Here is a 57,671-nt window from a genome sequence, read left to right on the forward strand (position 1 = left end):
CTCTTGGATATGAAGCAATATACAGCGAGCGTACTATATTTTGGCGAAACGGGCAAGGTAAATGTGACGCTGACGTGGGCCGGAGAGACGATGCGGGGTTATTGAAACCGACGGGGAGACATTGATGCGACATGGCGACCATAAGACTGTGAATCTGACGTTGTTACTAAGAAGTCGCCCCGGTACCCTGTCGCTTCTCTGTCGCCCATCGCCGCCCTTCGAGTTGATATGCCGTCTGATTTTGAAGCATTCTGCGCTTTTTTGTAATATCCCGGAAATACCCTATCTCTTCGTTTGACTTCTCATCACACCCTATCTGATATCATTACTATAGAGACAATAGTCTTTTTGCTGTTTTTTAATGAACTCACAGGGAGGATCGCGTCATGAGGCCGGTCTTGATCAGGCTGTCTCTATTGTTTGTTGTCTTGTCAGCGCTTGTATCCTGCAGCGGGTCCGGAGGAGGAGATGTAGGTACGCTGTCGGGCGGCCCCGTGGGGAACGGCAGCGGCAGCGGGGGGAGCGGCGCTGCCGGCACATGGATCTGGAAGGGCGGGAGTACGATCAGCGACCAGACGGGGACCTATGGGACACAAGGAGTCCCAGCTTCGGGCAATGTTCCCGGAGGCCGCGTGGAAGCCGTATCCTGGCTCGATGGGAGCGGAAACTTCTGGCTCTTCGGGGGCGACGGTTTCAGTTCAACCAGCGGCTTGGCCGCCTCTTTTCTGAACGACCTTTGGAAATTCGACGGAACCAGCTGGACCTGGGTCAAGGGATCGATCTTCACTCAGGCGACGGGGACGTACGGCGTGAAGGGCACCGCGGCCGCCGTCAACACGCCCGGCGCACGCTCCGGCGCGGCCTCCTGGTCTGTGGGCAGCGACCTCTGGCTCTTCGGTGGATTCGGTTTTGGTTCCAGCGGCTCATCCGGATCGCTGAACGATCTCTGGAAGTTCGACGGCACGTCTTGGACGTGGATGAATGGTGCATTCGTGACGAACCAGACGGGAACCTACGGGACGAAGGGCCTTGCCGACCCGGCCAATATTCCGGGTGCCCGGTTCCGTGCGGCAACGGTAATTGATGGAAGCATTGTATGGCTTTTCGGAGGACGAGGCTATGATGGTACCGGCGTCTTTGGGGATCTCAACGATCTCTGGAAATTCGACGGCACCAACTGGACCTGGGTAAGCGGGTCAAACACAAGCGATCAAAGCGGTTCGTACGGAGCAAAAGGCATTCCCAACTCCGCCAACATGCCCGGCGGACGGGAATCGGCTGTTCTCTGGATTGATGGAGGCGGCAACCTCTGGCTTTTTGGCGGCACCGGCCGTGATTCAACAAGCGGGTCCGGGGGATATCTGAACGACCTCTGGAAATTCAATGGGACGACGTGGATCTGGGTGAGCGGGGCAACAATAGTCAATCAGTTGGGAATATACGGGACACAAGGCGTTGCAGCAACGGGAAACGCGCCCGGATCTCGTAATCCGGCGGCATCCTGGATTGATTTGAGCAACAACCTCTGGCTTTTTGGAGGGTTTGGCTACGACTCGGTATCACTTGGCGATATGAACGACCTCTGGAAGTTCGACGGAAAGAACTGGACCTGGGAGGCCGGAGCGAAGGTGCTGGAGACATTCGGCATTTATGGGTCGAAAAATGTGGCCGCGGCAACCAATTACCCGGGATCCCGGGACTCTGCGACGAGCGCCGTCGGCGGCAGCCACACCATATGGATGTTCGGAGGCATGGGCAACGGCTCCGGCACGACCGGACGCCTGAATGACCTGTGGCTGCATCAGCCGTAGACGCGAGGTGCCTGGCGGAGGGAGGTCTAATTGGAAATTAGGAATGTGGAGTGAGATGCGGATGCGTCGATCAGAGATGCTATTAGATGTTAGATGTTTAGATGTCATTCCCGCGAATGCGGGAATTCTGTTCAGGTATTTTTTTCCACAGATTACACAGATTAACGCAGATGGATTCTAAATGAGAAGAAGAAACAGGGACTTTAGATCCGGCTTGCTTCGTTTTAAACCCAGAAGTCTTTTCAGTTTTTTCTGCGACATCTGCGACATCCGCGGATATATATTATAGATTGGTCTTTCACGTCTTCTGAAAGTTATTCACGCCGAGTAGTTACATTCGATGTTAAACGATGCCCCCGTTATCATTTAGCACTACAAAAACCCGATGCCGGTTCAACGAGCTTTCCCCTGCTACTTTTTTCGAATTGACATCCTGTGCGGCCGGAGGTCTATTTGAATCGGTAAGGCATGTTGGCAGGTAGAACAATGAAAATAAACACCTCGTCGGGGTGTACAAGACCGTCCAGAAAAGGGGTGATTCATATGTTGAGTGTACTGTTCCGTTACTGGTGGGTGTTGCTCGTCAGGGGGATCCTGGCGATCCTGTTCGGCATTGCGGCCTTCGTGTGGCCGGCCATAACCCTCACGACCCTGGTCCTCTTGTTCGGCGCCTACGTTTTCGTGAATGGAGCCTTCCTGATCATCAATGCCGTGGGCAGCAGGAAGGAAAAGGAGGACTGGTGGCTGCTGCTGATCGAAGGCCTTCTGGGTATCGGCATCGGGCTCATGACCGCGTTCGCACCGGGCATTACGGGCTTGGCGCTGCTCCTGTACATCGCTGCCTGGGCCCTTGCTGCGGGGATTCTGGAGATCATAGCGGCGATCCGTCTCAGAAAGGTAGTCACCGGGGAGTGGTGGCTTGCGGTGGGAGGCGTAGTTTCCATCATCTTCGCGCTTCTCCTGATGCGGTTCCCGGCCGCTGGCGCGCTGGGCTTTGTCTGGCTCATCGCGGGCTATGCCTGCGTGTTTGGCGCGATCATGATCGTCCTGGGCTTGAAGGTGCATAGGCTCGGGGAAAAGCTGCACATGGTTTAACAACGTGGCAGAGGATGTTCGTTGAGGGGGTCCCGCGAATGCGGGAAGCCGTTGAGGAATTTTTTATCCACAGATTACGCAGATTTCACAGATTAAACGAAGCCGAAATGATTGGCTTTAAAGTCTGCGTCCATCTGCGACATCTGCGGATAGATCGGTTTTTCGCGTCTTTATGAGACCGTTAATAACCCCGGGATTGCGCAGTCCATCCCGAGCCATAAAGTGAGACCGCTTCGCCTTCGGCTCGCAACAACGGCGGGGACATTATCTCGTCCCTGCTCTGATAGACAGGGACAGGCTTACTGATTGGTCGAGGCCATGAGACGTTCCCTGTCCTTGAAAAGCATGTCGCACTTATTGACATAGAGCTTCATCACGATGCCTTTGCCGAACGTCTGGTGATTGACAATGTCGCCTATGCGGTATTTCGAAGCCATGCTGTAGTCCCGCTCTTTTCCCTTTGCCTCTGCAAGGCCGGCCGCCCAGATGATCTCCGCTGTAGCTGCTTCCGCGCCTTCTTTTTTCGCTCTCGGCTTCCGGACCTTTTGAGCGTCCAGGGGGCTCCTGAATTTGTGCATGCTGCCGCACATCTTGCATCTCACTTTCGCCACCGTCTCCCCGTCCATGGTCATGACGGTATGATCGCGATTCACTTTGCACTTCCCGCAATAGGACTCAATGTTATGGCCTGGCGAATTCTTTTCCGGCATACTGCCTCCTTCTTTACCTATCAGGATATATTTCTGACAAAAGAGCCTGTACCGCAAATCTGGTCGAAGAGAGAGGTGAATTCGGCGAGATGTTCAATCTGCGCTTCTCTTGGATAGAAGCATTATACACCTTCCCGGCGGAAAAGCTTTAACTCATTTTGGAATAATACAAGGCTGAATCTTAAGGGATTCGGCGCTGCAGCGTTTCAATCCCCGCCGGTGATACCCTTGTATCCTTACTGAACATATTGCAGTGCAGTCGCTCACTGATGAGTGGAAACAGTCGTAACGGAGCGCGGGCCGATCCCTGCTGCTACCGTCGGGCTTGCCATAGTTACGAGGCCGCCATTCGCATTGATCGAGTACTGCGAGACGTTGTTGCTGATTATGTTCGCAACATAGGCATGCTTGCCCGAGGCGTCGATGGTGACGGAGACGGGCTGTATCCCTGCCGCCACGGTCGGAGTTGCCATGGACGCGAGACTGCCGTCGGCATTGATCGCGTACTGCGAGACGTCGTTGCTGAACAGGTTCGCTACATAGACATATTTACCCGAGGGATCGACGGTGATGGACATGGGCTGCGTCCCGGCCACCACGGTCGGAGTTGCCATGGACGCGAGACTGCCATCCGCGCCGATCGAGTACTGCGAGACATCGCTGCTGTTGTAGTTCGCCACATAGGCATATTTGCCCGAAGGATCAACGGTGATGGATTCGGGGCCTGTCCCGGTCGCAACGGTCGGGGTTGCCATGGACAAAAGGCTGCCATCCGCATTAATAGTGAACTGCGAGACGGTGTTGCTGAACAAGTTCGCTACATAGGCATATTTCCCCGAAGGGTCGACGGCGACGGAAAGGGGCTGTGCACCGGCCGCCACGGTCGGAGTTGTCATGGACGCGAGGCTGCCGTCAGCATTGATCTTGTACTGCGAGATGTCAGTGCTGTTCTGGTTTGTCACATAGGCATACTTGCCCGAGGGATCGACGATCACCGAGGAGGGGGCCGCCCCGGCTGCTACAGTGGGAGTTGACATGGACGTAAGGCTGCCATCAGCATTGATCTTATACTGCGAGACGTCGTTGCTGCCGTTATTCGCTACATAAGCATATTTGCCCGAGGGGTCGACTGCGACGGAAACGGGAGTCGACCCGGCCGCCACGGTCGGAGTTGCCATGGACGCGAGGCTGCCGTCAGCATTGATCTTGTACTGCGAGACGCTGAAGCTGGCTTCGTTCGCCACGTAGGCGAAACGCGGTTGGATAGAGGCTCCTCCGACTAAAAAGACACCGCCCCCTCCGCCTCCGCCGCTGCAGGAGAGGAAAATCGCAACAACTGCAATCAGGATCAGTACCACAGTAACCCTTTTCATGGAAAGTCTCCTTTTGTTTAGTTTATTCAGCGGGGCTGCTTTTTTTGGAGGTCAAGGCCCGGATCGCGTTCCCCGGGCTTTGTTGCCGCAACTCGAAAGGAAAATGGAGAAATGTTTCTTTACGAGAAATCCTGATGCCGGTCCTTCTCCCTTTCAATATTTTACAATTCCGAAATCATTTATAAGTCCCGCTGCCGCATCGGCCTGCATAATAACGAACATATTAGTGCCGCCACTGTTGTAAAAGACGAACTTTCCGTGCCCGGGATAATCGGTGCCGCCGGTAATGAAATGCGGGAGCGCAATCACATTTTGAAGGGCGAAGAGTTTATCATCAAATATCGCGACTTCGATATCCCCTGGGAGCGGGATTGCCGCAACCTTTCCGACAGCCGAAGAATCGGCAACGTACTGAACATCGACGAAGCTCAAACCTTCCAGAGCCGCTTTGGGCGGTACCATATCCGGGGTAGTGCCGGTAGATGCTGCATAAACGGAGCCGCACCGGGAAATGAAGCCTGTTCCATCCTCCAGCATCCAGAGCTCTCCGCAGGCAACATATATCCGGCCTGCAACCTGAGAATCATACAGGAAGACTGGAGCTCCTGATGAAATGTCGAATTTTTGGGTAGAATAAGAAACCCCAGCTGCGTACAGAACACTTCCGCTCGGATGCAGTTTTGCTCTTGTCCCTGCATTAGGGAATAAACCTGCTGCAGGGGTGGCAACACCCGTACTTATGTTCACGCCAAAAAATGATCCCAGGTCCGGGAACGCATACACGTAACCGTTCCCGGCAAGTACGATATCAGTTATATTGCCGTTAACAGAGAGTGTTGTGGTCACAGCTCTTGACACAAGATCCACATAGGAGATGGTCCCCTTGTGGCCGATGGCAGCGTACAAGCCGTCGGGGCTTACGGAGACACTCGAGGGCAGAGCGGATAGATCGACTGCCTGGTCCAGGTTGGCGACAGGGTCATAGATGTGGAGCTGGTTGGACGGCGTGCCTGATACCATGATGATCCGGTCCATTTGCCTGCTGTATTCCGCGTCGATGACTTTAAAGGGAAGCCCGGCAACGGGTCTGTTTGTTATAACGGCAACAGTTACCGTATCGGGTAGGCTGTTAGTATACCCGTTATAGAAGATCTGGAGACTCAATTCATATATTCCCTCGAGGTCAGCCGTAAATGTCGGGTGAATCGACGCCGGATCAGAAAGCGTAGCGGCGCTGCCCACCGGCATTTGCGTAAAGCTCCAGGCATAGGTCATGGGCCTGCCTGCCGAATCATGACTGCCGCTCCCATCAAGGGTGATGAGGGTAGAAGGACCTGTCGTGTGGTATTGATCCGGACCGGCATCGGCCACTGCGGTGAGACCCGCGTTCACCGCAACCTTATCAATGCCGGTGGAGTATACCGTGCCGTCGTATACGGAGAGATAACAGTCATAAATGCCGGGGACATCAGGCGTGAAGGTCGGATTGACGGCATGATCATTGGAAAGGACAGCAGTGCTGTGCGTCGGCGCCTGCATTGTCCAGGTGTAGGTCAGAGGATCTCCGTTCGGATCGGAGCTGGCGCTGCCATCGAGCGTAACGAGGGCTCCGATATTCACGCTCTGGTCCGGACCCGCATTCGGAACAGGTGGGTCGTTATAGGCTGTAATGTCGACGGAATCGGGACTGCTTGACAGCGATCCGTCCGAGACAACGAGACTTACTCTATATAAACCCGGGCGATCGGCTTGAAACGTGGGATTCGCTGACGATGCGTTTGAAAGAACCGCGCTGCTGCCGACGGGCATGGAGTCGAATTGCCAGGAATATGTCAGTGAACTCCCTTCCGGGTCGTAGCTCTGGCGTCCATCAAGCGTTACGGTACTGCCACTTGCTAGGTACTGGTCTGCGCCTGCCATCGCAATTGGCTTATTGTTTCCCGGGCCTATAACCGCCCCCGGCCCCGACGGGACAACCGAGCCCGGCCCCAGAAATCCGTCACCGTTCATACCGCAACCGGCAAGCAGCAGGAACAGAGCAAGTCCGAGGCAGGCGATTGTAAACATTTTTTTGTTGATCGAATTTTTCATGATCAATCTCCCGGATCCCCTCAGGATGACGACTAGGTCGCGTTAGAAATGATACGCCGTGGTCAGGAGCAAACTGAAACCGCTCCCGTCTGTTCCGCCGCTGACTGAGCCGCTGCCATGAACGCCTTCCGCATTTGTGTAGTCGACATACCGGTACATCGCTCCCACGGTCAAGGACAGGTTCGGACTGACGTACGTATCTACGCCGGTCCCAAAATTCAGACCCGACCCGGTAAATTTCGCGTCCCCTGTTTCTCCGGTAAAGAGATCCGCCGCTCCCTGTTTAATCACCAGGCCGTTATAACTGATGCCGAACAAGAGGTATGGCTGAACGGTTCCCGATGTTGCGAAGCTGTATTTTCCATTGACGCTGAAGCTGTTGTAGCTGACATCTCCCGAGAAACCTTCCCATGTGCCCCGGTGGCCCGAGCTCATGAAGTTCAGTTCGATCGCCCAATGATCGTTTATTCCATACCCGCCGAGGACATCGAAGCCGAAGGCGTTGTTGATGTCAGGCATGATGATGACTTCCGTTCCGCCCTCAAGGCCCGAATGCCCGTCGAAATCGCCATTTATCGTATTGTAGGTGGCACCGGCGCCTATATAGAATCCCTTCTTTGCCTCTGCCTTCGAAGTTACGGTAAGCACCATGACCAAAGCCATCAAAAAAACGATTGTCCTGAACATCCGGCTCTCCTTGACATAGTTATTCACGACGTTGTCCATCGATAATGCACGCGACCTGTTGAGCAGTCTTGATATTAAGGTCACAACCGCCTTGGTTCACAAACTTTTTGCCATTGTGTCCGATGGAGGGAAGTACATTAAATTCGGAATCAGGAATTAAGAGAGCTACTCGAAATGATTGATATCTTGATGAATAAAAGTGCACTATCGTTGAATTGGTATTTTAATTATACGGATGCACAGTGTATTGTCAAGAATATCGATGGGGTATTTTTGGGGTATGCCGTTCGCACTGCGGCATAGAGGTCGAGAACATTCCCCGGCATGAGAAGCGGTTTAAATTGCTGCAGAAAGTTGCATTTAGAAAGAAGCATATAAGGACGGACAACTCATCTTCTCCCCTGTAGTGGTCAACCCTTATCCAGCATCCGCTTGCCTGCCGTGTTATAATAGTAGACTTTCCTCATGAAGTCCGAACTTATCATAAAGGGCGCGCGCCAGAACAACCTCAAGAACGTGAGCCTCACGATCCCGCACGACGCCGTGACCGTGGTCACCGGCCTGTCAGGCTCGGGCAAGTCATCCCTGGCCTTTGACACGATCTTTGCCGAGGGGCAGTGGCGTTACATCGAGTCCCTGTCCACGTATGCCCAGATGTTCCTCGAGAAGCTCGACCGCCCGGACGTGGACGAACTCCGGAACGTGCGGCCTGCCATCGCGCTCGAGCAGCGAAACCCGGTCAGGACATCGCGCTCGACAGTCGGGACCGTGTCCGAGATATACGACTATCTCCGGCTGCTGTTCGCCAGGATCGGGAAGATCGTCTGTCCGAAGTGCGGAAATGAGGTGAAACGCTCCCACCCCTCCTCGATCGCGGATGATCTTCTGCTCGGCTATCCGGAAAAAAGGATCTACATTCTGTTCCGGGTTCCTGTTCCTCCGGCCGGCCTGGGCGCCCTCCTGATGGAACTCCAGAGCAAGGGCTTTGGAAGGATCAAGCTGGGCGAGGAGATAGTCGAAAGTGCGGCGATCGATCCGGGGAGAAGGGATCTGACCGAGCTGCTGGTGCTTCTGGACCGCCTCGTCGTCAATCCCGGATCCCGGGCGCGGCTGGTCGAGTCCGTAGAGACGGCGCTCCGTGAGGGAAAGGGAGAGGTCCTTGTTGAAGTGCTGGGAGACAAGGCCCTCGTCTTCAGCCAGGCGCTCAAGTGCGCCTCCTGCGGTGCGCTCTTCGAGCCTCCGCAACCCCTCCTCTTTTCCTTTAACCATCCCCTCGGCGCCTGCAAGGAGTGCAACGGCTTCGGCAACATCCTGCGCTATGACGAGGACCTGATCGTGCCGGACAGGTCCCTGAGCCTGAAGCAGGGAGCCATCGATCCCTGGACCAAGCCGTCCTATAAGTGGTGGATGCGCCAGATGCTCCCGGGTGCGAAGAAGGCGCGGATCGACACGAATATTCCGTACCGGGACCTCTCCCAGGCCGATCGGGAAATGCTGTTCAAGGGAACCGACGACTTTTACGGGGTCGACAATTTCTTCGAGCATCTCCAGGGCAAGCGCTACAAGCTCCACGTGCGCGTGTTCCTGAGCAGGTACCGCAAAGCAGCGACCTGCCCGGTTTGCAGGGGAACGCGGCTCAAACCCGAAGCGCTCATCGTCAAGGTGGGCGGGCTTGACATAGCCCGGGTATCAGCCATGCCCGTTTCGGACCTCGCGAAATGGTTCCGCGATCTCCCCCTCGGCGGGTTCGAGCACCAGGCAGCGAACGATATCCTGCGCCGGATGCAGATGAAGCTTTCGTTCTTCCTCCGCGTGGGACTCGGCTATCTCACGATCGACCGGCAGACGCGGACGCTTTCAGGCGGCGAAGCCCAGCGCGTGAACCTCTCAAACCAGCTTGCGCTCGGCCTGACGGGCACCCTGTATGTGCTCGACGAGCCGAGCATCGGACTGCACCCGCGCGACACGGAGCGGCTCGCTGAGATCATCCGGGAACTGTCCGCCGGGGACAATACCGTGCTCATGGTCGAGCACGATAAAGCGCTCATACAGGCTGCGGACCATGTGGTTGAGATGGGGCCGGGAGCGGGCGAGCGCGGAGGCCGTGTTGTGTTCGCGGGACCTGCACGCAATTTCCTGAAGAGTTCCTGCCTCACGGCAAAGTATCTTTCGGGCGAGGAAGCAATCCCGGTCCCCATCAGGAGGCGGAAAGAGGAGCGAAAGTTCCTTGAGATCCGGTCGGCTTCGGAGAACAACCTGAAAGGGATCGATGTGCGCATTCCGCTCAGGACCCTGACCTGCGTCACCGGCGTCTCGGGCTCGGGAAAGTCCACGCTCGTACAGGACACGCTGTACCGGGCCCTCGCGCGCGAGTTCGCCCTCCCGGTCGAAACGCCGGGAACTTACGGGTCGCTCGCAGGGCTCGAGCATATCAGGGGAGTCCGGCTCATCGACCAGGAGCCGATCGGCAAGACGCCGCGCTCCAACCCGGTCACCTACGTGAAGGCCTTCGACCTTATCCGGAACCTTTTTGCGGGACTGCCCGACTCGAAACGAAAGAAGTTCGGACCCGGCCATTTTTCCTTCAATGTTGCGGGCGGAAGGTGCCCGGCGTGCGACGGCGCCGGTGTGCAGAAGATCGAGATGTACTTTTTCGAAGATATGTTCATCACCTGCGAGCAGTGCGGGGGCAGGCGCTACAAACCGGAGGTCCTCAGGGTACTCTACAAGGGAAGAAGCATCTCCGACGTGCTCCGGATGACGGTGAGCGAGGCCCTCACCTTCTTCGAGGGGCAGCCGCGGCTCCAGGACAGGCTCCGCTCGCTCACGGAGGTCGGGCTCGGATATCTCCGCCTGGGGCAGCCGGCAACAACGCTGTCAGGCGGGGAAAGCCAGCGGCTCAAGATATCCCATGAACTGGGCGACTGGAAACTGCACGATATAGTGTACATTCTCGACGAGCCGACGACCGGCCTCCACATGGACGATGTCAAGCGTCTGCTCGGCGTGCTGGATGCGCTCGTGATTGCGGGGAACACCGTGATCGTCGTGGAGCACAACCTCGACGTGATCAAGACCGCTGACTGGGTCATCGACCTCGGGCCCGAGGGTGGCGAAGGCGGCGGCAGGATCATAGCGCAGGGCACGCCTGAAGAGGTAGTGGAAGTCGAAGAGTCCTCTACAGGGAAATATCTCAGGGAGGAACTGGGACGGTAGTCGAATGGGCTGGATTGCGATCGAATCTACGTAAGTGTGAACAACGATCTGCCACTAAACGGGAAATGTCATTCCGAGCTCAGCGAAGAATCTCGCATTTCCAACTACCTGAGATCCTTCACTTCGTTCAGGATGACGGATTAAGCTCGTTTTGCAACAGACTGGAAAAGTCCACAAGGATGCTATCTCGCGGTTGCTTCGACCGGCTGCACCTGCGCACCGTCGGCGATGCCGAAGCCGGGATTCAGTACCAGTTGCTGCCCTTCCTCAAGCCCTGAACGTATCTGGACCATCTTCCCGTCGCTGTCTGCCACCACAATGGGCAGAAAATGAACCTTGTCGCCCTCCGAGATGATCGCGGCAAAGGCCTTCTCTCCCTTCATCAGAAGCGCCTCTGCGGGAATTTCAAGGGATGGCGAGGTCTTGAGCTTCAGCGACACCTGCACAAAGCTTCCGGCCAGGAGCAATCCCTGCTTATTATCGACGTCGAGCTCCGCCAGGAGCGTCCGGGTCTTGGGGTCCAGCTCTCCGCTTATCCTGGTGATGGAAGCGGCGAGCTTGACATCGGGACGGGAGGGATCGGTTATCTCGGCGCGGTTTCCGATGCGGACGACGGCCGCGTCCTTCTGGTCAAGATAAACGTATACCCGCAGTCTGTCCGTCTGGGAGACCGACACAAGCGGCAATGCCGTTGTCTGAGAGTTGGCAGCGCTCTGAACCAGGGCGCCGGGGTCCGCAAAGCGGGCGGTCACGGTGCCACGAAACGGCGCGCGAAGGATTTCATACTCTTTCTGGGTCTTGAGCGCTTCCGCATTCGCCTCGGCTTCGCGGGCGGCGGCTTCGGCATGATCGGCGTCCTGCTGGGAAACAAGGTTCTTTTCCACGAGGATCTTTTCACGGCCCGCGTCCCTTCGCTTGTCCTGGGCGTCCACAACAGCGGACTCGTACTGGCGGTCGAGCTCAGGCGATTCGATGACCGCAAGGACCTGCCCCGCATTCACCCGGTCTCCTTTATCGACCCTGATCTCTTTCAGGTAGCCGCTCACCTTGGCATAGAGGGTGACCGCGGCATAGGGCCTCGCTTCACCGGTGAGCCGCAGCAAACGTTCTCCCGAGGAATGTCTTGCAATGACGACCTGGACCTCAGGACCGGCCTTCACCGCCGCGAGCCTGTCCCTTGTCTCATTCATGAGATAGCCCCTTCGGTTCTCGAACAGGACCAGCAGCAGGATGAAGGCAAGGGCAACCAGGCCGGCCCCGGAAATAAAAAGCCTGCGCGCTCCTTTCGACGTTGAGACTTCCTTAGTCATGGCCACCTCCTGCGTCTGAGCGGCATATCGTCAAACGTTCACCACTCAGGAGCAAAACCTTTGATACACATCAAGGCGGATATCCTTATGATTTAACGGACAAGATTAGATTTCTAAGATCGGACCTTATCATTGCTTCTTTCAGTGAAATCAGTGTCAAAGATTTCTTCTCCTTTTTTCTATTTTTTCTCTGCGTCCTCTGTGGTAAATGATTCTTCCCGGTTTTCATGAAGCCTTTCCCTCCCGGATCTCCGCTTCGAACCGCTCGTCCAGCTCATGCTTGGACGGCGGCTTTGTGCGCAGCAGTGTGTAGATCACCGGAACCACATAAAGCGTCACGAATGTCGCCATCAGAAGCCCGCCGATCACGGCGCGGCCCAGGGGCGCGTTCTGCTCGCCTGCCTCGCCCATGGCGAACGCCATCGGCAGCATTCCAATGATCATGGCAAGGGCGGTCATGAGCACGGGACGGAGCCGCGCCTTTCCCGCTTCCACGGCTGCCTCGATCGGCGTCGCTCCCGTCTCGACCCGGATGTCGTTGGCGAAGCTCACGAGCAGGATCGAGTTTGCCGTGGCGATCCCGACCGCCATGATCGATCCCATGAGCGACTCCACATTGATCGTCGTCCCGGTCAGCGCGAGCATCCAAAGGATGCCCACGAGGGCGCCCGGGACCGCCATCATGATGATGAACGGGTCGAGCCAGGACTGGAACAGGACGACCATCAGGAAGTACACGAGCACGATCGCGAGGACAAGCCCCAGGGCAAGGCTCTTGAACGACTGGTTCATCACCTCGTTCTGGCCGCGAAGGTGGATCCGGGTGCCCGGCGGAAGCGGCCTGAGGACGTCTATCTTCTTTTCAATATCAGCGGCAACGGAGCCGAGGTCCCGTCCCTCTACGTCGGCCTCGACGTCGAGCACCCGCTGAACCGTGTAGTGCGAGATGTTCTCTGAGCTCGCCGCATGGTAGACCGTGGAGAGGTTCGCGAGCGTCTGTGCCTGCGCCTGGGGCGTGCCGGTCAGGGGCGGCGCCGCCTCGGGTTGAAGCAGGCCGGAGGCCCCTGACGGCGTCATCGGCATTGAACGAAGGCGGTCGAGCGAGTCGATGCGGTCGGGCGGTATCTGGACGGCAACGGTGTAGTTCACGTTGTTTGCCGGGTTCAGGAAGAAGGACGGCGCCACGAGGACGCTCGACGAAAGGGAGACGAGGGCGTTGTTCGCCACATCGCGCTCGCTCATCCCGAGCTCGGCTGCGCGCGTCCTGTCCACGTCCACCTGCAGCGTGGGGTAGTCCAGGACCTGGTTGATATGCACGTCGGCCGTGCCGGGGACCTCGCGCATCGCGTCGCGGACCTTGAGGGCGTAGCCATAGGAACGGTTGAAGTCCATGTCTTCCACCTGCACGTCAAGGGGGGCGGTGAGCCCGAAGTTCAGGACCTGGGTCACGATGTCCGCTGCCTGGAAATAGAAGCGCGACCCGGGGAAGGCCCGCGGCAACTCCTGGCGGAGCTTTTTGCGGTACAATGCCGTCGGCCGGTGCCCCGGCTTGAGCGAGATAAGGACCTCCGCGTCCATGCCCCCGATGTTTTCGGTCTGGACAAAAGCAAGGTTGTAGAAAATCGGGACCCCGACCATGTCGTTGATGGTGTCGATCTCCTGCGCGGGGATGATCCTGCGGATCTGTTCTTCCACCCGGTCAACCAGGCGTTCCGTGTCCTCGATGCGGGTGCCGGCGGGCGCCCGGAAGTGCAATTTCATGAGCCCGGTGTCCACGGCCGGGAAAAAATCCATGCCGACCACGAAGACCAAGCCGATGCTGATCACGACGAGAAGGCCCGCTATGGTCAGCGTGAATACGCGGTGATGGAGCACCGTCTCGAGGGATCGGCCGTAGGCCTCCTGGAACGAGGTATAGACCCGGTCGCGCCTTTGGTTGAACAGGAGGGCGATATGCTTGAACCTGGGCAGGTCCTCGCTCCGGACCCCGGTCCCGAGGTGCTCGCCTTGCATGAGCATGCGCGAGAGCACGGGCACGAGCGTCCTGGAGAGGACGTAGGAAGCAAGCATCGACGTCACCACGGCAAGGGCCAGGGGTGTGAAGAGATATTTTGCCGCCCCGTACAGCAGCACGACCGGGAAGAAGACCACGCAGATGGCCAGCGTGGATACGATCGCCGGCACCGCGATCTGCGTCGAGCCGTCCACCACCGCGGCCAGGAGCGGCTTCCCCAGGGCGCGGTTCCGGTGGATGTTCTCCACGGCGACGGTGGCATCGTCCACGAGCATGCCGATCGCCAGGGCCAGGCCGCCCAGGGTCATGATGTTGATGCTGTCACCGGCGAGGTTCAGGCAGATGATCGCCGCAAGTATCGACAGGGGGATGGAAACCGACACGATCACCATGCTGCGCCAGGAACCGAGGAAGACCAGGATCATGAGCGACACGAGGATCGAGGCCAGGATCGCCTCGCGGACGACGCTCTCGATCGCGCCACGGACGAAGACGGACTGGTCGAAATCGATCTTGAGCTCCATGCCCTCGGGCGCGGCCTCCCGGATCAGCGGGAGCATGTCCCGCGTGGCGTCAACGACGGCCAGCGTCGAGGCATCGGCATGCTTCAGGATCGCGAGGTACGTTGCCCGCCGTCCGTTCACGCGCACGATATTGGTCTGCTCGGCAAAGCTGTCAGACACCCTTGCCACGTCGCCCAGGTAGACCGGCGCATTGCCCACGATCTTGATCGGGATGCTCCTGAACTGGTCGATGATCTTCGGGCTGGAATTCAGCAGGACGTTGTATTCCGTCCCGCCGATGCGGGCCGTTCCCGCGGGGATGATCGCATTGGACGACTGGAGCGCGTTCACCACGTCGGCCGGGGAAAGCCCGCGCCCGGCAAGCGCGTCGGGGTTCACATCGATCATGATCTGGCGGTTCTTCCCGCCGAAGGGCGCCGGGATCGAGAGCCCCGGAATGGTGAACAGCCGCACGCGGATGAAGTTGAGCCCGTAGTCGAAGAGCTTCTGTTCGGGGATGGTCTTGCCCGAGACCGTGAGCTGCGCAACGGGTACGTTGGTGGCGCTGAACTGGACGATGGTGGGCGGCTGCATTCCCGGCGGCGCGATCCGGAGGATCGTGAACGAGACCGACGATATCTGGGCTATGGCCGCGCCGATGTCGCTTCCCGGCTGGAAGTAGACCTTCAGCATTCCCACGCCCGGAATCGACTGCGACTCGATCCGCTGGATGCCGTTTACGGTGGTCGAATAGGCCCGCTCGCTGATGAGCACCACTCGGCGCTCCATGTCCTCAGGCGAGAGTCCGGGGTAATTCCAGACGACTACGACCACGGGAATATCGATGGCCGGAAATATATCCACGCTCATCCTGCCGGCGGAGAGCGCACCGAGCACGATGAGCAGTAAAGCCGTCACGGCTATCGTATAAGGCCGCCGCAGGGCCAATCGTACTATCCACATAGAGCGTGAACCTTCCTTGCATTTGCCTGTTCGGGACCACAAAGTCCTCACTCATATCAATAGTTAAGACCGTGCTTCATGGTTCTGTCAAGTGAACTTAAGTATGATGCAATAGAGCGCGGCTTGAGCACGCTGCTCGACAGCCGCGGCGAGGATATCCGGGAGCGGTGGAGCGCGGGAAAAGCGCAGACTTCAAGCAAAACTGCAACGGGAGATGTCTAGGGTGGAATGAAACAGCGGAGTCACATGATCGAGATTGCGATAAGACGGCAGCAAAGAGAGGTCCCGCCCTGTCCCCTACCCTATTTCGCTTTCTTTTGGCGGTATGATGCAGAGAAAGCCGAGCGGCTCTTCGCCGAGGGGGAATAATTGATGTTCCTCGTTCGGGCTGATATAGACCGCATCGCGGGGACCGACCTCGACTTCCTTGTTCCCGAGCAGCACGCGGGCCCTGCCGTGAAGGATGAAAATGCCGTGGTCGTGAGGGTGTTTCTCGTGCGCGGTCCAGCCTCCCGGCTCGACCCTGAAATAACGAACGATGAACTGCCGGGCGCCGTCGGCCTTCCCGATCAGAACCTTGCCGTCGGCACCCCTGGTATTCGATTTGGTATAACCTCGCGGGATCGCGCCTTCCCAGTTGAAATTTCCGTCCTCTCCCGTGAAACGGTGAACGACACCCATGCTTCGGCCTCCAAAATTCACATACTATACCTCATATAGGAACTTATTTCCTCTCTTTTTGAACGAGACAAAAACCGTCGGGAGAATAGAGCGGCCGCACTCTTGAGACCCCTTGACTTACGAGACCTATTATCCCCGTCTCAGAATCTCCCCTTATCTCATGACGCCGCCCACAAGTGCCGGACCCCTTTCCCCGGCCTCGGCCGGAGGGCATTTATAGAAACTTCAGTAATGTCTTGACAATGTCTTGACTTGCCTGATAATCTAGCTACACTTTAAAGTATAAGGATTGCGTGGGGAGGAGGATGGGGCAGGCGGAGTCTCGGCGGGCACTGGTCACGGGGGGAACCGGCTTTGTGGGAAGTCATCTTGTCGAACGGCTTCTGCAGAACGGCTATGAGGTAACCTGCCTGGCGAGGAACCCTCTTCATCTGCGCTGGCTCCAGGGCATGGACGTGCGGCTCGCACAGGGCGACTGCACGCAGCCTGAATCGCTCCCCGCGGCCGTGCAAGGCGTCTCGGTCGTATTCCATTGCGCCGGACTTACGAAAGCAAGACATGCCCGCGAATATTACCTCGTGAACCACCTCGGCACGAGGCATCTCCTGGAAGCATGCGCACGATATAATCCCGGTCTTGAGAAATTCATACTGGTCTCCAGCCAGGCGGCGGCAGGTCCAAGCCCGGACGGACGACCGGTCAAGGAGAGCGACGCCCCGCATCCCGTGTCTGATTACGGCAGGAGCAAGCTGCTCGCCGAAGACGAAGCGCGCGAATACAAGAACCGCCTCCCGGTCGTGATTCTCCGGCCATCGAGCGTCTATGGACCGAGAGATGCGGACGTTTACGAACTGTTCCGCTGGGCCGGCCGCGGCCTGACGCTCGAGATGACCGGGGGCGACCGGTATATCAACCTGTGCTACGTCGAAGACCTGGCAGCGGCGCTGCTTGTTTCGGCCGAGCGCAGGACGGAGAGCGGCGCTGTTTATTTTGTCGCGGAGAAGAGGCCTTATTCGTGGTCGGAATTCAGGGCATTGCTGCTCTCCACGGGCAACGTGAGGGCGCGCACGATCAAAATTCCCTACGCGGCGGCCTACATGATCGGCCTCGTCTCTGAGAGCGGAAGCCTGTTTACCAAAAGGCCTGCTCTTACGAGCAGGCAAAAGGTGCGGGAAGCCGCTCAGAGATACTGGCTTTGCGACACGCGGAAGATCGAGAATGACCTCCGCTTCCGGGCGGAGTATCCCCTGCAGAAAGGTCTGGAACTTACATGGCAATGGTACAGAAAAAACGACTGGCTGTAGCGGCGGATTTGATTCCGCCGAGAGTGGAGGACGCAGGCATGCCGGACTTGTTCGAAAAATGCAGGAAGTTTACGGCCGCGAAAGAGGTCATGGCCGCCGGGCTGTATCCCTATTTCCACGTCGTGGAATCGGAGCAGAGCCCCGAGGTGGTCGTCGAGGGCAGGAAGATGGTCATGCTGGGGTCGAACAATTATCTCGGGCTTACCGGCCATCCGAAGGTGAAGGAAGCGGCCATCGAAGCCGTGAAGAAATACGGAAGCGGCTGCGCGGGTTCGCGCTTCCTGAACGGGACCCTCGACATCCATGTGAAACTCGAGGAAAAGCTCGCTACATTCTTTCGCAAGGACGCCGCGCTCACCTTTTCCACGGGATATCAGACCAACCTCGGGATCATATCGTCCCTCGCTGGCAAGGACGACGTGGTCGTGATCGACAAACTCGACCACGCGAGCATCATCGATGCGTGCAGGCTGTCTTTCGCCGAGGTCAAGAAGTTCAAGCACAACGATATGAACAGCCTCGACTATGTCCTCAGGGAAAGCGGGAACCGCGGCAAACTCGTGGTCGTGGACGGCGTTTACAGCATGGAGGGGGACATCGCGCCGCTCCCCGACATCATCAAGGTCTGCAGAAAATACGGGGCGCGGCTCATGGTGGACGATGCCCACGGCATCGGCGTTCTGGGCAGGACCGGCAGAGGCACCGCCGAACACTTCGGCGTCGAGAAGGATGTGGACGTGATCATGGGCACCTACAGCAAATCCATGGCGTCCATCGGCGGTTTCGTCGCGGCCGACGAAGACGTGATCCATTACATGAAGCACACGTCCCGGCCGCTCATTTTCTCCGCAAGCCCTCCGCCTGCCTCGGTGGCGGCGGTGATTGCCGCCCTCGATATCATCGACCAGGAGCCGGAACGCAGGGAACGCCTCTGGCACAACACCAACAAAATGATGAAGGCGTTCAAGCAGATGGGCTTCGATACGGGCGCTACCGAGACGCCGATCATCCCCCTCGTCATAGGTGAGATGGAGCTGACGTTCATGATGTGGAAAACGCTGTACGATGACGGTGTGTTCGTGAACCCCGTGGTGCCGCCGGCTACCCAGGCCAGTCGCTGCCTGATCCGTACCAGTTACATGGCGACCCATACCGACGAGATGCTCGACCGCGTGCTGGGCATCCTTGAAAAGGCCTCGAAGAAGCTCGGCGTAATCGCCTGATGGCCAGCGGGGTGGAGATCGAACGTGTCGTTGATAAGGCAGGCGTGGACCGGTTCATTCGCTTCCCCTGGAAGGTCTACCAGGGAGATCCGAACTGGGTCCCGCCGCTCATCAGCGACATGAAGTTCATTCTCGGCGACAAGAACCCTTTTTTCCGCCACGCAGAAGCCGCCTATTTTCTCGCCCGCAAGAACGGGGACGTCGCAGGCAGGATCGCCGCGATCGTTGACCGCAACCACATCAATCTCCATAACGAGCAGGCGGGGTTCTTCGGATTCTTCGAATGTCTTCCGGACGTGGCCATTGCCCGGGACCTTCTGGATGCGGCCGCAGCATGGCTCAAAGAGCGCGATATCGAGATCATGCGCGGACCCATGAACCCCTCGACCAACGACGAGTGCGGGTTTCTTCTCGAGGGGTTCGACTCGCCCCCCATGATCATGATGACGTACACGCCGCCCTATTACCTCGACTACATGGAACGCTGCGGGCTGGTCAAGGCCAAGGACCTGTATGCATACCTCTCGGTCATAAAAGACGTGTCATCCGCAGGAAGGCTCGAACGACTATCGTCGGGCGTGAGAGCCAGGGTGCCGGGCCTCGTCGTGCGACCAGCCAACATGAAGGAGTTTAAGAACGAGCTTGCCGCGGTTAAGGACATCTACAACTCCGCCTGGGGACACAACTGGGGTTTCGTACCCATGACGGACGAGGAAATAGATTCCATGGCGAAACGGTTGAAGCCGCTCATCGTGCCGGAGCTGCTCATCATGGCCGAGGTGGGGGGCAGTCCCGCGGGATTCTTCATGGCTGTGCCCGACTACAACCAGGTCCTGCACAGGATCAACGGAAGGCTCGGGCCGCTCGAGCTCGTAAAATTTCTCTGGTATTCGAGAAAAATATCCGACATTCGCGTGCTCACCCTGGGCGTTAAAGAAGAGTTCCGGAAAAAAGGCATCGAGGGGTTGCTCTATCTCGAGTCGTTCAAGGCGGCGGTGCGCAGGGGCTACAAGCGCGCCGAGATGTCCTGGATCCTGGAAGACAACATGCCGATGCGCAAGGGGTGCGAGCTCATGGGCGGGAAAGTGTACAAGAAGTACCGGATCTACGAGAAGGGCATTTGACGTTTATCCGCATGAACGGGAGCTCGTCCTGCAATAAGCCGTATTCCCCGCGAGGATCACGCCAGCCTTGGAGAAGAGTAATCCTCAGTCACCGTTTCTGTCAGATCCCGAAGAAAGACAATCCGCAGAGGGGGCAGATAGACGCAGAGAATGCATTCCGCCAGGAGACTTGAGGGAACATCAATATTACCTGTTCGCTCGCGTCCGGCCCATGCGTGAGAGCGCCGCGAACAGGATCGGCGCCAGATACGCGGTCAGGGCCGTCAGGCCGACCCCCGCGATGACATCGATGACGTAGTGATACCGCAGATACACGGTCGAGATGATCAGTCCCGTCACCACCGGAACCAATCCCGCAAAAAGTCTTTTCTCCCCTGCTTTCCACGCGTAATAGAGGCTCATGAGCGAAACGGCCGTATGGCCGCTCGGGAAGGCATCGGTCTTGTTCTTTTCGAGACCGTTCAAGACGTCCTGGATCTTTTGGATGAACGGGGAAACCTGCAGGTCTCCGGTCTGGAGATGGCCGAGCGTAAAGCGTGGCCCGATTGCCGGAACGAGCAGGTAGCCGATGTAGGAAAGATAGAAGCAGAGCAGGATGCCGAACAGGGCCTCTTCGAATTCCCCGAACCTGCCCCTGCCAATGAGCACGACGCCGAGCGAGAGAGGGATGAAATAATAGCTGATGTAAGCGAACTGGAAGAGGGCCGTCAGAGCAGGACTGATCAGCCGTTCCATCCACACCGTGGGGTGAACGCCGAAGAGCGCATGATCGGCGGCGATGAGCCAGGCATCGAACATCGCCGGGTGAATGCCGGCAATGAGGACCCCCAGGCTGTTAAAGATCAGGAGAACCGTGATCACCGTGACGGCAACCGAAAGGATGAAGCCCTTCTTAGCCGGACCTCCCCTCGTGCGATAGAGGGCAATTGCGAGGATCGCGGCCGCCAGCCCCGCGTACGTCGCGAGCAGTCCGGCCCACGACGGGTTTCCATGCGCGGAAAAAACCGCAAGACCGGAGAGCAGCACAAGAAAAAAAAGCGTCAGCAGATCGGAGGGACTCAGGACGGGGCGCATGAGCGATATATACACTACCTTCGGAGAAATTGCAACGCAACATCCCTTCCCCGGGGACAATAGGTAAACGTGAATCCTCGCGTCACTAACGCACCCGTATGATGCCTGGTTCGCGATTCCAAGCACTGGCACTCCTTCATATCTTGTTGCAGCTGCATAAGTCGATCCAGTCCGCATAACCCATTTCTCGAAAATCCTGCTATGCTTTTTCATAGGAACGCGATTCGATCCTTAACGGATGCAACTTTAGGGGTGGAAAAACGATGAATGCCATCAAGATATCAAGCCACGGCGATGCTGATGTGCTGAAACTGACGGACATCGGGCCGGTGCCGAAGCCCGGAGCAGGCGAGGCGCTCGTAAGGATCCACGCGGCCGGCGTGAACTTCGTCGACATCTACCACCGGCGGGGATACTATCCCGTTAAGCTTCCCTTCATTCCCGGTCTGGAGGCTGCGGGCGTGGTGGAAGCGATCGGAGAGAAGGTCACGGGGATCCGCGCCGGGGACCGGGTCGCCTATACCGGGCACCTCGGAAGCTATGGCGAGTACACGACCATCGACGCGTCGCGGCTGATCCCGCTGCCTGACGGGCTATCGTTCACGGAAGGGGCGGCGTTTCCCCTGCAGGGGATGACGGCGCACTACCTCATCCATGAGTTTCGCAAGCCGAAGACGGGCGATACCGTCCTGGTCCACGCGGCGGCTGGGGGCGTGGGCGGACTTCTCGTGCAGTGGGCCAGGCGACTCGGCGCTGCGGTCATCGGGACGGTCGGGAGCGGGGAGAAGGCCGCAACGGCCCGGGAGGCGGGTGTTGATCACGTGATCGTCTATACCCAACAGGATTTTGCGGCTGAGACGAAGCGCCTGACAGGAGGCCGCGGTGCAGAGCTCATCCTCGACGGCGTGGGAAAGAGCACGTTCCCCGGCGACCTGGAGGCTGTTGCGGTCCGTGGCCACGTGGTGGTCTACGGCGCTGCGAGCGGACCCGCTGACCCCGTTGTTCCCAACAGCCTCATGGCGAAGTCGATATCCCTGTCCGGGGGAAGCCTGCCCAATTTTACGGCCGCGCGGGAAGAGCTCCTTCGCAGGTCCGGCGATGTCCTGAACGCTATCAGGGAAGGCTGGCTCAAGCTGCGCATCGACCGCGTGCTGCCGCTCGCCGAGGCGCAGAAGGCGCACCGGCTTCTCGAAGGCCGGCAGTCCATTGGCAAGATCGTTCTGAAGACGGCGGAGTGACCGAGCGTGGCCGCCTGCTTCAGATCTTATCGAGCCCGCTCAACCGAACGCCGATGAGCCGCACTTTCTTTGTGAACGCGACCCGTTTCATGCATTCGAAGGCTGCGCGCCTGATCACGTCTTCCGTGTTCGCGGGCGCGTCGAGGGTGAGCGACCTTGTGTGCGTTTTGAAATCATCGAACCGGATCTTGACCGTCACGGTCCTGGATCCGTATCCCCGCTCTCCGAGGTCTGCAACGACCTCTTTCACCAGTTCGACCAGCGTCCGGGCGAGAACCTGCCAGTCAGACACGTCCCTCTCGAAGGTCGTTTCCCTGCTCAGGGACCTGGGCTCCCAAAAAGTGATGAGCGGCCGTTCATCGATCCCCTGCGATGCTTCATGAAGATAACTGCCGTAGGAATGCCCGAACTCGCTGATCAGTGATTCCAGCGGCTGCAGAGCAAGCTCCCCGATAGTAATTATGCCCATGGCCGTCAGGCGGGCCCCGGTCTTCGGCCCCACACCCGAGAGCTTCCGGACCGGAAGCGGCCAGATCCTGGTTGCGATATCGCTTTCAACGATGATCGTGAGCCCGTCAGGCTTCTGCATATCCGAGGCGATCTTGGCGAGCAGCTTGTTGGGCGCGATGCCGACGGAACAGGTAAGGCCTGTTGCCTGCCGGATCCGCTGCTTGATGTCCATCCCGATATTCTCGGACGATCGCGGGCTGTCCGAGATGTCCAGGAACGCCTCGTCGATGCCCATGTCCTCCATGACAGGACTGAATTCGCGCAGCACGTTCTTGACGATCCCGGATACCCGGGAATACTCGGTGTAATCCACGGCCAGGAACACGCCTTCCGGGCAGAGCTTATACGCTGTCCGGAGCGGCATCGCTGAATGGATCCCGTACTTTCGCGCCTCGTAGGAGGCCGTGGAGACCACTCCCCGCCTCGTCGGGTCGCCTGCGCCGCCCACGATGACCGGTTTGCCAGCAAGCTCGGGCCGCCGCTTCTGCTCGACCGCGGCAAAGAAGGCATCCATGTCCATGTGCAGGATCCGTCTCATAGGTATGAGTATAACGGGTTATGGCAATTGAAACCGACGGGATGACAAAGATGCGACAGCGTGACGGGGTGAGTTAAGTTCGGAGTACGCATCTCACCTATCTGCAAAGCTGCGGAAAAACCACTGCTTGATCCCTTCTACCGCAAAAAGATAGAAAAGCACCAGGCCTGCCAGGATCGCAAAGAACGATAAAGGCGGCGGGACGAACCCGAGGTACGTGCCAAGCGGTGTGAACGGAAGGGCCACGGCAAGGCACACGACCGAAAGAGAACAGAGCGCAAGCCAGACGTTGGGACGGCTTTTGAACGGATTACGCCGGGTGCGGATGATGAAGATGACGAGCACCTGCGTTGCCATTGACTCGATGAACCAGCCGGTATGAAAAAGCTGCTCTCCGGCATGGAACACGCTCAGCATGATGAAAAAGGTCAGGAAGTCGAAAGCCGAGCTCACCGGCCCCACGGAGAGCATGAAGTTGCGGATGAAATTCATGTTCCAATGCCGGGGTTGGGAGAGATATTCTTCGTCGACGCTGTCGAGGGGGATGGGGATCTCCGAAACGTCGTAGAGGAGATTGTTCAAGAGGATCTGCACCGGCAGCATGGGAAGAAAGGGCAGGAAGAGCGTCGCTCCAGCCATGCTGAACATGTTCCCGAAATTGGAGCTCGTTCCCATCATGATGTATTTCATGATATTGCCGAAGGTGCGCCTGCCTTCCATGACCCCTTCGTGGAGCACGTTCAGGTCCTGTTCCAAAAGGATCATCTCCGCCGCGCTCTTTGCCACGTCCACGGCGCTGTCCACGGAAATGCCGATGTCCGCTGAATGGAGCGAGGGAGCGTCATTGATGCCGTCGCCCAGATACCCGACCACCCTGCCCCGCTGCTTCAAGGCAAGGATGACCCGGTTCTTTTGCGAGGGGTTGACCCTGCAGAAGAGGTTCACATTCTCCACGCAGGCCGCGAGCGCCTGATCGTCCATGCCCTGCATTTCAGCACCGGTCAATATGCCGATGATGGGCAGGCCGAGCTTCTCGCAGATATGACGGGTTACGAGTTCGTTGTCTCCGGTCACGACCTTGACCGCCACCCCCGCGTTCGTCAGTTTGGCCAGGGCCGCCTGGGCGCTTTGTTTCGGCGGGTCGAGAAAGGCTGCGAAACCGGCAAAGACCAGTTCCGTTTCATCATTCACTACGGCGTGATGTTCTGTCTGCGCCACCCTTTTCCAGGCGACGCCGAGCACCCGGAACCCGTCACGGGCGAACGTCTCGTGGAGCGCCCGGACCCGGGCCAGCGAGGCTTCGTCCATTGGCGTGGGATACTCTGCCTCCTGCTCCTCGCAGTGGATGCAGAAGCCCAGGATATCGTCAGGTGCCCCTTTTACAACGAGGAGCCTGTCCCTGCCGTTGTCAATGATCACGGAGACCCGGCGGCGCTCGAAATCGAAGGGGACCTCGTCGATCTTCTTCCAGGCTGCGACGTCTATCTCCTTGTGCTCGAGAATGGCGTCATCCATCGGGCTCCGCAGCCCGGATTCAAAGAAGCTGTTCAGATAGGCGAGCTCGAGAACGCGGCTGCTGTCCCGGCCGAGAGCGTCCACGTGGCGCTCAAGATGGATGCGGGCCTCGGTGAGCGTGCCGGTCTTGTCCGTGCACAGCACATCCATGCTCCCCAGGTTATGGATGGATTCGAGCCTTTTGACGATCACCTTTTTCTTTGCCATGCGCATGGCGCCCCGTGCCAGGGTCACGGAAACGATCATGGGCAGAAGCTCGGGCGTGAGTCCCACCGCAAGAGCCACGGCAAAGAGGAAGGATTCGAGCCAGGGCCGGCGGAAAAAGGCATTGGCCAGGACCACAAAGAGAACGAGCAGGATCGTAAACCGCATGATCAGGAGTCCGAAGCGCTGCGTGCCCTGCTCAAAAGAGGTGGGAGGCGCCTTGGCGGTGAGCGTATCCGAGATCTCGCCCAGGGCAGTGTTCGGCCCCGTGCGGCAAATGAGCACCGTGGCAGAGCCGCTCAACACGGACGTGCCCATGAAAACGGAGTTCACTGCGGCCGCCATATCCTGCCCCGCGTCGGGCAGGTCACGCGGGAACTTTTCAACAGGATAGGGTTCACCGGTCAGGAGCGCCTGTTTCACAAAGAAATCCTGAGCAACAAGCACTCGTCCGTCGCCGGGTATCAGATCGCCTGCGGAAAGAAGAACCACATCCCCTGGCACGAGTGCTGCGGCGGGGATTTCAATGCTCTTCCGGTCGCGCAGCGCCTGGACGCGGATCGCCACTGACTGACGAAGTGCTTCCGCAGCCTTGCCTGCGCGATGCTCCTGGATGAAATCCAGGGTCACGCTCATGACCACGATGGAGCCGATGATCAGGAAGCTGGTCACATCGCCGGTGAACGCAGAGACGGCGCTGGCGATGAGCAGGATGATGACGAGGGGGTTTTTGAACCTGGCGAGGAACTGAAGGAGCAGGGCGCGTTTCCGCGGCGGCCGCAGCATGTTCGGGCCGAACTGCTTCATCCGGTCCGTTGCCTCGCTGTTCGTGAGCCCTGCCAAGGTCGCGTTCAGCTGTTTCGAGAGCTCGGGAATGGATTGCTGCCAGAAGGGTTTTTCCTCATTCAATGAGGAAACGGTCATTTGCGTTCCTTTCCCTAAAAATAGCGATACACTTCCTCGGTCATGTACATGCGCTGATTTCTGAAACTGCCTGGCATCATACAGCATATCAAGGGTATTGAAAAGGACATACGCCCTTTTTTTGCTTGATCATGCCGGGAAGCGTTTGCATGGCACTTCTCGAGCTTTTCGATCCATCCCGGCAGGGAGAATGTCTGCCGGACCTCAACAACATCGAAATCTTGATAGTAGTTCTTCTGCCCCTCCGCCTGTCTGCAGCCGCCGATCCTGATCTTGTATCACGGATAAATGAACAGCTCATCTCCCTGTTTTCCATTATATACAAATAAAGGGCAAGGAGAGTCGGAGATGGGAGCTACTGCATCCGGAAAAAGGCTGCCAATAATTGTCTATAATTATATTGAATCTGAACCCCAAGACAGCATCGGCAGGACCGGGAAAGGAGGCGGCACTTGGATGAACAGAAGGGACAGGCACGGACCTGGCTCCTGACCGCGGTCGCCATGACAGCATTCGCCACCAACTCCGTGCTCTGTCGCATGGCTCTCGGAGCACATACGGTCGATGCTGCCAGCTTCACCGCCATCCGACTTGCTTCCGGGGCAGTTACCCTCGCGATGCTTACGCTCTTTCTGCGCGGCTATCATGCTCTGACTGCCGGTACTTGGTCCTCTGGTTTTCAGCTCTTTCTGTACGCCGTCGCGTTTTCCTTTGCCTACCTCAGCCTGAGCGCGGGGACCGGTTCTCTCATTCTCTTCGGTGCCGTCCAGGCCACGATGATCATTTCCGGTCTGCGGAGCGGCGAGCGGCCTCACGTTTTGCAATGGGCGGGCCTGGTGATCGCACTCGCGGGCCTGATCTACCTCGTCTTCCCCGGGATAGCTGCGCCTTCGCCCGGCGGCTCCCTCCTCATGGCAGTGGCCGGCATGGCCTGGGGCCTCTATTCGTTGCGGGGCCGCGGGGCAAAAGACCCGGCTTCCCGCACAGCGGGAAACTTCATCAGAGCCGTGCCGTTCGCTCTCGTGGTCTGGACGGCCAGCGTTCAAGGCCTCCATGCCGAGCCGAGGGGCATTCTGCTCGCAATCCTGTCCGGGTCGCTTGCCTCGGGGATCGGGTACGTCATCTGGTACGCGGCTCTGCAGGGCCTGTCCTCGACCCGTGCCGCAACAGTCCAGCTCTCGGTGCCGGTCCTCGCCGCGTTCGGAGGGGTCATCTTCCTGGCAGAGGTCGTTACACTTCGGCTGGTGATCGCCTCAATGCTGGTTCTCGGCGGCGTTGCGCTGACCGTCATTGCGAAGGAACTGAAAGCGGAACATGCGGCAGGCAAATCCTAAGACGCCGTTGTAGCCCCCCTCCTGCAACCTTCGTATCAATAATCGCAGTTTCCCGCCAACGGGTGGCGTTGACGACTGCACAAGCCGGTGGTACCCTATAAATAAAGGATTTGAATTGTCCCATTTCGCCTGCTCGGGATTACACGGATAAGAGAAGATGGGAGGATTTTTAATGGCCGGAGGAACGATCTGGAAGGGATTCATTCATTTTGGGGATTCGGACGTGCCCGTGAAGCTGCACACCGCGGTCAGGGAAGAGCGGATCCAGTTTCACCTCCTGCACAGCCGGGATCAGGCACGGTTGCGCCAGCAGATGATCTGTGCCTATGAAAAACTGCCGGTGTCCGCGGAAGAGCAAGCCAAAGGGTTTGAAGTAGAGGACGGGAAATATATCATCGTCGATCCGGAGGAGCTCGAACGATCGGCTCCGGAAGGCAGCCGGATGATCGAGGTCCATGAATTCGTCAAAACCGAACAGATCGACCCGCTCTTCGTTGACCGTGTCTACTACCTGGAGCCGGATAGTACGAACATTCAGGGAAAAGGATACAGCGCGCTTGTCAGGGCCTTAAAAGAGATGGGGGTGGAAGGCATCTGCACGTGGACCATGAGAAAGCGGTCCTATCTCGGGGCCTTGCAGGCGAGCGGAAAAGGTCTTCGTCTGAATACGCTGCGGCATGCCGACGAAGTGGTACCGGTGGCATCGCTTGCCTTGCAGCAAGCTCCCCTGTCGGAGAAAGAACTGAAGATCGGGAGCGAACTGATCGACAAGTTGACCGCTCCTTTCGAGCCGCAGAAGTTCGAAAACGAGCATCAGAAGAAGCTGCAGGATATGATCGAGAAAAAAGCCCGCGGGGAAGACGTTACGCTCCTGACCCCCAGGAGACTGAAACCAACAGAATCAGACCAGCTGCTTCAGGCACTTGAAGCGAGTCTGAAAAAAGCCGCCTGATAGGAAAGCTTCTAACCCCAGAGGAGACAGAGAATGAGGAATCCTTAAAAATAAATCGATCTCGAAATTCTCGATGGTCTCTGTGGTTACCGTTTAGACGTCAAGCAGGAGAATGACATGGCAGTTCAGGGAATATGGAGCGGGACGATCAGTTTCAGCCTGGTGGCCATACCGGTACGCCTGGTTACGGCCATAAGGCCCGGCCATATCTCCTTTCACCTGCTCCACAGCAAGGATTACTCTCCTCTGTCGCGAAGAATGTTCTGTCCGAAAGAGGGAGCAATGGTCCCCGCGGATGAGATCATCAGGGGATACGAGATCGTGCCCGACAAATACATACTGATGACGGACGAGGAGCTGGAATCCGTGTCCCCGGAACGGAGCCGCACGATCGAGATCCTCGAGTTCATCGATATGAAGGAAGTAGACCCGATCTATTATGATCACCCTTACTACCTCGTTCCTTCGAAAGGGGGCGAAAAAGCCTATCAGCTGCTGGTCGAGGTGATGCACCGGACAAACAAGGCCGGGCTCGCGAAGTTCGTGCTGGCTGAACGCGAGTATCTGGTGGCGGTGACGAGCAAAGAGGGAGCGCTGGCCCTGACCACACTTCATTACAGCGACGAAATACTTCCCGATGAAGACATTTCACCGAAGAAAGGAAAGATCGAGGCCGAAGAGGAAAGCAGAATGCAAAAAAGCATTGAGCAGATGATCGAAGACTTTGATCCGGGGAAATATGCGGACGAGCGCCGCAAAAAGCTCGTGGCTCTCCTGGAAGCGAAGGCAAAAGAGAAGGCCCCGGTCGAGGCTCCTGCAGTGGCGGAAGAAGAGGGAGAGGGTCCGGCCGATCTGGTCGCTGCGCTGGAGGAGAGCATGAGGAAAGTGAAGGAGAACAGGTGAGCAGAACATTTGTCGAAATGGAAGGGAGGAGACTCCCTTTATCGAACCTTGAAAAGGACCTCTATCCCTCTTATGGTTTCACGAAGGCCCGCATCCTGGAATACTATCGCGGGATTGCCCCGTTCATCCTGCCCCATTTGAAAGACCGGGCACTGACATTAAAACGCTATCCCGAGGGGGTGGAAAGGGATTTCTTTTTCGAGAAGCGTTGTCCTTCTCACCATCCGGCCTGGGTGAAAACGGCGGAGGTCCCCCAGGAAGGCGGAGAACCGATGACGGTCTGCATGGTCAACGACCTGGAAACGCTGATCTGGGCCGAGAACCTTGCGTCTCTCGAACTCCATGTGCCCCTGGCCAGGACCGGATCGTCTCAGACGCCCGATTCCATGGTCTTCGACCTCGATCCCGGCGAGCCGGCGAACATTCTCGATTGTGCCCGAGTGGCGCTCATCCTTCGGGACCTGCTCTCCCGCATGGGGCTTGTTGGCTATGCAAAAACCTCGGGGCAAAAGGGGCTCCATGTATTTGTCCCCTTGAACCGCAAGGAGACGACCTTTGAAGATACGAAGACATTTTCAAAAGCCGTTGCAGAAATCATGCAGAAACATTATCCGGACCTGGTGACCGCAAAAATGGCGAAGCAGGAGCGGAAAGCAAAGATATTCATCAACTGGTCCCAGAATGACGCTTCGAAAACGATGATCTGTGTTTATTCCCTGCGCGCCCGGGAAAAACCGTATGTTTCGTTTCCGCTCGAATGGGAGGAACTTGAGAATCTGGCCGGGCTTGGCGACCCGGAAAGGCTGCAGGTCATGCATTCGGAAGCTGTTCGCAGGGCGGAAGAAAAGGGAGACCTTTTTCAAGAGGTGCTCGTGAAAGAACAGAAACTGCCTCATCTATAAAGGCCAGAACAAAAGCGGGATCCAAAAGTCGTCTCACGCGAAGGCGAGGAGAGCACAGAGGTAAGCGACGAGACATGGAAAGGGGATTAAAGGAATACGCATCCAAACGGGAATTCGAGAAAACACCCGAACCGAAACCGGGCCTTCAACATGAGGGGGGCCGCCTCAAGTTCGTCATTCATAAGCACGCGGCACGGGCCCTTCATTATGATCTCAGGCTGGAGTTGGAAGGGGTGCTGAAAAGCTGGGCCGTGCCGAAAGGTCCATCGCTTGACCCTTCCTTGAAACGCCTGGCTGTCTTGGTTGAAGACCACCCCCTCGATTACAGGGATTTCGAGGGCGTTATCCCGGAGCACAATTACGGTGCAGGAAGCGTCATCATCTGGGACAAGGGCTATTATCATCACCCCGCCACGAACGACAAGGACGAAAGCGAGAAGCTCCTTCTGGAGGGATTTAAAAATGGAGATATAAAGTTCATACTCGAAGGGGAAAAACTTCACGGTGAATTCGCGCTGGTAAAGATGGGCAGGGACGGAAAGTCGTGGCTGCTCTTGAAGAAAAAAGATCGGGACTCTGCCAAGGAAGATATTCTTAAGGAGAACCGCTCCGTAGTGTCCCATAAGACGCTGGAGGAGATGCTCGAGACCAACACGGCTAAATCGTTCAAGCAAAAAAAATCAATCCAGATCCGTGTGCACGAAGCACTGGAAAGCGAGGACCTGAAGGACGCGCCGATCAGGCCGATGCGAAAGGCTGTACGACCGATGCTCGCGACCGTGGCCGAGTCACCCTTTGATCATCCGGACTGGATCTTTGAAGTGAAATGGGACGGATACCGCGCCTTAGCCGAAGTCCGGGACGACGGCGTTTCCCTCTATTCGCGAAATGGAATCTCGTTCAACAAGAAATTCTCTCCTATCGTGGCGGCGCTTCGAAAATTCGGATCTAACGCTGTGCTGGACGGCGAAATCGTCGTGGTGGACGATCAGGGCAGGCCTGATTTTCAGATGCTGCAACATTACCAGGACCTCGGAAGCGGTCATTTGCTCTACCACGTTTTCGACCTCCTCCACTTCCAGGGACATGATATGACCGGCCTGCCCCTGCTCAGGAGGAAAGAACTCTTGAAAAGAATTCTCCCCTCTTCCCCAAAAATACGGTTCAGCGATCACATCGGGAAAGAGGGCGTCTTGTTTTACAACGTCGTCAGGGAAAAGGGCCTGGAAGGGATCATCGCCAAGCAGGCTCAAAGCCTGTACGACGCGGGCAGAAGAAGCCGGCAGTGGCTGAAAGTGAAAACACGGCTCACCCAGGAGGGCGTGATCGCTGGTTTCACGGAACCGGGCGGTGGGAGAAAACATTTCGGCGCACTTGTGCTGGGCCTCTTCGATGGGGACGAATTGATGTACATCGGTCACGTCGGAGGCGGGTTCTCGGAGAGAGATCTAAAGGATATCCACGAACAATTGGCGCCCCTGATCCAAAAAGAATGTCCTTTTAAGGTGACTCCGGAGACCAATGCCCGCGTTACCTGGGTCAGGCCGGAGCTGGTCTGTGAGGTTGGTTTGTCCGGCTGGACTGAAGACGATGTCATGAGGCAGCCCGTTTTCCTGCGGCTGCGCGAGGACAAAGCCGCCCGCGAAGTAGTGAGCGAGAAACCACTGATAGGCGACGGGGGAGGACCTTAACCACAGGCGGCTTCGCCGCACACGGGTAAATACTATTTTTTAGGTTCAGGATTCAAATCGGTGTTTATGTTTCTCGGTGTGTCCGCGAAGCGGACCCGTGGTTTCATGCGTATTGTCTTTTCTTGGCGTTCTTCAGGACATCAAGGTGCAGGGCTTTGTTTTTACGAATGTATGAGGAGGTAGATCATGAAAATCCACGTCGGTACAAGCGGGTTCGCGCATAAGGAATGGAATGGGAAATTCTATCCTGAAAAGATCTCGCCCAAGGACATGCTTCGCTTCTATGCCGAACGCCTCAACACGGTTGAGATCAATAACACCTTTTATCACATGCCCAAAGAGAGCGTACTGACGTCCTGGGCGGAACAGGTCCCCGATGATTTTGTGTTCGCGCTCAAAGCGCCCCAGGTCATAACGCATATGAAACAGCTCCGGAATGTGTTCGAGCAGACCGGGTACCTCTTCAGGTCGCTGTCAATTCTGGACAAAAAGCTGGGGCCGATCCTGTTTCAGTTTCCTAAGAGTTTTCGTGAGGACCGGCCTGCGCTGGCAGACTTTCTCCCTCTGATTCCTGACAACACGGCCTGCGCATTCGATTTCCGCAGCCCGACCTGGCTCGATGCTGAAACTCTGGACCTCCTTCGTGAAAAAGGATGCAGCTGGTGCATCGAGGATACTGACGAGAACCCGATCCAGGAAATTATCAGCACTGCGCCATGGGGGTACCTGCGCCTGCGCCGTTCCGATTACGCGGATGCTGATATGTCGCAATGGTTGGAAAAGATCCTCTCGCAAAAATGGGAGAGGGCCTTCGTGTTCTTTAAACACGAGGACGGACCCGAAATGGCAATGCGGTTCCAGGAGCTTGTCGAATCGAGGGGGAAACCAAGGGAGGCAAGAATAAATAAAGCTCGTTAGTGAAGTTTAAATTGAAGCGGAGAATCGTCAAAAGGAAGTGATCGATCATGAAACCGGTAGATATCCTCGAATGGACGATGGGGTGGGCTTGGCCTATTATGACCGGCATCGCGGTCCTGATGGCCTTGAGCGTAGCGCGGATCATGAGCTGGGATGAGCAGGACCTGTCTCAGGAAAAGTCATCCGGTCCGATCCCGGGCAAGAACTGTGTCTGTCAGTGTGGCTAACAATGAACATCGCTGTCGGTGACGGGGACAAGGGAATAGGAAGATGACCACCGGGCGGGCATTCCGCGGTGTTCGAGTGCAGTTCAGAATGAGCGGAGAACGCCGAGGGCGCTGGTTCGCAGAAGGGTCTCCTGTCACGTGAAACTACTTTCTGCTTTTCAAATACTCCTCCATGATCGCCGGCCCCGCGCTGGTCCCGATGCGTTCCGCTCCGGCCTCAATGAGCGCGGAGACAGCGGCAAGGTCGCGGATCCCGCCCGATGCCTTGATGCGGCACTGGGAGCCGACGGCCTCACGGATGAGGCGGAGGTCCTCGACGCTTGCACCCCGGGAGCCGTAACCGGTCGAAGTCTTGACGAACTCGGCTCCGGCCTTTGCGGCTATTTTGGAGACGCGAACGATCTCGTCGGAGGTGAGGCTGCCGGTCTCGATGATGACCTTGTGCACTTTTTGCGGCGTCATGGCGATAACGTTCTTGACGTCGATCTCCACGAAATCGTATTTCCCCGACTTCACCATACCCACGTTGACCACGATATCGAGCTCGGAGGCCCCGTTCTTCATCGCTTCCATGGCCTCGACGATCTTTACGGTCGTCGTGCTTGCTCCGTGGGGAAAGCCGACCACGCTGCAGACCTTGATCAGGCTGTTGGACAGCCATTCGCGGGCCCGGGAAACGTGGCAGCTGCTCACGACAACGCAGGCGAATCCGTATCGCTTCGCGTCCTTGCAGGCCCGGGCGACATCGTCGATCGTCGTTTCCGGCCCGACGACCGTATGATCGATGAGCTGGGCTAGCTGGATTTCGTCTTCAAACATCGACGCACCTCGTCTTGATAGGCCCTCCGCAGGACCGACGTAACCGGGCCAGGCGTCCCCTTCCCCACGGGCCGGCCATCGACCGTAGAGACCGGCATGACCTCGATCGTCGTGTTCGTAATGAAACATTCGTCTGCTTCGTAGAGGTCCCGGGGGAGGATCGGCGCCTCCCTCGTCTCGATCGATTCCTTGCCGGCAAGCTCCAGCAAAAGCCCCCGCGTGACGCCTTCCAGGATGCCGGTCCGGAGGTGGGGTGTGTAGAGAACTCCGGCCTTCACCAGGAAGATGTTGCTGATCGTGCCCTCCGCGACATAGCCTTCCCAGTTCAGCATGATCGCTTCGTATGCTCCCGCACGGATCGATTCGATCTTGGCAAGGATGTTGTTCAGGAAGTTCGTCCCCTTGATCGAGGGGTTAAGGGCGAGCGGATGATTGCGGCGCGTCTTCACTATCGCTACGGAGACTCCGCGTTCATAGTAGCCAGCCGGATACGCCGTGAACGGCTTCGCGATGATCACCATGGTCGGGGCCGGGCAGAGGGCGGGGTCAAGCCCGATCTCTCCGGTCCCCCGGGAAACCTGAATGCGGACGTAAGCATCGCCCAGCTTGTTCGCACTGATGGTGTCCAGCAGCGCCTTGCCGATATGCTCCAGAGGAAGGGGAAGGTTGAGGGAGATGGCATCGGCGGAGCTTTTCAGCCGCAGCAGGTGCTTGTCCGCGAGGAAGAGCATCCCGTCGTACGCCCGCAGGGTCTCGTAGATGCCGTCGCCGTAGAGGTAGCCGTGGTCGAAGACGGACACCCTCGCATCCTCTTTCGGAACAAGGTTGCCGTTCAGGTAGACAAGCATGGACAACCCTATCATTAAAGGAATCGGGTGTCAAGACGGGATGAGGAGCTGAGGACTTTGCAGCAATCCGGACAGGCGGATGAATTGCTCCCGCAAGCATTCATCCTGAGCGTGTGCAGGATTTCAGGGAAGGGCAAGGCGAGAATCTGCACACAGTATCATCCTGATGAATAGGGCGGCGATTGAGGAAACCCGGCCATTGTGCTTCAATCGTGCATCAGGAGCTGACCGCAAAGCGCACTTTTTCCTTTTTGCAGATAATCTGGATCACGTTCCGGCCTGACATCGCGGCCGAGGGCAGTCCGCCTCCGGGCTCCACCCAATGTCCGGCCATGTAGAAATTGTCCAGCCCCGGCAGGGTCTTCCGCATGGGCTTTCCGAAGAACCAGGTCCGGGGGGTCACCTGCCAGCCCTCGAAACTGCCCCTCCAGTTCCCCGTGTACCGGACGAAGGTCGTCGGTGATGCCACATCCCGCATCTCGACCTGGCCGGCCAGGCCGGGAAACCGCCTGTCGAGGATCGCGATGATCCCGTCAGCAACCTTTTCCTTCTCGGCTTTATAGCGGTCGTCATGCTCACGGAGACTTCTCCAATACTCAAAGTCGGTCCGCAGCATCACGACCAGCAGGGTCTTGCCCTCGGGTGCCAGCACGGGATCGTAATTGTAGATATGCACAGGAATGAACTCGTGCTCCACGCCGCCGACCATGAAGGGCCTCGTGAGTTCCAGGGCGAAGCTTGTTGACGGAGGGATATCGGGAAAGGTCCTGTTCACGCCCAGCGCGATGTACACGAGGGGCGGGAAGGGGATCAGCTTCTCATAGTAGCCCCTGATCACGTCGTCCAGGTACTTCCCTTCGAGCATTTCAAAGATGGTCGCGTGGCCGTCGGCCGCCGAAATCACGTAGTCCGCGCGATGCTCCGAACCGTCCTCGAGCCGGATGCCCACGGCGCGGCCGTTCTCGGTCAGGATCTTCGCCGCTTTTGCCTTGTACTGGATCTCGCCCCCCAGCGTGAGATAGCGCTTCTCGATGGACCGGGCGAACTCGAGCGACCCTCCGAGCGGGTACCCCGCCGCCCTGTTGTGCATCAAGGCAAGGGTCATGAGCATGAAGGACATGGGGAAGTCCGGTTGAAAGAGCTGCGAAAACGCTTTCCGCACCAGCGGGTCCCTGAACCGCTCCCCGAACTCCCTGAGGGAGATCCGGTTCCATTTCCAGAGCATACGCAGAAGCGGGAATTTTGTGACAACCAGCTTCAGGAGGTCGAAGAGGTTCGATACCTCGGGGGCCTTTTTCAGCGGCGGTTCCATCCGGGTGCACCTGCGAACGGCGGTGATGAACTCGTCGATGACGCCGCCGTCCTCCGGAGCGATTTCCCGCAGGTGCTGCTCCAGCCTGTCGATGTTGGTCGAGACAATGAATGTTTTTCCATCCGCTCCTTCGTACCGCGCGTACTCGTCGTAATCGACGAAGGCCGTGCCCTCGAGCGCACCGAGGTCCTGCCAGATCCGGTAAAAGCCGGATTGCGGACCGGAGCCGACCAGCCAGTGGATGCACCCGTCCACCGTATATCCCTGCCGCTTCCAGGCGGTGCAGAGCCCGCCCGGCTTCTTCTTGTGCATCTCGAAGATATGCGTGCGGAATCCGTTCATCTGGCCGTAACAGCCCGCAGAGAGGCCCGCGATCCCTCCCCCGATGATAATGATCGTTCTTTCAGGCATGGGTCACCTCCTGCGTACGATGATGCCGCATCACACCTTGTCCAGCTTCCGGAGGAATCCGAACATGTCGAAACCTGAGGCGATCAGCTCCCGGGTGCGCCCGATCTTCTTGGCGTCCAGGATGCTGCTCTTGCCCATGCGGTGCTCGATCTTGTTGATGGCGCTGAAGGTATCGTCCGGAACGGACAGGATGGGCACCCCGCGCGACTGCGCCTTCCCGAGAACGACCTCATTGGTCTGGAGCCCTCCCGTCAGGATGATGCACTTCGTCGACGTCTCCAGCGCCGCGAGCTGGATGTCTGACCGGTGCGCACCGGTGATGACGGCCTTGTTCGGCGTTCTCCGGAAATAGTTCAGCGCGCTGTCGACATCCATCGCCCCGATCAGGAAGTTCTCGACGAATTCCTGCAGCCGGTCCTCGCAGCAGAGGACCTTGCCGCTCAGTGTCTCATTCAGCTCGGCAACGGTCACGGATTCCAGGAACTTGTCCCGGGGGAACACTCCGAAGACAGGCACTCCCTTTTGCTCCAGGAACGGCCGCACGGTCGTCTTGATGTGGTCCATCATCGTTGCCGGCACCTTGTTCAGCACTCCGCCCAGGAACCGGTTCCCGAGCAGGGTGCGCGCTCCGAAGAGGGCGTCGGCCGAGATGTCCCCGCGCCACGCTTCGACCACGAGGACCCGTGCTTTGAGGGCCTCGGCGAGCGAGACCGTGTCGAGGCCGAGCAGCGAGCCATCGAAAAAGTCGCCGGCGCCGCCGATGATGATGAAGTCCTTTTTTTTCAGGGTCCCATAGGCGGACAGGACCTGCTTGTTCACGTCCTTGAGCTGCCCCTGCAGAAGCAGCGTCAGGTTCTCGTAGGTCTCGACAAAGGGAGAGATGACCTCTATCGGCTCAGCCAGCTCCAGCGATTGCCGCATGAAGAGCGCCGTTGCATCGTAGACCTCCTTGCCCATCTTGACCGGTGTTTTCCCCAGGGGCTTGATGTAACCGATCCGATAGCCCTGCTCGATCAGTTTGAGCGCGACCCCGAGCGCGACAAAGGTACGGCCGGCGTAACCCGCTGTGGATGCGATGAGAATAGGAACCATGAAGAGCCTCCTCGGATTATCAAGAGTGACGATCGACGGATGACGTCGAAAGCGCTTTTTCTCTTTAATGCTGATGCTGTCACTTTTCCGGCTGCCTGAACACGATCCGTGCATCGAGGGCAACGGCGCCCCGCTCCCCCACCAGAAGCGGATTGACGTCCAGCTCCTGGATCTCGGGGAAATCGGAAATGAGGCAGGACAGGTGCACGATGTTGTTCGCGATGGCATTGATATCCGCCGGCTTCTCACCCCGTGCCCCCCGCAGCAGGCCGCTTGTCCTTATCTCGTTCACCATGGCCACGGCGTCGCGCCGGGCGACCGGCACGATGCGGAAGGAAACGTCCTTCAGGACCTCCACATAGATGCCGCCCAGTCCGAACATGATCATGTGACCGAAGGTGCGGTCGAAGGTGACGCCCAGGATCACCTCCCTGCCCCCCTGCACCATCTCGGACACCATCACGCCCTTGATGAAGGCGTCGCGCATGAGACGCCGGGCGTTCGTCGTGATCTCGGTGAAGGCCTCTTCCGCCTCCTGTCCGGTCCTGATATTGACGCGCACGCCGCCCACGTCGGTCTTGTGCAGGATGTCCGGCGACGATATCTTCATCACGACGGGGAAGCCGATCTTCGCGGCGACCCGGGCGGCCTCGGCCGAAGTCTTTACGAGGGCGTGGCGGGGAAACTGGAAGCCGTAGAAGGTGAGGATCTGCATGGCTTCCTCTTCGCCCACTTGGTAGATCCCGGACCGCAGGATCGACGCGACCGCTTCCGCCGCGGCATCGAAATTGTACCAGCAGGTGCTGAGCTCTTCCGGAACGACATTCATCCACGCCTGCTGATCGGCCAGACGCTTGAAGGCCTTCACGGCAAGCTCGGGGTAGGAAAAGTTCGGAAGCGAAGCTGCCTTCAGCCGCTCGATCGCCGGCCGCACCCGCTTCTCGCCCATGAAGGAGGTGATCACGGGCTTTTCGGTCGATCTCGCGGCCGCGATCACCACATCGGCTGTCCGTTCGATGTCCGTCATGGCCTGGGGCGTCAGGATGACCAGGATGCCGTCCACGTTCGGATCGCGGGTCGCCTGCTCCAGCACGGCCGCATACCGGTCCGAGGTGGCGTCGCCGATCACGTCGACGGGGTTAAAGACGGTGGCGTTGGGCGGAAGCTTTCTTGCCATGGCCATAATGCTTTCCCGGGTCATGTGCGGCAGATCGACGCCGAGCTTCTCTGCGGTGTCCGCGGCGATGATGCCGGGGCCGCCTGCGTTGGTTACCACAAGCAGGCCGTTGCCCGCCGGGATCTTGCCCTCGGAAAAGGCGAGGGCCGTGTCGAACAGGTCCTGTACTCCCTGGGCCCGCATGATCCCGGTCTGGCGGAATGCCGCATTGAAGGCGACATCGGAGCCGGCAAGGGCGCCGGTGTGCGACGATGCCGCCCGCGCCCCCGCCTCGGTGCCTCCCGACTTCAGGAGGATGATCGGCTTAAGCTTCGTTGCCTTGAGCGCTACCTCCATGAACCGCTTGCCTTCCACCACATCCTCGATATAGCCCAGGATGAGGTTCGTCTCGGGATCGTCCATGAAGTACTCGATGAAGTCGATCTCCGACAGGTCCGCCTTGTTGCCAAGGCTGACGAATTTGGAGAACCCGACCCCGTTCCCGATGGCCCAGTCCATGATAGCGATGCCCATGGCGCCTGACTGCGAGAAGAAGGCGATCCTGCCTCGGGGGAGCATGTCCGCTGCAAAGGTGGCGTTCATGCTGTTCGCCGTATTGATCAGCCCGAGGCAATTTGGTCCGAGGATCCGGATCTTCCGCTCCCTGCTGATCTTCTTGAGATCCTCTTCAAGGAGCGTCCCCTCCTTGCCCGCTTCCTTGAAACCGGCGCTTATAACAATTGAGGAACGGATCCCGGCGGCCGCGCAGTCCCTGAGGGAATTGGGAACGAACGCCGCGGGGATCGCGATGATCGCGAGGTCGACCGGTCCGGAGATCGCGGCGACGCTCGGATAAGCCTTCAGCCCCAGGATGTTCCCGCCCGACGGGTTGACGGGATAGAGCCTGCCCTGAAAATTGAACCGGATGAGATTCTGCAGAACGGCGTGACCGACTTTGCGTGAGTCCTGGGATGCACCGATGACCGCGATGGAAGAGGGGTTGACAAGCGAGTCGAGCATGATGCTGTAAGTGTAGTTGAGAAATCAGGGATGGTCAAGTGCGGATGACGTCAAATCGGAAAGGCGAAGGGGACCTCCCCTCTGCGGAAGAAGAGAAGGGGGTATTTCGAACTTGCCGGAAAAGCCATATTCGGTGTCGGCGGCGGGAGATGCTCACGTGCAGGCCGGCTCTTGGCCTGGTCCCGGTCGTCAAAGGCCTCGCGTTTTCGCTTCGAGAAGGTCATGACGATGGTCCGTCAATGGACCGCGCCGGGTATTTTCGAGGAACCGTGAAAAAATCCGCCCCTGCAGCAGGGAAGAAGCGGCGCCCTTTGCCTTTTTTAGGTGCTTGCCCCGTTTCCTGCTGTGCTACACTAGAGGGTGAGGAGGTGGGGATTCATGATGGCCGGGAATAATATAGAGAGGCGACATGCGTCGATGCGCGCGATGCGTGCCTTGTATCCTGAGAAATTTCCGGTGGAGGAGCGGATCTTCAGGACCATTCATCCCGGGAACAGGATCTTCATCGGGACGGGATGCGGCGAGCCCCAGTACCTGGTCCAATCGCTTATCAATTATGTTCAGTCCCACCCGAAGGCGTTATTCGACGCCGAGCTGTTCCAGGTATGGACCCTGGGCGTGGCTCCCTATGGCGATGCAAAATTCAAGGATATCTTCAGGTACAACTCCTTTTTTATCGGCAACAACACCCGGAAGGCCGTCAACCAGGGTCTTGCGGATTATACGCCCGTCTTTCTCTCCCAGGTGCCGGCGCTGTTCCAGAAAAAGCTCGTGCTCGTGGACGTCGCCCTGATCCAGACCTCGCTGCCCGACGACCATGGATTCATGAGCCTCGGCATCAGCGTCGACATCGTGAAGGCCGCGACGGAGAACGCCTCCCTCGTGATCGCCCAGGTGAACTCCCGTATGCCGCGCGTCCTGGGCGAAACGTTCATCAATATCAAGGATGTGGATTTCATCATTCCCCACGACGAGCCGCTGCTCGAATTCCGCGACACGATCTCCGACGAGATCGCCCAGAAGATCGGCACCCATGTCGCCCGCATCGTGCAGGACGGCGACACGATACAGGTCGGGTACGGCAGCATCCCGAACGCGATCCTGGCCCACCTGGGGAACAAGGAGCATCTCGGCGTGCATACCGAGCTCTTGACCGATGGCATTGTGGATCTCATGCAGCGACGCGTGGTCGACAATTCCCTGAAGGAACTGAACCGGGGCAAGACCGTCGCGGCCTTCTGCATGGGGACCAGGGAAACGTATGAGTATCTCCATGACAATCCGGCCATCGAGTTCCGGCCCGTGAATTACACCAACAACCCCACGGTTCTTGCGCGCCAGAAGAACATGACCGCGATCAACAGCGCGCTGGAAATCGACCTGTCGGGCCAGGCCACGGCCGAGTCCATCGGCAGGACCTTCTACAGCGGCATAGGCGGCCAGGCGGACTTCATGCGAGGCGCCATCCTCTCCCCGGGCGGCAAGACGATCCTGGCCATGCAGGCGACCGCCGAGGAGGGAAGAGTGTCGCGGATCGTGCCGTTCCTGCGGGAAGGCGCCGGCGTAACCCTCTCCCGGGGGGATATCCATTACGTCGTGACCGAGTACGGCATCGCCTACCTCCATGGCAAGAACATCCGGGAGCGGGCCATGGAGCTCATCGCGATCGCCGACCCGCGCTTCCGCCAGGGGCTCATCGACGAGGCCAAGGAGCGGAGGCTCATCTACAGTGACCAGGCGTTCATCCCGGGTTCGAAAGGAGTCTACCCTTCCGAGCTCGAGTCGTACCGCACGACGAAGACCGGGCTGCGCCTGCTCCTGCGGCCCGTGAAAATGTCCGACGAGCATCTGCTGAAGGATTTCTTCTATTCCCTGTCGAATGATTCCATGTACCGGCGCTTCATCTCGAGCAGGACCGACATGCACCACGAACGCCTGCAGCCCTTTGTCGTGATCGACTATACGAAGGAAATGGTCATCCTGGCGGTGCTGCAGGAGCAGGAGAAGGAAGTGATCGTCGGCATGGCCCAGTACCTGATAGACGAGACGTCGCACACCGCCGAAGTCGCATTTGTCGTGCGGGACGACCATCAGGGCAAGGGCATCGGCGCCGAGTTGCTGACCTATGTGACCTACCTCGCCCGGAAGAGCGGCCTCCTCGGGTTCGCTGCGTCCGTCCTGATCGACAACCGGCAGATGATCCAGCTCTTCGAGAAGATGGGGTTCATCATCGAGAAACGGGCCGAGGAGGGCATCTACGAACTGAAGATGTCATTCCGGGACTGACCATTCTGGCGGTTGCCGGGGCTGCTTTCGCCTTGCTCGAACCGCCTTTCCCCATTCGTGACGTGTCGGGCGTGTCTGATGCGGGACGATTTCTCTCACGTCACCAGCCTGCCGTTCGTCATTCTGTTTTCTTTCCGCATGACAATCGAAGAAACCACCCCTTTTTCCGTGTTGCGGTTTTTACCCGGATTGTGTAAGATTCCTCGAAAATGTATATTCTCAAACGGCTGCTCCTCTTCATTCCCACGCTCCTCGGCATCACCGTCATCACGTTCCTGTTGATGCGTTCAATGCCCGGCGACCCCGTAACAATTATGGCTGGCGAACGAGCAACGCCTGAGACCATTGCGCGCATCCGCGCCGTGCTCGGCCAGGACCGGCCGGTTGCCCTTCAATATTTCAATTACCTCAAAGACATCGCGACCGGGGAACTAGGAAGGTCGATCTACACGAACCGTAAAGTCGCTGATGATCTGCTCCAAAAATTCCCGAACACGGTGAAACTCGCGTTCGCCGCCATGCTCTTCGCATCGGTCTTCGGAGTCAGCATGGGGGTCTTCTCGGCGGTCAGACAGGGCACCTGGTGGGACCGCGCAATGACCCTCCTGTCCGTCGGGGGCATCTCCATCCCGGTCTTCTGGCTGGGCCTGGCTCTCATGCTGCTTTTCGCCTTCAAGCTCAGATGGCTGCCCCCGTCCGGCATGGGGAACGGAGACCCGGTTTATCTCATTCTTCCGGCAGTAACGCTCGGGACCTTTTCATTATCGTACATCGCCCGGATAACGCGGTCGTCCATGCTCGAGTCGCTCGCGCAGCCTTACATAGCTGCGGCGCGGGCCAAGGGGTTGACCGAGACCAGGGTCGTCCTGAAGCACGGGCTTAAGAATTCCCTGATCCCCATCGTGACGCTCATCGGCCTTGACCTGGGCTCTTACCTGAACGGCGCTGTGCTGACGGAAACCATTTTTGGGTGGGACGGACTGGGCCGGTACGCCCTGGACGGCATTCTGAAGCGCGACTATCCGGTTATCATGGGCGTCGTACTGTTCGGGGCCGTCGTGTTCGTGAGCATGAATCTTCTGGTCGACATCTCCTACCGCCTGCTGGATCCGCGGATACGTATCAAGGAGGCGGGCTGACGTGCTGAAGGAACTCCACTGGAAGGACGTGACCAAGAACATTCCGGCGCTCGTAGCCCTTTGCATGATCGCAATGCTGGTGCTGATTGCCGCGATCGGCCCCCTGCTGGTCCCTTATGACCCGCTGTCCATGGACCTGGACAGCCTGAAACAGCCGCCCAGCCGTGCCCATCTGCTCGGGACCGACGGCAAGGGCCGGGACATCCTCTCCCGGATTGCCGCGGGATCCCGAATCTCCCTCGCCATCGGCATCATTGCCTCGGTGTCGTCCCTGGCCATCGGCATCGTTTTCGGATTGATCTCCGGCTATTTCAGCGGAAAGATCGATGCGGTCCTGTCGCAGGTGTTCGATGTCTTTCTCGCATTTCCAAGCCTCCTCCTCGCGATCGGCATCAGTGCCGTCATCCCCCCCGGCCTCTTTTCCGCGATGCTCGCGATCACCCTCGTCGGCTGGGCGGGCTTTGCACGCCTGGTCCGCGGCATCACACTGTCCTTGAAAGAGCAGACGTATGTGGAAGCATCGAGGGCCCTCGGTGCGGGTCCGGCCCGGATCCTTTCCCGGCACATCCTGCCGAACGCCCTTCCCCTGCTGCTGGTGGCAGGCAGCCTTCGCATAGGCGGATTCATCCTGCTTGAAGCGTCGCTTTCGTTCCTGGGTCTTGGCGTGCAACCGCCGACCCCCACGTGGGGATCCATGATCAGCCTCAACCGGGCCTACATCAATTCGGCCCCCTGGATGGTCCTCTTTCCCGGTCTTGCCATCAGCGTCACGGTCATCAGCTTCAACATACTGGGAGACTTCCTGCGCGACAAGCTCGATCCAAGGCTACAGGTGTAATACTGGCACGGCGGAAGGTCTCGGATGAGCGGATCAGAAGCAACGGGGAGGCACATCGAACGCATTTCCTGTTATGCGCCGGCATTGTATTTCCTCGCGGTAAATAAGGTTCTCGCTTCTCATCCGTGGCTATTGATATCTGAATCCATGACCATACCGTGTCCAGCTTCCAAATATGACCACTCACATCCGCGCAAAAAAGTCACTTGGCCAGAACTTCCTGCGTGATCCCCACTATCTCGGAAAGATCGTCAGTGCCGCGCATGTCGGGCCGGAGGACGGGATCATCGAAATAGGCCCGGGTCTTGGCCATCTGACCAGAGAGCTGGCCGCGATCGCCCGGAAGGTCGTCGCCCTCGAGCTCGATGAACGGCTGGTTCCCGGTCTGCGACAGGAGTTCAGGGACGCCCCTCATGTCGAGATCGTCCAGGCCGACGCGCTCGAGTTTGGTTATGAATCGCTTCCCGGCAGATGGAAGGTCGTTGCCAACCTTCCTTATTATATTTCCACGGCCCTCATCCAGCAAATGCTTGCGAATCGCATGAAGTTCACGAGCCTCACCCTGATGCTGCAAAAGGAGGTTGCCGAGCGGATTGCGGCTCCTCCGGGAGGCAAGGAGTACGGGTTCCTTTCCGTGCTGGTTCAGCTCTATGCCGAACCCCGGATCGAATTTCTGGTGCCGCCGGGCGCTTTCACGCCGAAGCCGGACGTCGATTCTGCCGTCATTACCCTTGCCGTGCGAGACCGTCCTGCTGCAGCCGTGCGGGACGAGGCTTTTCTGGTCCGCGTGATCAAAGCAGCATTTTCCCAGCGGCGCAAGACGCTGCGGAACGCGCTCAAACCCCTCGGGATTCCCGTTGAAAAGATGGACCGCGTGATTGAAAAAACAGGGATAGACCTCGGACGGCGCGCGGAGACCCTGACGGTAGTGGAATTCGGGCGGCTTGCCGATTTTCTCCTCCCCTGATATCCCGCATTCCCGATCAGCTCCTTTTTCTGAAAACCCATCGCTCACCTGCAAAGGGCCCGCACGAAGAGGCGCAGCGTCCTTGACTTCCCGTTTTTGCCTTGACATTTGCACCTCTTGCCCTATAATAAATGTCTGTTTTTTTGGAGACGAAACACATGAAGGAAACCATCGTCAGAATTTTCGAAGAGAGCGCAGAGGTCAAGGTCAGGTTCGCCAGGGAGAACGCCGACAAGATCGTCGAAGTCGTCCAGCTCATCGCGCAGGCATTCCGGGAAGGCAGAAAAGTGCTCATCTTCGGCAACGGCGGAAGCGCCACGGACGCCTCGCATATCGCTGCCGAGTTCGTGAATCGCTTTCTGATGGAGCGCCCCCCCCTGCCGGCGATCGCGCTCAATACCGATGTCGCGATCCTCACCAGCATCAGCAACGACTATGATTTCACGCAGGTCTTCTCGAAGCAGCTGGCGGCGCTCGGCCATGAGGGAGATGTCGTGATCGGCATCAGCACGAGCGGCAATTCGGCGAATGTCATGAAGGCTGTCGAGGTCGCAAAGAAGAACAGGATGAAGACCGTCATTCTGACCGGGGGCTCGGGAGGCAAGCTTGCCGGCATGGCGGACTACACCTTCACGGTGCCCACCAAGCACACGCCGCGGATCCAGGAAACGCACATCACCCTCGGCCACACCATCTGCCAGATGGTGGATGAGGAGCTCTTCGGCAATTCCCATTGACCAGCCATGAAAAAGATTGACACCTCGAAAATCAGGACGTACTCGCTGAAAAGCCGGGAGAGCAAGGTGAGGATCGGCGACTTTGCAAAACCCGCTGCCAAGGCGGGCTCCTTTCATGATTTCTTTTCCTCCCTTCCGGATATCCTCGCGGCAAAACAGTTCAAGAGCGTAGTCGCTGCCATCGTCCAGGCCCGCAGGGACGGCCGCCCTGTCATGCTCGGCATGGGTGCTCATTCGATTAAGGTAGGTCTCAATCCGGTTCTCATCGATCTGATGGAGCGAAAGATCGTCACCAGTCTTTCCCTGAACGGAGCGGGCATCATCCATGATTTCGAGCTTGCCTATGTCGGCCAGACATCGGAGGATGTGGACAAGGAAATCCTGTCCGGCGCATTCGGTATGGCCGAGGAGACCGGCCTCATGATCAATCAGGCGGTCCAATCGGCGGCCGAGGGCGAAGGAATCGGCTCGGCGGTCGGCAGGATGATCGAGCAGGGAGAATTTCCGAACAAGCGGATGAGCCTGCTCGCAGCGGGCTTCCGCCTGGGGGTTCCCATCACCGTTCATGTCGCCATCGGCACCGACATCATTCACATGCACCCGTCCTTCGACGGCAGGGCAACGGGTGCCGCTGCACAGAGCGATTTTCTGGCATTCTGCGCCCTTGTTTCCGAGCTCGAGGGCGGCGTTTACATCAATCTCGGCTCTGCGGTGCTTTTACCGGAGATATTCCTGAAGGCGGTTACGCTGTGCAGGAACCTTGGAAAGACTTTGCAGCATTTTACGACCGTCAACATGGACTTTGTGCAGCACTACCGGCCGCATACGAACGTCGTTCGCCGTCCTACCCAAGGCGGCGGGAACGGCTACGCATTGACGGGTCACCATGAGATCATGCTCCCCCTCCTCGCCGCGGCCGTCATCGACCAGCTCTGACCCCCTGGCCGCTCTCTTTTTGCATCAAACACCTCACTTCTTTGTACTCCCTGCTCTCTTTTATCCGCTCCTGTTCCTCGACCCCTCTCGTCAGCAGCCAACAATCAAAGGACACGGAGATCGACGGGCAGACGATCGTGCGTCCAGAAACCGACGGGACCAACTCTCTGTTTTTTCGAGACTTGTCATGAATCCTTCGAAAAATGCGCTCACTTTTCGACAGCGGCCAAAACGTTCACTCTGGAACTGACCGATTATACAGGATAAACACCATGGCAGGAATATTGCAACCTATTGTGTATGATCACTGAGCTTCAGTCCTGCCATACTGGCAGGCTTGGAGTTTCCGGTGTTCTTCCCCCCTTGACGCCTGTGCGCTCCTGCTGCCGAAAGGGCACCAACACGGCTCTGGTGCGTACAGGCGCCCCTCCTTCCTTCGATGACCGAAGTCTTCCGGCAGTGCCTTGATTTCGCACCGGGACGTCGGTAGCCAGTCCGTGGGGTCGAAATACATTTACAAGCTCACCCGTTTTTATGTATGATATGACGACATGCAGAACATTCCTCTCAATAAGGCAAAGCCCGGCATGGTCGTGGCCCGGGAGATCAAAGGCTCCGATGATCCGGCGAGTATGACCATCTGCGGGAAGGGTGTCACGCTCTCGGAGTCCCTGATCAGCCGTCTCCAGCAGATGGGCATTCAGGCGGTCACCGTCGAAGGTCATCCGGTCCGGGTCGATGGAGAAGCGACGCTCGAGGAGATGCTGACTGCCCTTGATCAGCGCTTCAGGCACCTGGAGGATGATGTCCTCATGATGAAGATCAAAGAGATATACCGAAGACAGATACTGAGGAGCATGGGGGAACCCGATGGGCGATAAGCAGGTCGATTTCAGCCAGATCATCAGGGATACACGCTCCCTGCCCGCGCTGCCGGGGATCATTGCCAAGCTTGGCTCCCTGGCCGAGAACAACAAGACGTCGGTCCACGAGATGGCCCGGGTAGTCTCTTCTGACCAGGTCCTGTCCGCCAAGGTTCTGCGCCTGGTCAACTCCGCCTTCTACGGCTTTTCCGGCCGCATCTCGACCGTCTCGAACGCCCTGATCCTGCTCGGCGTAAACGTGGTCAAGAGCCTTGCCATCAGCAGCTCGATCTTCGAGATCATGGAAAAGAATGTCGTCGGCCTGTGGGAGCATTCCATGGGCGTCGCGGTGGCTGCAAACTCGATCACGAAGCGGCTGAAGCTGCCCGAACCCGAAGAAACGTCAACGGCCGCCCTCCTGCACGACATCGGCAAGGTGATCATCAAGATCAAGCTCGAGAACGAGTATACTGCCCTCACCTCTCTGATCGACCGGAAGGGCATCTCGATGCAGGCTGCGGAGCAGGAGATGCTCAATACCGACCACGCCAGGATCGGGGAATGGCTCGCCAGGACATGGCTCCTCCCGGAGAAGTTGATCGAACCCATCGCCTTTCACCATGACGTGGCAAAGTCAACGACCCAGCAGACAAAAACGGCGGTCGTCCACGTCGCCGATGTCCTGATCAAGGCGTCCGGCTTCGGGTTCAGTGGAGACGCACTCGTGCCCCGTATCCAGCCGGCCGCTTGGGACCGGCTCGGGATGAGCGAACAGGTGCTGGAATCCCTCGTGGAAGAGATCGAGGACAAGCTCGTCGAAGTTAAAAATTTCAGCCTCGAGATACAGACCGCCGATGAGCCAAAAGCGTAGGATAGCGCTTCTTTCCCGCGATCCCGCGGTGCAGGACCGGTTGCGGCTGCGGCTCCAGAGCAGGGGGTACCAGGTCGTCGTTCTGCCGGAGCCGGCCCAGGTGCTGGGGTTCATCTATTCCGATCCTCCCGATATCATGCTCGCCGACCTCTCGACGCCCGACCCGGCCTTTCAACAGATACTGCTGCAACTAAAGCGGGACAGCTACTTCAGTCTGATCCCGGTCATCGGCCTGATCAATGAGTCTGCAGTTGAGCGGATGGACTGGGAGCAGTATCCACTGGACGACTTTCTGACCCTTCCCGTCAACTATCCGGAGCTGTTCAGCCGGATCCTGCTCTCGTTCCAGCGGCTTCAACGCGTTCTTGACAACAACCCGCTCACCAAACTGCCGGGCAACACGTCGATCCACCAGGCGATCGAGCGAGCGCTCGGGTCTTCCCAGGCCGTCTGCTACGTCGACATCAACAATTTCAAGCCCTACAACGATACCTACGGCTTTTCCCGCGGCGATGAGGTGATCCGGATGGTTGCCCGGGTCATGTCGAACACCGTAAAGGAATCCATGGACAACGGATTCGTGGGTCATATCGGCGGCGACGATTTCGTTTTTATCGTGCCGCTGGAGAATGCCGAGCCGGTCTGCAAGACGATAATAGCCAACTTCAATGTCATCCTGTCCGACCTGTTCGGCGAGGAGGAAAAGTCCCGGGGATACTACCTTGCGAAGGATCGAAAGGGAGAGGTACAGAAGATCCCGCTCATCGGCATATCGATAGCGGTCGTGCCGACCAATAACTCCGCCATTCAGCATGCCGGCAAGATCGCCGAAGTCGCCGCCGAGCTCAAGAAGCTTGCGAAAAAATCTCAGGAAAGCTGCTATGTGATCGATCGCCGGAAGACATAACCACAGCTGATAGCCTCCCTACGTCGTCACTCATACTGAACATGATACTAATATCGCAGACAGGAGAAACCTTCTGCGTTTTCACTTTTTGTTCACCGTGAAAATCACGTCATGAAACCTTCTCATACCCTTTGACATCACCATTATCTATGCCCCTGCCTTCCCTCTATACGAGCGGCTTTATCGTCATAAATAAAAATACAGATCGAACTAATATTTTATAACTACTTTTATCACCTGTAGGTTAAAACTTATGCCGCTCATCATATAATATTATGCAACAATATGCTGTCAATTTTTTCTATTAAGGCGCTTGACAGATTCAAAGGAAGGGATTATCCTAACCAAAACTCAAACCAATTATTATTGGATTGGTTGGCGTAATCACGCTCCCGCTCTCTCAGCCGGCAAGAAGGAACCTGGACCCGGATCCCATGAACTGAATTCATTAACAGGCCTCGAAAGGAGGCGAGTAGACTGAGTGCGAGGTTACTGAGGCTACTACTTATAGATTATAAATTATTATAGAAGAACCATGGCGTTCTTCTTTCAGGAGATGTGTACTGAACTTACCGGCTAACAATTAACCCGTAGTCCGGAGCAGGCTGAAGCAGGTGAAATCAACGAGCGGACGTGAGACGTAACGTACTGACTGAATATTTCTGACGGGCTGGATAACTCAAAAGGAGAATAATCATGGAGCACGCGGGAACGTACCGGGGGGAAGAAGTCAGAAGTGGCAGCGCGTTTGTCGAAGAAAGAGCAAAGAGATACGCAGAACTTCTTGGCGCAAAAACTGTGCAATATGTCGATCAGCTTAGAGACTTTGAGGTCAAATGTTCTCGGCCGGGCGCGGATGAGGAAATACTGTTCGAAGAACTTTCCACGCTGAACGACTCGATGCTCCAAGCCTGCGCACAATTTGAACAGGACGTGGACGACACGTTCGCCATTCGGTCTGCTCAGGTCGATTTCCGGGAAAAAACAAATCCAATTCTGTCCCAAAGCTATGGTATCAACCGGGCCAGGATATGGCCGCAAGGTCATCAGGGAGATTATAACATACTGGAAATGGCGTACAAGAACTCACCGATGTCCGACGGCATGGGATATTATCTGGACAAGTACATGATGTCCACGGAAATTACAGTCGGCGTGAGAGAACGGATCGTAAAACTGCGGGAACTGCTGAGAAAAGAGCTCATAAACAGGCGCGAGACGAAGGTCCTCGACGTGGCTTGCGGTTCCTGCCGCGAGGTTTTCGAATTAGCCCCTGAGATCAAAGCTTCTGGCGCCAAGTTCACCTGTGTTGATCTGGATGCCGATGCTCTGAATTTCGCTCTCGATCGATTCGAGCATGCGGGCCTCTCGGAAGATCACGTGGAATTACGAAAATACAATGCGCTCAGGATATTCGACTACGAGACGGCGGTTACTGAATTCGGGATGCAGGATATTATCTACAGTGTAGGCTATTTTGATTATCTCCCCGACGATTTCCTCGTGAAATTGTTGAGATCCTTGTATAAGATGCTCACGCCTGGCGGAAAACTGATCGCGGCCTTTAAAGAAGTCAATCGTTACCGTCCGCAGTTTTTCCATTGGATGGTCAACTGGGATGGCTTCCTGCAGCGCACCGAGGATGATTTCGAAAGATTGCTGCGTCTTGCCAATATCCCCGAAAGCGCGATATCAATATCCCGGGTTGCGTCAGGCGTAATAATCTTCTATACCGTCACCAAGGAGTGATGCACTCACGGCAGAGATGCCGGATGTCGTCGTACGCAGAAAGAAACTCCTCCCTTGAGTGAGTAAGTATTGGCTTGCCCATCCGCACTGAAGCAAGGTTTTGACATTGTAAAGACGCGGGAAACATGGTATAAATGACAGGCTAGGCCAAACCATCCACTCTTTCGGGAGAAAAGCCTGAAGAAAAATTCGCTTCTCAATAAGGTGGCGCTTGTAACGGGTGGGACAAGGGGCATCGGCCGCGCCATCGTTCTTGCTGTGTGCGGCGAAGGTGCAGATTGCGCATTTACGTACAGCAAAAATCGTGCAACGGCAGAGTCTCTTGCTGAAGAAGTTCGCCAAATTGGCAGAAAAGCTCTGTCCTTTCAACTTGATGTGCGGGACTTTGACGGCGCTAAAACGCTGATCGAAGAGATAAAGAAGGAATTCGGAAGGCTCGACATCCTCGTGAACAACGCGGGGATAACAAAGGACAAGTCCCTCATGATGATGAACAAGGAGGACTGGTCCGACGTAATAGACACCAATCTTACCGGAGTTTTCAACACTACCCGCGCGTGCATCATTACCTTTCTTAAGCAAAAAAACGGAAACATCGTGAACATGTCATCGGTAAGCGGCATCCACCCTCTCCCCGGCCAAGTCAATTACGCCGCCGCAAAGGCAGGTGTGATCGGCTTTACCAAATCTCTGGCAAAAGAGGTGGCGCCCTACAACATCAGGGTCAATGCCGTTGCCCCCGGTTTCATTGAAACCGAGATGACGGCGGAGCTTGGCGATAAATCCTGGAAAAAATTCGTGAACATGATCCCGCTCCACAGATTCGGGACCTCCGATGAAGTGGCGAAGGCCGTACTCTTTTTACTCAGTGACGAATCGCAGTACATCACCGGGCAAGTACTGCAACTCGATGGGGGATTGGGGATTTAAAATCCGGAAATGAGCGAAAGAATAGTAATAACCGGCATTGGTGTTCTCTCGCCTATTGCAATCGGCAAAGAAGCATACTGGGAAGGACTCCACCAGGGCAAAACTGGATTTCGACCAGTGACCCTCTTTGACACAACACCCTTTAGTGTCCGCATTGCAGGCGAGATCACTGATTTTGATCCTCTCCCCTTTCTTGGGAAAAAAGGTTTGCGGGACCTGGACAGAAGCACAAGGCTGATCAGCTCTGCAGCCAAACTCGCCATTGATGACAGCGGGATCGAGATCACTGAAGCTAATACGAATTCCATGGGGGTATCAATCGGGACGACGTTCGGCAGTCTCCACAGCATCTCGCAGTTCGACCGTTCCGGCCTCATAGAAGGGCCGCGGTTCGTCAATCCATCTCACTTTCCGAACACCGTCATAAATTCTCCTGCCAGCCAGGTGTCCATCAGGTTTAAGATTAAAGGGTTCAATACGACCATATCAACGGGCTTCTGCGCAAGCCTCGACGCTGTCTCCTATGCCGCGGACTTCATAAAGTTAAACAGGGCCAACATTGTCCTTGCAGGTGGGGTCGAAGAATTGTGCGAGGAGACCTTTATGGGATTCCATACCCTCGGTTACCTCTCAGGAGCAGACGGCTCGGAACCCCGCTGCTGTCCCTTCGATGCGCGGAGAAACGGAATAATCCTCTCTGAAGGTGCGGCCGTTTTGGTTCTTGAAAATGAGGAGCATGCGTTAAACAGAGGAGCTAAACTTCTCGCGAGTGTTCTGGGATATGCCAATGCCTTTGATCCCTCGGCAGACAGCAACTTCAAACACGCAGGTACAGGTCTGAAGAATGCCGTAAATCTTGCCTTAAACGACGCATCTCTTAAGGCTGATGACATCGACTATATCTGCTCCTGCTCCAACTCGACACAAGGACTCGACCGGATGGAAACGAAGGTCATCAAAGAAGTCTTCGGGCAACGTGCCTTCAACATACCCGTCAGCTCAATAAAGTCCATGGTGGGGGAATCGTATTCAGCATCCGGAGCGCTTTCACTTTCTGCGGCAATAGGCGCTCTCCGGAACGGATTCATTCCCCCCACGGTAAACTATCATGAAAAGGATCTTGCGTGCGATCTCGATTACGTGCCCGGAATTGCGCGGGAGAAGCAGACGCGGAATGTGCTCGTAACCTCGGCGGACTCATACGGTCAAAACTCAGCAGTTATCATTGGCAGTTATACCAGGTGATCGATGCAACTTAACTTCGAAGAGATAAAGAAGCTCATTCCCCAGCGCTTTCCTTTTATCATGGTTGATAAGGTCCTTGAGATAGAGCCGGGGAAGCACGTAATAGCGGTCAAAAATATTTCTGGCAATGACATGGTTTTCATCGGCCATTTCCCCGAAAAGGCCATCATGCCCGGTGCTCTCATACTCGAGGCAATGGCGCAGACCGCCATTATCCTCTTTGCATCAAACAGAACAAGCGAAAATGGGGACAGAGGACCATTGTATTACTTCGGGTCGGTCAAAGCGAGATTTCTCCACCCCGCCGTTCCCGGTGATCAATTAATGATTAAAGTGGTCAATGTCAAGTCTTTACCGACCGGCGCCTACGTGTCCGGTGAAGCCTTTGTTGGTGATAGAAAAATAACTGAAGCGGATCTTGTATTCAGCACTCACAATGAATAAAAGAGTTGTCATAACGGGACTGGGGGTTATTTCCTCACTTGGTATTGGTTGGGAGAAATTCTGGGACAGTCTCCTGAAAGGAAAATCTGGCATAAGCCCGGTTTCGTCAATTGATACGGCGAACCATTTTACCCATAATGGTGGCGAGGTTAGAAATTTTAAACCCGAGAATTTTATCCCCAACAATCAAATTCCTTTGCTCAGCAGAGCATCACAATTCGGCCTTGCAGCGGCAAAGCTTGCGTTGAGGGATTCTCGTCTATCCGGTGAGGACATTTCTCGTTCCAAAGCAGGCACATGCATTGGAATAACGTCAGGATCAATCCAGGCTATAGAACATATAGATGAGAAATTGATTGTAAAAGAGATCGTAAGTGCTGATCTAATGTATCAGCTTCCTGTCCACACGACGCCGGCAATTGTAGCAAAAGAATTAGGTTTTAACGGCCCGAATCTTCTTTTTTCTACGGCATGCGCTGCAGGGAATTATGCTATCGGTTATGGGTACGATTTGATTCGTTTTAACAGGGCGGATGTTGTTACCGCAGGAGGGGCAGATCCTTTTTCAAGGATATCATTTACAGGCTTTAATCAATTTTCAGCTGTTGCACCTGAAAAATGCCAGCCCTTTGATAAGAACAGAAAAGGAATGATGGTAGCCGAGGGTGCAGGAATTCTTGTTCTTGAGTCTCTTGAGAGTGCCATTAAAAGAAAGGCGAATATCTATGCTGAAATTTTAGGGTATGGTCTCAGTTGTGATGCTTATCATATGACGACTTCCTCGATTGAGGGCATAGCAGCATGTATGAATAAGGCGCTATCTAGTACAGGCATCGCGATAGAAGCGGTGGATTATATCAGTGCACATGGCACGGGGACTCCCACCAATGATAAGAATGAGTGCGCTGCCATTAGGGAGGTCTTCGGGTCACGTTATAGACAAATACCTACCAGCTCAATAAAGTCTATGCTCGGCCACACCATGGGCGCTGCCTCTGCGTTAGAAGCTCTCGCCTGCGCTTTGGCTGTAAAAAACGACATTCTTCCACCGACGACAAATTTCGAAACTCCTGATCCGGAGTGTGATATTGACTGCGTGCCTAATCAAGCAAAGCGACACAGGGTTAATATAGCTCTGAATAACTCATATGCCTTTGGAGGAAATAATGCATCATTGGTATTGAAGAAATATGCTGGCACTGACTAAGCATGGCAGAGTAAACAGATGATGTCGCTTTTTGCAGCGAAGCATATCACTTAGACAAGATACAAACATTAAACATCTTAAGGGAGGACTCCGCCACTGCGTCGAGGATCAACCAGGCAAGATCCTTAGCCGGCAACCACTCCTGCAGAGTGGGCGGCAGCAGGGATTTGTGCGCAACAGGCTCAAGGAGGAAGGGAAATTGAATACTAATGTTGAGAAGGAAATCATATCGATCATCTCAGATGTGTCAGGATATGATGCAGAAGAAATTGCGCCTGAGAGTAATTTTTTTAAGGATCTAGAGGTAGATTCTATTAAAGCTATCGAGATCACCGTTGCCATTGAAAAAAAATTTAAAATATCCGTGAGAGACGAGGACGTTCCAAAGTTAACAACTGTAAGGCAGGCAGTAGAACTGGTAGAAAATTTATTAGCACGCAGGGTGAATAATGTCAAAGTTTGAAAATGATACATACGATGTTGTCATAATAGGTGCGGGCATAGGCGGCCTTGTGTGTGGATGCTATCTTGCAAAAGCAGGCATGAAGGTTTTGATTGTAGAGCAACACAATAAACCCGGTGGTTACTGCACTTCGTTCAAAAGGCGAGGTTATACTTTTGACGCAGCAGCCCATTCATTTGGAAGTTACCGAAAAGACGGTAACATGAGGCTTGTTCTAAAGGCTCTGAATTTAGATGAACGAATATGTATAAGGAGAACCACTCCTTCTGATATAGTTATAACACCAGAACACAAAATTACTTTTTGGGCAGACATAGACAAAACCATTCGAGAGCTTCAGGATTCTTTTCCTAAAGAGGCCAATAATATCAAAAATTTTATTCAGTATCTTACAACTTCCAGGCCAATTGATTTTGCTGCGCTACGAAAACAAAGCTATAAAGACTTTTTAGATCGCTATTTTTATGATTATCGCATCAAAACAATACTCTCCCTTCCTATACTTGGCAACGGAGGTCTGCCACCCTCATTGATTTCCGCCTTCACAGGTGCAAAGATATTCACTGAATTTATCCTTGATGGCGGTTATTACCCTGAGGGAGGTATGCAAGCATTACCGGATATAATTGTTGATAGATTTAAAGAACTTGGCGGACATATAAAATTATCCTGTTTAGTTAAAAAAATTAGTGTAATTAATAATAGAGTTGAAGGTGCCGTTTTAGAAAAAATCGGCCTGGTACGGACGCGATATTTAGTCTCAAACTGTGATGCGAGGCAAACTTATTATGATCTATTAGGTAAACACCATGTCAAAAAGGAAATTTTCGACACCATCGATAGCCTGACTCCATCCCTCTCCACTTTTATTTTATACGTAGCTGTAGATAAACCTTTTAAATCGTTGCCTAAACCCGGAACGAATGTGTGGTTTCTGCCGTATTATGATTTAGAAAAAGCTTACTCATATGCCAAAAAAGGCAACATAGATAAAGTAGAGGGATTTATGGTACGGTTTTCACCTGATAAGAAAACCATTTTAGCATTTGTAAATGCACCCTTCAAAAATAAGGTGTACTGGGACAAGAATAAAAGTAAACTGCAAGAATCATTTATTCAAAGAATAGAAAAATATGTAATTCCAGATTTATCAAAGCATATTGTATATAAGGAAACAGCGACTCCACACACATTATATCGATACACTTTAAACTATCAAGGAGCTGCCTATGGTTGGGCGAGTACGCCTTCACAATTATTTACCCCCGAATTAAGACAATCTACTTCAATAAGAGGTTTATACTTGACAGGACACTGGACTACCCAAACGCAGGGAATCCCCGGAGTTGCTTATTTGGGATTGGATACGGCAAAATTTATACTTAGAAAAGAAATACTAAAGTAGGTAAGTTTGGTAAAATTGCGCTATGGAAATTGAAAAAAAGCCGTATATAACAGAACAAACTGAGAAGATAACTCAATCATGGGTTGGCATAAGCTCTATTCTTGGGACTGTTCTCTTCATGTCATTAGGGATTTTAGATTATTTTGTTACACCTGAAAACTTCAAAAGATTTTTGAGTTATAGGATTGCGGTCTCTTTATTTTTAATACTCCTCTTTTTTCTAAATAAGCTTAAACGGAAATTATATTACCAATATTTTATTGTTATCCTGGGAATTATTTCTTCAGCAATTGCAATTGAAATAATGATACTCCACTTCGGGGGGCACACATCCACTTATTATGCTGGGATGACTTTGCTCATTGTATGTGTTTTGGGTGTTCTCCCAATTAATTTACCGGTGTCTTTTTTTGTAGCAATTACTTTGTATTTAATTTATCTATTCCCCATACTGATACTCGACAAGATAGTCTATTGGGGTACTTTCATCACTAACAATGTTTTTACTCTTTCAATAATTTTTGTCGCTTTCACTTGGAGAATTTTGAGTCAAAAAAGCTTGAATAGAGAACTAGCTCTTAAATATGACCTTGCTCAGCAGAAAAAACAGCTTGAAATATATTCCCTCCAGCTAAAAGGCATGGTCGAGGAGAGGACGAAAGAGCTGCGGACTTCTGAGCAGTGGCACCGATCGCTTGTCGACAATGCGACGGACGGCATCATCGTTCAGGATGGAAGCGGCATTATCCTGAATGTGAACGACAGGGCCTGCGAGATGCACGGATTTCCCAAGGAGGTGTTGGTCGGGACCCATATCAGGCTGCTCGAGGACGGCTCCAGACAGGATGAGATAGCCGAGAGGATGCGTCGTCTGTTCGCCGGCGAATCGCTCGTCTTTGAGACCGTGCACCACAAGAAGGACGGAACACCCCTCTATCTCGAGATCAGCTCGAAGGCGATCACGATCGGCGAAGAGATGTTCATTCAGTCA

The 57,671-nt window shown here is 56.2% G+C and carries 48 protein-coding genes (1 of these 48 running past the window's edge); 33 read left to right on the forward strand and 15 right to left on the reverse strand.

Annotated elements, in window-relative coordinates; translation table 11 throughout:
• The first annotated feature begins 386 nt into the window (after nt 1–386).
• Both VL197_13965 and VL197_13970 read left to right on the forward strand, forming a co-directional pair.
• Complete coding sequence (locus VL197_13965) at nt 387–1,811, forward strand: kelch repeat-containing protein (GenBank protein HUJ19084.1); 1,425 nt, start codon at nt 387–389, stop codon at nt 1,809–1,811.
• 543 nt (nt 1,812–2,354) lie between these two features.
• Nucleotides 2,355–2,906 carry an HdeD family acid-resistance protein gene (locus VL197_13970; protein HUJ19085.1) on the forward strand — a complete coding sequence of 184 codons (552 nt, stop codon included), beginning with the start codon at nt 2,355–2,357 and terminating at the stop codon, nt 2,904–2,906.
• A 299-nt stretch (nt 2,907–3,205) separates the two neighbouring features.
• On the opposite strand, the gene VL197_13975 is transcribed toward VL197_13970, so the two are convergent.
• The 4 genes from VL197_13975 to VL197_13990 form a co-directional block, all read right to left on the reverse strand.
• Nucleotides 3,206–3,616 carry a hypothetical protein gene (locus VL197_13975; GenBank protein ID HUJ19086.1) on the reverse strand — a complete coding sequence of 137 codons (411 nt, stop codon included), beginning with the start codon at nt 3,614–3,616 and terminating at the stop codon, nt 3,206–3,208.
• A gap of 263 nt (nt 3,617–3,879) precedes the next feature.
• Complete coding sequence (locus VL197_13980; protein HUJ19087.1) at nt 3,880–4,989, reverse strand: beta-propeller fold lactonase family protein; 1,110 nt, start codon at nt 4,987–4,989, stop codon at nt 3,880–3,882.
• Between the two features lie 153 nt (nt 4,990–5,142).
• Entirely contained in the window at nt 5,143–7,080 is a 1,938-nt protein-coding gene (locus VL197_13985; GenBank protein ID HUJ19088.1) for a PKD domain-containing protein, read from the reverse strand.
• Nucleotides 7,081–7,122: 42 nt separating this feature from the next.
• On the reverse strand, nt 7,123–7,767 hold the full coding sequence (locus VL197_13990; protein HUJ19089.1) for a porin family protein: 645 nt from the start codon (nt 7,765–7,767) through the stop codon (nt 7,123–7,125).
• A 465-nt stretch (nt 7,768–8,232) separates the two neighbouring features.
• Here VL197_13990 and uvrA point away from each other — a divergent pair, with 465 nt between their 5' ends.
• Nucleotides 8,233–10,983, forward strand: a complete 2,751-nt coding sequence (gene uvrA, locus VL197_13995) for an excinuclease ABC subunit UvrA (protein ID HUJ19090.1) — start codon at nt 8,233–8,235, stop codon at nt 10,981–10,983.
• A gap of 182 nt (nt 10,984–11,165) precedes the next feature.
• Here uvrA and VL197_14000 read toward each other — a convergent pair whose 3' ends face one another.
• Both VL197_14000 and VL197_14005 read right to left on the reverse strand, forming a co-directional pair.
• Nucleotides 11,166–12,293, reverse strand: a complete 1,128-nt coding sequence (locus VL197_14000) for an efflux RND transporter periplasmic adaptor subunit (GenBank protein HUJ19091.1) — start codon at nt 12,291–12,293, stop codon at nt 11,166–11,168.
• Between the two features lie 225 nt (nt 12,294–12,518).
• Nucleotides 12,519–15,773: an efflux RND transporter permease subunit gene (locus VL197_14005; GenBank protein ID HUJ19092.1), complete on the reverse strand. Its 3,255-nt coding sequence runs from the start codon at nt 15,771–15,773 to the stop codon at nt 12,519–12,521.
• A gap of 78 nt (nt 15,774–15,851) precedes the next feature.
• On the opposite strand from VL197_14005, the gene VL197_14010 reads away from it, so the two are divergent.
• Nucleotides 15,852–15,995 (forward strand): hypothetical protein, encoded by a 144-nt coding sequence (locus tag VL197_14010; GenBank protein ID HUJ19093.1) that lies wholly within the window; start codon nt 15,852–15,854, stop codon nt 15,993–15,995.
• A gap of 75 nt (nt 15,996–16,070) precedes the next feature.
• Here VL197_14010 and VL197_14015 read toward each other — a convergent pair whose 3' ends face one another.
• Complete coding sequence (locus VL197_14015; GenBank protein HUJ19094.1) at nt 16,071–16,454, reverse strand: cupin domain-containing protein; 384 nt, start codon at nt 16,452–16,454, stop codon at nt 16,071–16,073.
• Between the two features lie 305 nt (nt 16,455–16,759).
• Between VL197_14015 and VL197_14020 the strand changes: the two genes are divergently transcribed.
• From VL197_14020 to VL197_14030, 3 genes are read left to right on the forward strand one after another with little or no spacing between them, the layout of a single operon-like run.
• Complete coding sequence (locus tag VL197_14020) at nt 16,760–17,758, forward strand: NAD-dependent epimerase/dehydratase family protein (GenBank protein HUJ19095.1); 999 nt, start codon at nt 16,760–16,762, stop codon at nt 17,756–17,758.
• Between the two features lie 38 nt (nt 17,759–17,796).
• Nucleotides 17,797–18,981 carry a pyridoxal phosphate-dependent aminotransferase family protein gene (locus VL197_14025; GenBank protein HUJ19096.1) on the forward strand — a complete coding sequence of 395 codons (1,185 nt, stop codon included), beginning with the start codon at nt 17,797–17,799 and terminating at the stop codon, nt 18,979–18,981.
• Nucleotides 18,981–20,105, forward strand: a complete 1,125-nt coding sequence (locus VL197_14030; protein ID HUJ19097.1) for a hypothetical protein — start codon at nt 18,981–18,983, stop codon at nt 20,103–20,105. Before VL197_14025 ends, VL197_14030 begins: the two co-directional genes overlap by 1 nt.
• Before the next feature lie 186 nt (nt 20,106–20,291).
• Here the strand turns inward: VL197_14030 and VL197_14035 are convergent, their stop codons facing one another.
• Entirely contained in the window at nt 20,292–21,179 is an 888-nt protein-coding gene (locus VL197_14035; GenBank protein ID HUJ19098.1) for a phosphatase PAP2 family protein, read from the reverse strand.
• A gap of 263 nt (nt 21,180–21,442) precedes the next feature.
• On the opposite strand from VL197_14035, the gene VL197_14040 reads away from it, so the two are divergent.
• On the forward strand, nt 21,443–22,417 hold the full coding sequence (locus VL197_14040) for a quinone oxidoreductase (GenBank protein HUJ19099.1): 975 nt from the start codon (nt 21,443–21,445) through the stop codon (nt 22,415–22,417).
• Nucleotides 22,418–22,436: 19 nt separating this feature from the next.
• Here the strand turns inward: VL197_14040 and dinB are convergent, their stop codons facing one another.
• A complete protein-coding gene (gene dinB, locus VL197_14045) occupies nt 22,437–23,465 on the reverse strand; it encodes a DNA polymerase IV (protein HUJ19100.1) in 1,029 nt (342 codons plus the stop codon).
• 93 nt (nt 23,466–23,558) lie between these two features.
• Nucleotides 23,559–26,108 carry a magnesium-translocating P-type ATPase gene (gene mgtA / locus VL197_14050; protein ID HUJ19101.1) on the reverse strand — a complete coding sequence of 850 codons (2,550 nt, stop codon included), beginning with the start codon at nt 26,106–26,108 and terminating at the stop codon, nt 23,559–23,561.
• A gap of 149 nt (nt 26,109–26,257) precedes the next feature.
• Here mgtA and VL197_14055 point away from each other — a divergent pair, with 149 nt between their 5' ends.
• The 8 genes from VL197_14055 to VL197_14090 all read left to right on the forward strand — a co-directional run bounded on the left by VL197_14055 (nt 26,258) and on the right by VL197_14090 (nt 33,035).
• Complete coding sequence (locus VL197_14055; GenBank protein HUJ19102.1) at nt 26,258–26,437, forward strand: hypothetical protein; 180 nt, start codon at nt 26,258–26,260, stop codon at nt 26,435–26,437.
• Between the two features lie 123 nt (nt 26,438–26,560).
• Entirely contained in the window at nt 26,561–27,442 is an 882-nt protein-coding gene (locus VL197_14060) for a DMT family transporter (protein HUJ19103.1), read from the forward strand.
• Between the two features lie 172 nt (nt 27,443–27,614).
• On the forward strand, nt 27,615–28,394 hold the full coding sequence (locus VL197_14065; protein HUJ19104.1) for a Ku protein: 780 nt from the start codon (nt 27,615–27,617) through the stop codon (nt 28,392–28,394).
• A 117-nt stretch (nt 28,395–28,511) separates the two neighbouring features.
• Nucleotides 28,512–29,297 (forward strand): Ku protein, encoded by a 786-nt coding sequence (locus VL197_14070; GenBank protein HUJ19105.1) that lies wholly within the window; start codon nt 28,512–28,514, stop codon nt 29,295–29,297.
• On the forward strand, nt 29,294–30,199 hold the full coding sequence (ligD, locus tag VL197_14075) for a non-homologous end-joining DNA ligase (GenBank protein HUJ19106.1): 906 nt from the start codon (nt 29,294–29,296) through the stop codon (nt 30,197–30,199). Before VL197_14070 ends, ligD (VL197_14075) begins: the two co-directional genes overlap by 4 nt.
• Nucleotides 30,200–30,273: 74 nt before the next feature.
• On the forward strand, nt 30,274–31,890 hold the full coding sequence (ligD, locus tag VL197_14080) for a non-homologous end-joining DNA ligase (GenBank protein HUJ19107.1): 1,617 nt from the start codon (nt 30,274–30,276) through the stop codon (nt 31,888–31,890).
• A 186-nt stretch (nt 31,891–32,076) separates the two neighbouring features.
• Entirely contained in the window at nt 32,077–32,808 is a 732-nt protein-coding gene (locus tag VL197_14085) for a DUF72 domain-containing protein (GenBank protein ID HUJ19108.1), read from the forward strand.
• Between the two features lie 47 nt (nt 32,809–32,855).
• Complete coding sequence (locus tag VL197_14090; GenBank protein HUJ19109.1) at nt 32,856–33,035, forward strand: hypothetical protein; 180 nt, start codon at nt 32,856–32,858, stop codon at nt 33,033–33,035.
• A 144-nt stretch (nt 33,036–33,179) separates the two neighbouring features.
• Here the strand turns inward: VL197_14090 and deoC are convergent, their stop codons facing one another.
• The 5 genes from deoC to VL197_14115 all read right to left on the reverse strand — a co-directional run bounded on the left by deoC (nt 33,180) and on the right by VL197_14115 (nt 39,693).
• Nucleotides 33,180–33,854, reverse strand: a complete 675-nt coding sequence (deoC, locus tag VL197_14095) for a deoxyribose-phosphate aldolase (GenBank protein HUJ19110.1) — start codon at nt 33,852–33,854, stop codon at nt 33,180–33,182.
• Nucleotides 33,830–34,702 (reverse strand): branched-chain-amino-acid transaminase, encoded by an 873-nt coding sequence (gene ilvE, locus VL197_14100; GenBank protein HUJ19111.1) that lies wholly within the window; start codon nt 34,700–34,702, stop codon nt 33,830–33,832. The genes deoC and ilvE overlap by 25 nt, the downstream gene beginning before the upstream one ends.
• 217 nt (nt 34,703–34,919) lie before the next feature.
• Entirely contained in the window at nt 34,920–36,425 is a 1,506-nt protein-coding gene (locus VL197_14105; protein HUJ19112.1) for an NAD(P)/FAD-dependent oxidoreductase, read from the reverse strand.
• 30 nt (nt 36,426–36,455) lie between these two features.
• Nucleotides 36,456–37,517 carry a phosphotransacetylase family protein gene (locus tag VL197_14110; protein HUJ19113.1) on the reverse strand — a complete coding sequence of 354 codons (1,062 nt, stop codon included), beginning with the start codon at nt 37,515–37,517 and terminating at the stop codon, nt 36,456–36,458.
• Between the two features lie 79 nt (nt 37,518–37,596).
• Complete coding sequence (locus tag VL197_14115; GenBank protein ID HUJ19114.1) at nt 37,597–39,693, reverse strand: acetate--CoA ligase family protein; 2,097 nt, start codon at nt 39,691–39,693, stop codon at nt 37,597–37,599.
• Nucleotides 39,694–40,071: 378 nt separating this feature from the next.
• On the opposite strand from VL197_14115, the gene VL197_14120 reads away from it, so the two are divergent.
• The 17 genes from VL197_14120 to VL197_14200 form a co-directional block, all read left to right on the forward strand.
• Entirely contained in the window at nt 40,072–41,979 is a 1,908-nt protein-coding gene (locus VL197_14120; GenBank protein HUJ19115.1) for a GNAT family N-acetyltransferase, read from the forward strand.
• 209 nt (nt 41,980–42,188) lie between these two features.
• Complete coding sequence (locus VL197_14125; protein ID HUJ19116.1) at nt 42,189–43,118, forward strand: ABC transporter permease; 930 nt, start codon at nt 42,189–42,191, stop codon at nt 43,116–43,118.
• A 1-nt stretch (nt 43,119) separates the two neighbouring features.
• Nucleotides 43,120–43,956, forward strand: coding sequence for an ABC transporter permease (locus VL197_14130; protein ID HUJ19117.1), 837 nt, complete (start codon nt 43,120–43,122; stop codon nt 43,954–43,956).
• Nucleotides 43,957–44,131: 175 nt separating this feature from the next.
• Nucleotides 44,132–44,923 (forward strand): 16S rRNA (adenine(1518)-N(6)/adenine(1519)-N(6))-dimethyltransferase RsmA, encoded by a 792-nt coding sequence (gene rsmA / locus VL197_14135; protein HUJ19118.1) that lies wholly within the window; start codon nt 44,132–44,134, stop codon nt 44,921–44,923.
• A 158-nt stretch (nt 44,924–45,081) separates the two neighbouring features.
• Nucleotides 45,082–45,660 carry a D-sedoheptulose 7-phosphate isomerase gene (locus tag VL197_14140; protein HUJ19119.1) on the forward strand — a complete coding sequence of 193 codons (579 nt, stop codon included), beginning with the start codon at nt 45,082–45,084 and terminating at the stop codon, nt 45,658–45,660.
• A gap of 6 nt (nt 45,661–45,666) precedes the next feature.
• Nucleotides 45,667–46,596: a hypothetical protein gene (locus tag VL197_14145; GenBank protein HUJ19120.1), complete on the forward strand. Its 930-nt coding sequence runs from the start codon at nt 45,667–45,669 to the stop codon at nt 46,594–46,596.
• Between the two features lie 551 nt (nt 46,597–47,147).
• Complete coding sequence (locus VL197_14150; protein ID HUJ19121.1) at nt 47,148–47,477, forward strand: hypothetical protein; 330 nt, start codon at nt 47,148–47,150, stop codon at nt 47,475–47,477.
• Nucleotides 47,467–48,330 carry an HDOD domain-containing protein gene (locus VL197_14155; GenBank protein ID HUJ19122.1) on the forward strand — a complete coding sequence of 288 codons (864 nt, stop codon included), beginning with the start codon at nt 47,467–47,469 and terminating at the stop codon, nt 48,328–48,330. The genes VL197_14150 and VL197_14155 overlap by 11 nt, the downstream gene beginning before the upstream one ends.
• The gene (locus VL197_14160; protein ID HUJ19123.1) at nt 48,314–49,237 is read left to right on the forward strand and encodes a diguanylate cyclase; all 924 of its coding nucleotides are present in this window, start codon (nt 48,314–48,316) and stop codon (nt 49,235–49,237) included. Before VL197_14155 ends, VL197_14160 begins: the two co-directional genes overlap by 17 nt.
• Before the next feature lie 696 nt (nt 49,238–49,933).
• Entirely contained in the window at nt 49,934–50,986 is a 1,053-nt protein-coding gene (locus VL197_14165; protein HUJ19124.1) for a class I SAM-dependent methyltransferase, read from the forward strand.
• Nucleotides 50,987–51,190: 204 nt separating this feature from the next.
• Nucleotides 51,191–51,916 (forward strand): 3-oxoacyl-[acyl-carrier-protein] reductase, encoded by a 726-nt coding sequence (gene fabG / locus VL197_14170; protein ID HUJ19125.1) that lies wholly within the window; start codon nt 51,191–51,193, stop codon nt 51,914–51,916.
• 9 nt (nt 51,917–51,925) lie between these two features.
• Complete coding sequence (locus VL197_14175; protein ID HUJ19126.1) at nt 51,926–53,161, forward strand: beta-ketoacyl-[acyl-carrier-protein] synthase family protein; 1,236 nt, start codon at nt 51,926–51,928, stop codon at nt 53,159–53,161.
• Nucleotides 53,162–53,164: 3 nt separating this feature from the next.
• Entirely contained in the window at nt 53,165–53,605 is a 441-nt protein-coding gene (fabZ, locus tag VL197_14180; protein HUJ19127.1) for a 3-hydroxyacyl-ACP dehydratase FabZ, read from the forward strand.
• On the forward strand, nt 53,580–54,812 hold the full coding sequence (locus VL197_14185) for a beta-ketoacyl-[acyl-carrier-protein] synthase family protein (GenBank protein HUJ19128.1): 1,233 nt from the start codon (nt 53,580–53,582) through the stop codon (nt 54,810–54,812). Before fabZ ends, VL197_14185 begins: the two co-directional genes overlap by 26 nt.
• A gap of 169 nt (nt 54,813–54,981) precedes the next feature.
• Nucleotides 54,982–55,275, forward strand: coding sequence for an acyl carrier protein (locus VL197_14190; GenBank protein ID HUJ19129.1), 294 nt, complete (start codon nt 54,982–54,984; stop codon nt 55,273–55,275).
• Nucleotides 55,262–56,680, forward strand: a complete 1,419-nt coding sequence (locus VL197_14195; GenBank protein ID HUJ19130.1) for an NAD(P)/FAD-dependent oxidoreductase — start codon at nt 55,262–55,264, stop codon at nt 56,678–56,680. The genes VL197_14190 and VL197_14195 overlap by 14 nt, the downstream gene beginning before the upstream one ends.
• A 559-nt stretch (nt 56,681–57,239) precedes the next feature.
• Nucleotides 57,240–57,671, forward strand: partial view of an ATP-binding protein gene (locus tag VL197_14200; GenBank protein HUJ19131.1) — the 5' end (the start) only. Its footprint extends 1,191 nt past the window's final position; 432 of the gene's 1,623 nt are visible here — the first part of the coding sequence; it begins with the start codon at nt 57,240–57,242; its stop codon lies off the right edge, out of view.

Source organism: Nitrospirota bacterium (assembly GCA_035516965.1).
In the GTDB taxonomy this organism is placed as follows: Bacteria; Nitrospirota; UBA9217; order UBA9217; family UBA9217; genus MHEA01.

Bases quoted from the DNA above. Each gene is read 5' to 3' on its own strand.
- VL197_13990 (HUJ19089.1), bottom strand. From the start codon at position 7,767: ATGTTCAGGACAATCGTTTTTTTGATGGCTTTGGTCATGGTGCTTACC.
- VL197_14160 (HUJ19123.1), top strand. From the start codon at position 48,314: ATGAGCCAAAAGCGTAGGATAGCGCTTCTTTCCCGCGATCCCGCGGTG.
- VL197_14165 (HUJ19124.1), top strand. From the start codon at position 49,934: ATGGAGCACGCGGGAACGTACCGGGGGGAAGAAGTCAGAAGTGGCAGC.
- VL197_14055 (HUJ19102.1), top strand. From the start codon at position 26,258: ATGGCACTTCTCGAGCTTTTCGATCCATCCCGGCAGGGAGAATGTCTG.
- mgtA (HUJ19101.1), bottom strand. From the start codon at position 26,108: ATGACCGTTTCCTCATTGAATGAGGAAAAACCCTTCTGGCAGCAATCC.
- VL197_14090 (HUJ19109.1), top strand. From the start codon at position 32,856: ATGAAACCGGTAGATATCCTCGAATGGACGATGGGGTGGGCTTGGCCT.
- VL197_13965 (HUJ19084.1), top strand. From the start codon at position 387: ATGAGGCCGGTCTTGATCAGGCTGTCTCTATTGTTTGTTGTCTTGTCA.
- dinB (HUJ19100.1), bottom strand. From the start codon at position 23,465: ATGAGACGGATCCTGCACATGGACATGGATGCCTTCTTTGCCGCGGTC.
- VL197_14000 (HUJ19091.1), bottom strand. From the start codon at position 12,293: ATGACTAAGGAAGTCTCAACGTCGAAAGGAGCGCGCAGGCTTTTTATT.
- VL197_13970 (HUJ19085.1), top strand. From the start codon at position 2,355: ATGTTGAGTGTACTGTTCCGTTACTGGTGGGTGTTGCTCGTCAGGGGG.
- VL197_13975 (HUJ19086.1), bottom strand. From the start codon at position 3,616: ATGCCGGAAAAGAATTCGCCAGGCCATAACATTGAGTCCTATTGCGGG.
- VL197_14150 (HUJ19121.1), top strand. From the start codon at position 47,148: ATGCAGAACATTCCTCTCAATAAGGCAAAGCCCGGCATGGTCGTGGCC.
- VL197_14010 (HUJ19093.1), top strand. From the start codon at position 15,852: ATGGTTCTGTCAAGTGAACTTAAGTATGATGCAATAGAGCGCGGCTTG.
- ligD (HUJ19107.1), top strand. From the start codon at position 30,274: ATGGAAAGGGGATTAAAGGAATACGCATCCAAACGGGAATTCGAGAAA.
- VL197_14035 (HUJ19098.1), bottom strand. From the start codon at position 21,179: ATGCGCCCCGTCCTGAGTCCCTCCGATCTGCTGACGCTTTTTTTTCTT.
- fabZ (HUJ19127.1), top strand. From the start codon at position 53,165: ATGCAACTTAACTTCGAAGAGATAAAGAAGCTCATTCCCCAGCGCTTT.
- VL197_14120 (HUJ19115.1), top strand. From the start codon at position 40,072: ATGATGGCCGGGAATAATATAGAGAGGCGACATGCGTCGATGCGCGCG.
- VL197_13985 (HUJ19088.1), bottom strand. From the start codon at position 7,080: ATGAAAAATTCGATCAACAAAAAAATGTTTACAATCGCCTGCCTCGGA.
- VL197_14020 (HUJ19095.1), top strand. From the start codon at position 16,760: ATGGGGCAGGCGGAGTCTCGGCGGGCACTGGTCACGGGGGGAACCGGC.
- VL197_14070 (HUJ19105.1), top strand. From the start codon at position 28,512: ATGGCAGTTCAGGGAATATGGAGCGGGACGATCAGTTTCAGCCTGGTG.
- VL197_14005 (HUJ19092.1), bottom strand. From the start codon at position 15,773: ATGTGGATAGTACGATTGGCCCTGCGGCGGCCTTATACGATAGCCGTG.
- VL197_14155 (HUJ19122.1), top strand. From the start codon at position 47,467: ATGGGCGATAAGCAGGTCGATTTCAGCCAGATCATCAGGGATACACGC.
- VL197_14115 (HUJ19114.1), bottom strand. From the start codon at position 39,693: ATGCTCGACTCGCTTGTCAACCCCTCTTCCATCGCGGTCATCGGTGCA.
- VL197_13980 (HUJ19087.1), bottom strand. From the start codon at position 4,989: ATGAAAAGGGTTACTGTGGTACTGATCCTGATTGCAGTTGTTGCGATT.
- VL197_14105 (HUJ19112.1), bottom strand. From the start codon at position 36,425: ATGCCTGAAAGAACGATCATTATCATCGGGGGAGGGATCGCGGGCCTC.
- VL197_14015 (HUJ19094.1), bottom strand. From the start codon at position 16,454: ATGGGTGTCGTTCACCGTTTCACGGGAGAGGACGGAAATTTCAACTGG.
- VL197_14040 (HUJ19099.1), top strand. From the start codon at position 21,443: ATGAATGCCATCAAGATATCAAGCCACGGCGATGCTGATGTGCTGAAA.
- VL197_14195 (HUJ19130.1), top strand. From the start codon at position 55,262: ATGTCAAAGTTTGAAAATGATACATACGATGTTGTCATAATAGGTGCG.
- rsmA (HUJ19118.1), top strand. From the start codon at position 44,132: ATGACCACTCACATCCGCGCAAAAAAGTCACTTGGCCAGAACTTCCTG.
- VL197_14025 (HUJ19096.1), top strand. From the start codon at position 17,797: ATGCCGGACTTGTTCGAAAAATGCAGGAAGTTTACGGCCGCGAAAGAG.
- VL197_14145 (HUJ19120.1), top strand. From the start codon at position 45,667: ATGAAAAAGATTGACACCTCGAAAATCAGGACGTACTCGCTGAAAAGC.
- deoC (HUJ19110.1), bottom strand. From the start codon at position 33,854: ATGTTTGAAGACGAAATCCAGCTAGCCCAGCTCATCGATCATACGGTC.
- VL197_14110 (HUJ19113.1), bottom strand. From the start codon at position 37,517: ATGGTTCCTATTCTCATCGCATCCACAGCGGGTTACGCCGGCCGTACC.
- VL197_14175 (HUJ19126.1), top strand. From the start codon at position 51,926: ATGAGCGAAAGAATAGTAATAACCGGCATTGGTGTTCTCTCGCCTATT.
- VL197_14125 (HUJ19116.1), top strand. From the start codon at position 42,189: ATGTATATTCTCAAACGGCTGCTCCTCTTCATTCCCACGCTCCTCGGC.
- ilvE (HUJ19111.1), bottom strand. From the start codon at position 34,702: ATGCTTGTCTACCTGAACGGCAACCTTGTTCCGAAAGAGGATGCGAGG.
- VL197_14030 (HUJ19097.1), top strand. From the start codon at position 18,981: ATGGCCAGCGGGGTGGAGATCGAACGTGTCGTTGATAAGGCAGGCGTG.
- VL197_14085 (HUJ19108.1), top strand. From the start codon at position 32,077: ATGAAAATCCACGTCGGTACAAGCGGGTTCGCGCATAAGGAATGGAAT.
- uvrA (HUJ19090.1), top strand. From the start codon at position 8,233: ATGAAGTCCGAACTTATCATAAAGGGCGCGCGCCAGAACAACCTCAAG.
- VL197_14140 (HUJ19119.1), top strand. From the start codon at position 45,082: ATGAAGGAAACCATCGTCAGAATTTTCGAAGAGAGCGCAGAGGTCAAG.
- VL197_14065 (HUJ19104.1), top strand. From the start codon at position 27,615: ATGGCCGGAGGAACGATCTGGAAGGGATTCATTCATTTTGGGGATTCG.